This is a genomic window from Psychrobacter cibarius (assembly GCF_016107535.1).
GTDB lineage: Bacteria > Pseudomonadota > Gammaproteobacteria > Pseudomonadales > Moraxellaceae > Psychrobacter > Psychrobacter cibarius.
Genome location: NZ_JABASQ010000013.1, coordinates 1 through 56,544 on the forward strand (window position 1 = coordinate 1; position 56,544 = coordinate 56,544).

Annotated in this window: 65 protein-coding genes and 1 tRNA gene (1 of these 66 only partly in view); 52 read left to right on the forward strand and 14 right to left on the reverse strand. The window is 42.9% G+C overall.

What is annotated here, in order from left to right:
- A partial coding sequence (locus tag JFC08_RS08635; RefSeq protein ID WP_198330432.1) for a transposase occupies nt 1-298 on the reverse strand: 298 nt, incomplete at its 3' end.
- Between the two features lie 419 nt (nt 299-717).
- Between JFC08_RS08635 and JFC08_RS08640 the strand changes: the two genes are divergently transcribed.
- Nucleotides 718-1,158, forward strand: a complete 441-nt coding sequence (locus JFC08_RS08640; protein ID WP_025652175.1) for a hypothetical protein — start codon at nt 718-720, stop codon at nt 1,156-1,158.
- A gap of 340 nt (nt 1,159-1,498) precedes the next feature.
- Here JFC08_RS08640 and JFC08_RS08645 read toward each other — a convergent pair.
- From JFC08_RS08645 to gatC, 4 genes are all read right to left on the reverse strand, one after another.
- A tRNA-Pro gene (locus JFC08_RS08645) sits at nt 1,499-1,575 on the reverse strand.
- Between the two features lie 118 nt (nt 1,576-1,693).
- The gene (gatB, locus tag JFC08_RS08650) at nt 1,694-3,220 is read right to left on the reverse strand and encodes an Asp-tRNA(Asn)/Glu-tRNA(Gln) amidotransferase subunit GatB (protein WP_198330433.1); all 1,527 of its coding nucleotides are present in this window, start codon (nt 3,218-3,220) and stop codon (nt 1,694-1,696) included.
- On the reverse strand, nt 3,220-4,716 hold the full coding sequence (gene gatA, locus JFC08_RS08655; RefSeq protein WP_198330434.1) for an Asp-tRNA(Asn)/Glu-tRNA(Gln) amidotransferase subunit GatA: 1,497 nt from the start codon (nt 4,714-4,716) through the stop codon (nt 3,220-3,222). Before gatA ends, gatB begins: the two co-directional genes overlap by 1 nt.
- A 68-nt stretch (nt 4,717-4,784) precedes the next feature.
- Nucleotides 4,785-5,099 carry an Asp-tRNA(Asn)/Glu-tRNA(Gln) amidotransferase subunit GatC gene (gene gatC, locus JFC08_RS08660; protein WP_045446594.1) on the reverse strand — a complete coding sequence of 105 codons (315 nt, stop codon included), beginning with the start codon at nt 5,097-5,099 and terminating at the stop codon, nt 4,785-4,787.
- A 633-nt stretch (nt 5,100-5,732) separates the two neighbouring features.
- On the opposite strand from gatC, the gene JFC08_RS08665 reads away from it, so the two are divergent.
- The 33 genes from JFC08_RS08665 (at nt 5,733) to rplQ (ending at nt 25,607) form a co-directional block, all read left to right on the forward strand.
- Nucleotides 5,733-6,770, forward strand: coding sequence for a rod shape-determining protein (locus JFC08_RS08665; RefSeq protein ID WP_055125266.1), 1,038 nt, complete (start codon nt 5,733-5,735; stop codon nt 6,768-6,770).
- 189 nt (nt 6,771-6,959) lie between these two features.
- Entirely contained in the window at nt 6,960-7,820 is an 861-nt protein-coding gene (gene mreC, locus JFC08_RS08670) for a rod shape-determining protein MreC (protein WP_087814671.1), read from the forward strand.
- A gap of 161 nt (nt 7,821-7,981) precedes the next feature.
- The gene (mreD, locus tag JFC08_RS08675) at nt 7,982-8,467 is read left to right on the forward strand and encodes a rod shape-determining protein MreD (protein WP_198330435.1); all 486 of its coding nucleotides are present in this window, start codon (nt 7,982-7,984) and stop codon (nt 8,465-8,467) included.
- A 131-nt stretch (nt 8,468-8,598) separates the two neighbouring features.
- Nucleotides 8,599-9,264 carry a Maf family protein gene (locus JFC08_RS08680; protein ID WP_198330436.1) on the forward strand — a complete coding sequence of 222 codons (666 nt, stop codon included), beginning with the start codon at nt 8,599-8,601 and terminating at the stop codon, nt 9,262-9,264.
- Nucleotides 9,265-9,442: 178 nt separating this feature from the next.
- Complete coding sequence (locus JFC08_RS08685) at nt 9,443-11,053, forward strand: Rne/Rng family ribonuclease (RefSeq protein ID WP_055125270.1); 1,611 nt, start codon at nt 9,443-9,445, stop codon at nt 11,051-11,053.
- A gap of 441 nt (nt 11,054-11,494) precedes the next feature.
- Nucleotides 11,495-11,806, forward strand: a complete 312-nt coding sequence (gene rpsJ / locus JFC08_RS08690) for a 30S ribosomal protein S10 (RefSeq protein WP_010196670.1) — start codon at nt 11,495-11,497, stop codon at nt 11,804-11,806.
- A gap of 48 nt (nt 11,807-11,854) precedes the next feature.
- The gene (gene rplC, locus JFC08_RS08695) at nt 11,855-12,493 is read left to right on the forward strand and encodes a 50S ribosomal protein L3 (RefSeq protein WP_055125271.1); all 639 of its coding nucleotides are present in this window, start codon (nt 11,855-11,857) and stop codon (nt 12,491-12,493) included.
- Nucleotides 12,494-12,507: 14 nt separating this feature from the next.
- On the forward strand, nt 12,508-13,110 hold the full coding sequence (gene rplD / locus JFC08_RS08700; protein ID WP_198330437.1) for a 50S ribosomal protein L4: 603 nt from the start codon (nt 12,508-12,510) through the stop codon (nt 13,108-13,110).
- A complete protein-coding gene (rplW, locus tag JFC08_RS08705; RefSeq protein ID WP_010196677.1) occupies nt 13,107-13,457 on the forward strand; it encodes a 50S ribosomal protein L23 in 351 nt (116 codons plus the stop codon). Before rplD ends, rplW begins: the two co-directional genes overlap by 4 nt.
- 11 nt (nt 13,458-13,468) lie before the next feature.
- A complete protein-coding gene (gene rplB, locus JFC08_RS08710) occupies nt 13,469-14,296 on the forward strand; it encodes a 50S ribosomal protein L2 (RefSeq protein ID WP_055125272.1) in 828 nt (275 codons plus the stop codon).
- A 12-nt stretch (nt 14,297-14,308) separates the two neighbouring features.
- Nucleotides 14,309-14,584 (forward strand): 30S ribosomal protein S19, encoded by a 276-nt coding sequence (gene rpsS / locus JFC08_RS08715; protein ID WP_010196682.1) that lies wholly within the window; start codon nt 14,309-14,311, stop codon nt 14,582-14,584.
- Nucleotides 14,585-14,594: 10 nt separating this feature from the next.
- Complete coding sequence (gene rplV, locus JFC08_RS08720; protein ID WP_045446615.1) at nt 14,595-14,924, forward strand: 50S ribosomal protein L22; 330 nt, start codon at nt 14,595-14,597, stop codon at nt 14,922-14,924.
- A gap of 3 nt (nt 14,925-14,927) precedes the next feature.
- The gene (gene rpsC / locus JFC08_RS08725) at nt 14,928-15,656 is read left to right on the forward strand and encodes a 30S ribosomal protein S3 (RefSeq protein ID WP_045446618.1); all 729 of its coding nucleotides are present in this window, start codon (nt 14,928-14,930) and stop codon (nt 15,654-15,656) included.
- A gap of 3 nt (nt 15,657-15,659) precedes the next feature.
- Complete coding sequence (gene rplP / locus JFC08_RS08730) at nt 15,660-16,073, forward strand: 50S ribosomal protein L16 (protein WP_055125273.1); 414 nt, start codon at nt 15,660-15,662, stop codon at nt 16,071-16,073.
- Entirely contained in the window at nt 16,073-16,270 is a 198-nt protein-coding gene (gene rpmC, locus JFC08_RS08735; protein WP_011279794.1) for a 50S ribosomal protein L29, read from the forward strand. The genes rplP and rpmC overlap by 1 nt, the downstream gene beginning before the upstream one ends.
- On the forward strand, nt 16,267-16,539 hold the full coding sequence (gene rpsQ / locus JFC08_RS08740) for a 30S ribosomal protein S17 (RefSeq protein WP_045446623.1): 273 nt from the start codon (nt 16,267-16,269) through the stop codon (nt 16,537-16,539). The genes rpmC and rpsQ overlap by 4 nt, the downstream gene beginning before the upstream one ends.
- 181 nt (nt 16,540-16,720) lie before the next feature.
- Nucleotides 16,721-17,089: a 50S ribosomal protein L14 gene (rplN, locus tag JFC08_RS08745; RefSeq protein WP_010196702.1), complete on the forward strand. Its 369-nt coding sequence runs from the start codon at nt 16,721-16,723 to the stop codon at nt 17,087-17,089.
- Nucleotides 17,090-17,097: 8 nt separating this feature from the next.
- Nucleotides 17,098-17,415 (forward strand): 50S ribosomal protein L24, encoded by a 318-nt coding sequence (gene rplX / locus JFC08_RS08750; protein WP_045446626.1) that lies wholly within the window; start codon nt 17,098-17,100, stop codon nt 17,413-17,415.
- A gap of 21 nt (nt 17,416-17,436) precedes the next feature.
- Nucleotides 17,437-17,973, forward strand: a complete 537-nt coding sequence (rplE, locus tag JFC08_RS08755) for a 50S ribosomal protein L5 (RefSeq protein ID WP_011512858.1) — start codon at nt 17,437-17,439, stop codon at nt 17,971-17,973.
- Nucleotides 17,974-17,985: 12 nt separating this feature from the next.
- On the forward strand, nt 17,986-18,291 hold the full coding sequence (gene rpsN, locus JFC08_RS08760) for a 30S ribosomal protein S14 (protein ID WP_021813378.1): 306 nt from the start codon (nt 17,986-17,988) through the stop codon (nt 18,289-18,291).
- Nucleotides 18,292-18,302: 11 nt separating this feature from the next.
- Nucleotides 18,303-18,701: a 30S ribosomal protein S8 gene (gene rpsH / locus JFC08_RS08765; protein WP_045446631.1), complete on the forward strand. Its 399-nt coding sequence runs from the start codon at nt 18,303-18,305 to the stop codon at nt 18,699-18,701.
- A 175-nt stretch (nt 18,702-18,876) separates the two neighbouring features.
- On the forward strand, nt 18,877-19,410 hold the full coding sequence (rplF, locus tag JFC08_RS08770) for a 50S ribosomal protein L6 (RefSeq protein WP_045446634.1): 534 nt from the start codon (nt 18,877-18,879) through the stop codon (nt 19,408-19,410).
- Nucleotides 19,411-19,421: 11 nt separating this feature from the next.
- A complete protein-coding gene (gene rplR, locus JFC08_RS08775; RefSeq protein WP_021813381.1) occupies nt 19,422-19,772 on the forward strand; it encodes a 50S ribosomal protein L18 in 351 nt (116 codons plus the stop codon).
- 2 nt (nt 19,773-19,774) lie between these two features.
- On the forward strand, nt 19,775-20,290 hold the full coding sequence (gene rpsE / locus JFC08_RS08780; RefSeq protein ID WP_010196711.1) for a 30S ribosomal protein S5: 516 nt from the start codon (nt 19,775-19,777) through the stop codon (nt 20,288-20,290).
- Between the two features lie 20 nt (nt 20,291-20,310).
- Nucleotides 20,311-20,490 carry a 50S ribosomal protein L30 gene (rpmD, locus tag JFC08_RS08785; RefSeq protein WP_010196714.1) on the forward strand — a complete coding sequence of 60 codons (180 nt, stop codon included), beginning with the start codon at nt 20,311-20,313 and terminating at the stop codon, nt 20,488-20,490.
- Nucleotides 20,490-20,930 carry a 50S ribosomal protein L15 gene (gene rplO, locus JFC08_RS08790; protein ID WP_045446637.1) on the forward strand — a complete coding sequence of 147 codons (441 nt, stop codon included), beginning with the start codon at nt 20,490-20,492 and terminating at the stop codon, nt 20,928-20,930. Before rpmD ends, rplO begins: the two co-directional genes overlap by 1 nt.
- A gap of 19 nt (nt 20,931-20,949) precedes the next feature.
- Nucleotides 20,950-22,281: a preprotein translocase subunit SecY gene (gene secY / locus JFC08_RS08795; protein ID WP_173936727.1), complete on the forward strand. Its 1,332-nt coding sequence runs from the start codon at nt 20,950-20,952 to the stop codon at nt 22,279-22,281.
- Nucleotides 22,282-22,313: 32 nt separating this feature from the next.
- The gene (rpmJ, locus tag JFC08_RS08800; protein ID WP_010196721.1) at nt 22,314-22,430 is read left to right on the forward strand and encodes a 50S ribosomal protein L36; all 117 of its coding nucleotides are present in this window, start codon (nt 22,314-22,316) and stop codon (nt 22,428-22,430) included.
- Nucleotides 22,431-22,683: 253 nt separating this feature from the next.
- The gene (gene rpsM, locus JFC08_RS08805) at nt 22,684-23,040 is read left to right on the forward strand and encodes a 30S ribosomal protein S13 (protein ID WP_021813384.1); all 357 of its coding nucleotides are present in this window, start codon (nt 22,684-22,686) and stop codon (nt 23,038-23,040) included.
- A 20-nt stretch (nt 23,041-23,060) separates the two neighbouring features.
- Nucleotides 23,061-23,450 (forward strand): 30S ribosomal protein S11, encoded by a 390-nt coding sequence (gene rpsK, locus JFC08_RS08810; RefSeq protein WP_045454458.1) that lies wholly within the window; start codon nt 23,061-23,063, stop codon nt 23,448-23,450.
- Nucleotides 23,451-23,498: 48 nt separating this feature from the next.
- Nucleotides 23,499-24,140 (forward strand): 30S ribosomal protein S4, encoded by a 642-nt coding sequence (gene rpsD, locus JFC08_RS08815; protein WP_010196731.1) that lies wholly within the window; start codon nt 23,499-23,501, stop codon nt 24,138-24,140.
- A gap of 80 nt (nt 24,141-24,220) precedes the next feature.
- Nucleotides 24,221-25,228, forward strand: coding sequence for a DNA-directed RNA polymerase subunit alpha (locus JFC08_RS08820; protein ID WP_045446643.1), 1,008 nt, complete (start codon nt 24,221-24,223; stop codon nt 25,226-25,228).
- A gap of 19 nt (nt 25,229-25,247) precedes the next feature.
- The gene (gene rplQ / locus JFC08_RS08825; protein WP_021813387.1) at nt 25,248-25,607 is read left to right on the forward strand and encodes a 50S ribosomal protein L17; all 360 of its coding nucleotides are present in this window, start codon (nt 25,248-25,250) and stop codon (nt 25,605-25,607) included.
- Nucleotides 25,608-25,685: 78 nt separating this feature from the next.
- Here rplQ and JFC08_RS08830 read toward each other — a convergent pair whose 3' ends face one another.
- Complete coding sequence (locus JFC08_RS08830) at nt 25,686-26,306, reverse strand: L-threonylcarbamoyladenylate synthase (RefSeq protein ID WP_198330438.1); 621 nt, start codon at nt 26,304-26,306, stop codon at nt 25,686-25,688.
- A 218-nt stretch (nt 26,307-26,524) separates the two neighbouring features.
- Nucleotides 26,525-27,265 (reverse strand): elongation factor P hydroxylase, encoded by a 741-nt coding sequence (locus JFC08_RS08835; protein WP_198330439.1) that lies wholly within the window; start codon nt 27,263-27,265, stop codon nt 26,525-26,527.
- Between the two features lie 185 nt (nt 27,266-27,450).
- On the opposite strand from JFC08_RS08835, the gene JFC08_RS08840 reads away from it, so the two are divergent.
- From JFC08_RS08840 to lysM, 6 genes are all read left to right on the forward strand, one after another.
- Nucleotides 27,451-28,044 carry a YceD family protein gene (locus JFC08_RS08840; RefSeq protein WP_045446650.1) on the forward strand — a complete coding sequence of 198 codons (594 nt, stop codon included), beginning with the start codon at nt 27,451-27,453 and terminating at the stop codon, nt 28,042-28,044.
- Between the two features lie 337 nt (nt 28,045-28,381).
- Nucleotides 28,382-28,564 carry a 50S ribosomal protein L32 gene (rpmF, locus tag JFC08_RS08845; protein ID WP_011512869.1) on the forward strand — a complete coding sequence of 61 codons (183 nt, stop codon included), beginning with the start codon at nt 28,382-28,384 and terminating at the stop codon, nt 28,562-28,564.
- 437 nt (nt 28,565-29,001) lie between these two features.
- On the forward strand, nt 29,002-29,970 hold the full coding sequence (fabD, locus tag JFC08_RS08850) for an ACP S-malonyltransferase (protein WP_198330440.1): 969 nt from the start codon (nt 29,002-29,004) through the stop codon (nt 29,968-29,970).
- The gene (fabG, locus tag JFC08_RS08855) at nt 29,967-30,695 is read left to right on the forward strand and encodes a 3-oxoacyl-ACP reductase FabG (RefSeq protein ID WP_045454442.1); all 729 of its coding nucleotides are present in this window, start codon (nt 29,967-29,969) and stop codon (nt 30,693-30,695) included. Before fabD ends, fabG begins: the two co-directional genes overlap by 4 nt.
- 282 nt (nt 30,696-30,977) lie before the next feature.
- On the forward strand, nt 30,978-31,214 hold the full coding sequence (gene acpP, locus JFC08_RS08860; RefSeq protein ID WP_025652201.1) for an acyl carrier protein: 237 nt from the start codon (nt 30,978-30,980) through the stop codon (nt 31,212-31,214).
- 302 nt (nt 31,215-31,516) lie between these two features.
- Nucleotides 31,517-32,026: a peptidoglycan-binding protein LysM gene (gene lysM, locus JFC08_RS08865; protein WP_055125278.1), complete on the forward strand. Its 510-nt coding sequence runs from the start codon at nt 31,517-31,519 to the stop codon at nt 32,024-32,026.
- A 95-nt stretch (nt 32,027-32,121) separates the two neighbouring features.
- Here lysM and queG read toward each other — a convergent pair whose 3' ends face one another.
- Entirely contained in the window at nt 32,122-33,354 is a 1,233-nt protein-coding gene (gene queG, locus JFC08_RS08870) for a tRNA epoxyqueuosine(34) reductase QueG (RefSeq protein WP_198330441.1), read from the reverse strand.
- 192 nt (nt 33,355-33,546) lie between these two features.
- Between queG and JFC08_RS08875 the strand changes: the two genes are divergently transcribed.
- Complete coding sequence (locus JFC08_RS08875) at nt 33,547-35,292, forward strand: NAD(P)H-hydrate dehydratase (RefSeq protein ID WP_198330442.1); 1,746 nt, start codon at nt 33,547-33,549, stop codon at nt 35,290-35,292.
- Nucleotides 35,293-35,294: 2 nt separating this feature from the next.
- Here JFC08_RS08875 and JFC08_RS08880 read toward each other — a convergent pair whose 3' ends face one another.
- Nucleotides 35,295-35,792: a DUF4124 domain-containing protein gene (locus JFC08_RS08880; RefSeq protein ID WP_198330443.1), complete on the reverse strand. Its 498-nt coding sequence runs from the start codon at nt 35,790-35,792 to the stop codon at nt 35,295-35,297.
- Between the two features lie 862 nt (nt 35,793-36,654).
- Between JFC08_RS08880 and JFC08_RS08885 the strand changes: the two genes are divergently transcribed.
- From JFC08_RS08885 to JFC08_RS08920, 8 genes are all read left to right on the forward strand, one after another.
- Nucleotides 36,655-38,487, forward strand: coding sequence for an acetolactate synthase 3 large subunit (locus tag JFC08_RS08885; RefSeq protein ID WP_176393055.1), 1,833 nt, complete (start codon nt 36,655-36,657; stop codon nt 38,485-38,487).
- Nucleotides 38,487-38,984 carry an acetolactate synthase small subunit gene (gene ilvN, locus JFC08_RS08890; protein ID WP_198330444.1) on the forward strand — a complete coding sequence of 166 codons (498 nt, stop codon included), beginning with the start codon at nt 38,487-38,489 and terminating at the stop codon, nt 38,982-38,984. The genes JFC08_RS08885 and ilvN overlap by 1 nt, the downstream gene beginning before the upstream one ends.
- Before the next feature lie 147 nt (nt 38,985-39,131).
- On the forward strand, nt 39,132-40,148 hold the full coding sequence (gene ilvC, locus JFC08_RS08895) for a ketol-acid reductoisomerase (protein WP_045446660.1): 1,017 nt from the start codon (nt 39,132-39,134) through the stop codon (nt 40,146-40,148).
- A 270-nt stretch (nt 40,149-40,418) separates the two neighbouring features.
- On the forward strand, nt 40,419-40,844 hold the full coding sequence (locus JFC08_RS08900; protein ID WP_045454429.1) for a hypothetical protein: 426 nt from the start codon (nt 40,419-40,421) through the stop codon (nt 40,842-40,844).
- 380 nt (nt 40,845-41,224) lie between these two features.
- Entirely contained in the window at nt 41,225-41,437 is a 213-nt protein-coding gene (locus tag JFC08_RS08905; protein ID WP_010196799.1) for a cold-shock protein, read from the forward strand.
- 253 nt (nt 41,438-41,690) lie between these two features.
- Nucleotides 41,691-42,254: a DUF421 domain-containing protein gene (locus tag JFC08_RS08910; RefSeq protein WP_198330445.1), complete on the forward strand. Its 564-nt coding sequence runs from the start codon at nt 41,691-41,693 to the stop codon at nt 42,252-42,254.
- A 453-nt stretch (nt 42,255-42,707) separates the two neighbouring features.
- Entirely contained in the window at nt 42,708-43,457 is a 750-nt protein-coding gene (locus tag JFC08_RS08915) for an electron transfer flavoprotein subunit beta/FixA family protein (RefSeq protein WP_045446670.1), read from the forward strand.
- Between the two features lie 151 nt (nt 43,458-43,608).
- Nucleotides 43,609-44,541, forward strand: a complete 933-nt coding sequence (locus tag JFC08_RS08920) for an electron transfer flavoprotein subunit alpha/FixB family protein (protein ID WP_087814657.1) — start codon at nt 43,609-43,611, stop codon at nt 44,539-44,541.
- A gap of 96 nt (nt 44,542-44,637) precedes the next feature.
- Here the strand turns inward: JFC08_RS08920 and JFC08_RS08925 are convergent, their stop codons facing one another.
- Together JFC08_RS08925 and JFC08_RS08930 are read right to left on the reverse strand one after the other, a co-directional pair.
- The gene (locus tag JFC08_RS08925; protein ID WP_198330446.1) at nt 44,638-45,432 is read right to left on the reverse strand and encodes a TrmH family RNA methyltransferase; all 795 of its coding nucleotides are present in this window, start codon (nt 45,430-45,432) and stop codon (nt 44,638-44,640) included.
- Nucleotides 45,433-45,536: 104 nt separating this feature from the next.
- Nucleotides 45,537-46,520, reverse strand: coding sequence for a class 1 fructose-bisphosphatase (locus JFC08_RS08930; protein ID WP_198330447.1), 984 nt, complete (start codon nt 46,518-46,520; stop codon nt 45,537-45,539).
- A gap of 413 nt (nt 46,521-46,933) precedes the next feature.
- Here JFC08_RS08930 and JFC08_RS08935 point away from each other — a divergent pair, with 413 nt between their 5' ends.
- The 3 genes from JFC08_RS08935 to JFC08_RS08945 are packed head-to-tail and all read left to right on the forward strand — an operon-like array spanning nt 46,934 to nt 49,820.
- The gene (locus JFC08_RS08935; protein ID WP_198330448.1) at nt 46,934-48,007 is read left to right on the forward strand and encodes an aspartate carbamoyltransferase catalytic subunit; all 1,074 of its coding nucleotides are present in this window, start codon (nt 46,934-46,936) and stop codon (nt 48,005-48,007) included.
- A 60-nt stretch (nt 48,008-48,067) separates the two neighbouring features.
- The gene (locus JFC08_RS08940) at nt 48,068-49,279 is read left to right on the forward strand and encodes a dihydroorotase (RefSeq protein ID WP_198330449.1); all 1,212 of its coding nucleotides are present in this window, start codon (nt 48,068-48,070) and stop codon (nt 49,277-49,279) included.
- Nucleotides 49,272-49,820 carry a DUF2127 domain-containing protein gene (locus JFC08_RS08945; protein ID WP_227697710.1) on the forward strand — a complete coding sequence of 183 codons (549 nt, stop codon included), beginning with the start codon at nt 49,272-49,274 and terminating at the stop codon, nt 49,818-49,820. Before JFC08_RS08940 ends, JFC08_RS08945 begins: the two co-directional genes overlap by 8 nt.
- Nucleotides 49,821-49,937: 117 nt before the next feature.
- On the opposite strand, the gene JFC08_RS08950 is transcribed toward JFC08_RS08945, so the two are convergent.
- The 3 genes from JFC08_RS08950 to JFC08_RS08960 form a co-directional block, all read right to left on the reverse strand.
- Nucleotides 49,938-51,245, reverse strand: coding sequence for a cation:proton antiporter (locus JFC08_RS08950; protein ID WP_244656519.1), 1,308 nt, complete (start codon nt 51,243-51,245; stop codon nt 49,938-49,940).
- Between the two features lie 60 nt (nt 51,246-51,305).
- Nucleotides 51,306-52,937, reverse strand: coding sequence for a DUF2254 domain-containing protein (locus JFC08_RS08955; protein WP_227697711.1), 1,632 nt, complete (start codon nt 52,935-52,937; stop codon nt 51,306-51,308).
- Between the two features lie 194 nt (nt 52,938-53,131).
- Nucleotides 53,132-56,544, reverse strand: partial view of a M66 family metalloprotease gene (locus JFC08_RS08960; protein ID WP_227697712.1) — the 3' portion only. Its footprint extends 121 nt past the window's final position; the window shows 3,413 of its 3,534 coding nt (coding positions 122-3,534); its start codon lies beyond the right edge, outside the window; its stop codon occupies nt 53,132-53,134.

Sequence of the window (56,544 nt, forward strand, 5' to 3'; positions counted from 1 at the left end):
GCTCCGCCTGGGCGAAAAAAGCAGCAGCCTTACGTATAATCTCATTGGCTTGCTTGAGTTCTCTATTCTCTCGTTCAAGTTCTTTGATGCGCTCTTTGTCACTTTGAGCCTGCACTGAGGCAGGAATGGTTTGATCAATGTGCTTTTTATGCCAAGATCGCAGTGTCTCAGGTGTACAGCCAATCTTTGACGCTATGGCTTGAATGGCTGACCATGTGGAAGGATAGTCGCTCGACGCTTCAATCAGCATGCGAACGGCGCGTTCTTTAATCTCAGGAGTGTAGGTTTGTCTTTTCATTGTCATATTCTCTCAGAATGTTGAGTCTCCGACAATCCCGGGGCGGTTCAAAAGCATGATATTCATCATATAAAAATTAAGTTGAATAGCGCTTCTCAATAATGCCTTACTATTAAAACTAAGATGATAACCTATGATAAATAACCATCTATACCATACTTCATGCATGACAATTCCACTACTTGTCGCTGCCTGTGCGTCTATGTCTATGGTAATAACTTTGGCTATGATAAAAACCTATCTTAAAAGGTATTTGACAAGCAATTAATAGTGCATGGCTCCTATCAAATTGAGAAAATAAACGGTATTTATGAAGTATCAAGTTCTGAGAAAAAAAGCAGTTATACATATGATAAAATCAAGAAACAGTTCGAATTGTTTGAAGAAATAAAGATGTTGATTATGATAGGTAGTATATTATGAACAAATGGCTAGTCGCAGTTATATCAATAGGAATAACAGTTAATGCTAATGCTGAAGTATTCAGTATGATGGATCAGTTTTTTGAAGATTTTGAGGTCGTAGATGACGACTACCATTATGTAGACTTAAACACTGCATCTATTTTTTTTGATTCAATGGATCGAGTGGCTAATGAAAAAATCAATAACGAGCAACCTGAGTTTAATCTGGGAGATAAAAATTACCTGATGAGCTGGAAAATGAACTTATATTCAAGCTCAATAGCAGTTAAGAATATGGAGCCTAGCCTTCAAGAATTAGGTGTTGATGAACTTTGTCAGAGTTTTTATAGTGCAAAATATCAAGCAGCTAATAATGTTGTGGTTAAGCTATCAAGTTATGACAATCAAGATAATCTAGTAGAAACAGTGGTTTTAAACAAAGAGGTCTGCTCGTAGTATAGCAGTATGTAGGTTTTATAAAGCGTAAAAATAATAGGGTTGGAAGGAAGTGAGATGTTTATTAATCATAAGCGGTGCCCAGATTGTGGAACTAGGCTTAGAAAGAATGATTGGCGGTGTAGAAATTGCGAGAGTCAAAGCTTAACTAATTGGTCGCTCACATTGCCAATGTGGGTAATCGGCTTGTTGATTATCGGAATAACAGCGACATTTATGATTGGTAATTTATGTAATGCCGAGCTGCTTCATCCAGTCATGAATAACTTTGGCATACAATGTTAATTTTTGCCAAAAAAATAACTCAACGACCTAAGCCGTTGAGTTATTTAGTATTTCTTGGTCGGAACGGCAGGATTTGAACCTGCGACCACTACACCCCCAGTGTAGTGCGCTACCAGACTGCGCTACGCCCCGAATGACTGACTATTTTACGCAAAATTATGCATATTGCAAGGGCTATTTATAGTAGCCAAAATCTATCACATTATTTTGCCTATTACAGTCAGCTGAACCAACCAGTAGCTTGCCTTACTTAACCCAAAAGCTCTCTTAAGATTTGGTTCACTTGCTGCGGGTTGGCACTACCGCGGCTGGCTTTCATGACTTGACCGACCAGACCGTTAAAGGCTTTTTCTTTACCGCCACGATATTCTTCAACCATGGCTGCATTCTTAGCGATGACTTCTTCAACGATGGCTTTGATAGCGCCCGTATCGGTTTCTTGCTTAAGACCTTTTTCTTCGATGATTTTATCAGCGGCATCATCAGCATCACCGCCTTCGCGCTCGTATAGGGCGCTAAAGACTTTCTTAGCCAATTTGCCAGATAGCGTATCGTCTTTGATTCGGGCTAGCATACCAGCCAATTGCTTGGCGCTGATAGGGGAGTCAGTAATTTCTTTATCATCTTTATTTAGCGCACCGAGTAGGTCACCCATCACCCAATTGCCAGCCATTTTGGCATCTGCTTGCCCAATTTCTGCGACCACAGCTTCAAAGTAATCGGCAATTTGACGACTGCCAGTCAAGATACGTGCATCGTATTCTGATAGACCAAGCGCTTTTTCAAAACGCGCACGACGAGCAACTGGTAGCTCCGGCATTGCTGCACGAATGCTATCAACCGTATGCTGTTCGATACGCACAGGTAGCAAGTCAGGGTCAGGGAAATAGCGATAATCGTTGGCATCTTCTTTGGTACGCATCACACGAGTTTCATCACGCTCTGGATCATAAAGCATTGTCGCTTGAACGACTTTGCCACCGTCTTCTAAGATATCGATCTGACGCTCGATTTCACGATTGATGGCACGCTCAATAAAGCGGAACGAGTTGAGGTTTTTCAGCTCAGTACGTGTACCCAATTCAGCACCAGGCTTACGGATAGAGACGTTACAATCACAGCGGAATGAGCCTTCTGCCATCACTGCGTCTGAGATATCAAGCCACGTGACCAGCTGATGAATGGCTTTGATGTAGGCAAGTGCTTCGTGAGCAGAGCGCATGTCTGGCTCAGAGACGATTTCGATTAATGGCGTACCAGCACGGTTCAAATCCACACCAGTCATACCATCGACGGCGTCGTGTACTGACTTGCCAGCGTCTTCTTCTAAATGCGCACGAGTGATACCCATACGTTTGGGATATTCGTTCTTATCCCCTTCATTGACCACGACATCGATATAGCCTTCGCCAACGATAGGGTTGGCCATCTGGGTGATTTGATAGCCTTTAGGCAAATCTGGATAGAAGTAGTTTTTACGGTCAAACGTATTAAATAGACCCAACTCAGCGTTGACGCCGATACCGAATTTTAAGGCACGATTGACCACGCCAGCATTTAGCACTGGCAATACACCAGGCAGACCTAAGTCTACAATGCTGGCTTGGCTGTTTGGCTCATGACCAAAATCAGTTGGCGCACTTGAGAATATTTTACTCTCCGTATTTAGCTGGCAGTGAATCTCAATGCCGATGACCACTTCATAACCATCGACGAAAAGCTCTTTACGTACGGCGTGTTCACGGACGGCATTGTTATCAGTAATAGCTGTACTCATTATACCGTCTCCTTCGCGATGGCAGAGTGTTGTAGATGATGATCTGTATGCTGCTGGAATAAGTGAGCAGTCGTGAGTAATTGGCTCTCTTGCCAATGTTGACCGATTAACTGTAAGCCAACAGGCAAACCTTCTGAGGTTAGACCAACTGGCTGGCTAACCGCAGGTAGACCCGCTAAGTTAACAGCGATGGTATAAACGTCACCCAAGTACATGGTCGCAGGATCAAGGTTGTCAGTAAGCTTGTAAGCAGCGGTTGGTGCTGTTGGGCTAGCAATCACATCACAGCTAGCAAACGCTTCATCGAAGTCTTTGACGATTAAGCGGCGAATCTTCTGTGCTTTAGTATAGTACGCATCGAAGTAGCCAGCCGATAGCGCATAAGTGCCGGTCAAAATACGGCGCTGTACTTCAGGACCAAAGCCTTCAGAGCGTGAACGCGTGTATAGATCGAGCAGATCGGTTGGATTCTCACAGCGATAGCCAAAACGTACGCCGTCGAAACGTGACAAGTTAGATGAGGCTTCTGCAGGTGCTAGCATATAGTAAGTAGCAAGCGTGATTTCAGGATCAGTAATGTTCACTTCGACAATCGTCGCACCCAGCTCTTCATATTTTTTCAGAGCAGCACGTACGGCTGTTTCTACCTCAGCGTCTAGTCCCGCACTAAAGTATTCTTTTGCCACACCAATGCGCAAGCCAGCAAATGGCTTATCACCAGCCGCGGCTTCTGCATCATTGATGTCTTGTACGTAGTCAGGCATATCGTATTTGATAGAAGTCGCATCGCGTGGATCGTGACCAATCATTGGCTGTAACAGATAGGCACAATCTTTAGCGCTGCGACCCATGCTACCAGCTTGATCCAGACTTGAGGCATAGGCAATCATACCAAAGCGAGAGACGCGACCATAGGTTGGCTTGATACCGGTTAGTCCACAAAATGAGGCAGGCTGACGAATAGAGCCGCCAGTATCACTACCCGTTGCGACTGGGACAAAACCTGCGGCAACGGCGGCAGCACTACCACCTGATGAACCACCAGGGACGCGCTCTAGGTTCCAAGGGTTCTGCACAGTGCCATAGTAAGAGCTACTGTTGTCTGAGCCCATCGCAAACTCATCCATATTGAGCTTGCCCAAGCTAATCATGCCTGCTTTGTCGATGTTAGAAACGATGGTAGCATCATAAGGTGAGATAAAGTTATGCAGCATCTTAGAGCCACAAGTCGTCAGTACACCTTGAGTACAAAAGATGTCTTTGTGCGCCATCGGTACGCCAAGTAATGGACGTTTGTCACCTTGCGCGCGCATCTCGTCAGCTGCCTTTGCTTGCGCGCGTGCTGTCTCAGAAGTATGAGTGATAAAGCTGTTAATCTTATTGTCTAGCGCGTCTATACGTTTGATGTAGTGTTCTGTCAGCTCAAGGCTGCTAAATTGTTTGTCTTGCAAGCCCGTAATAAGCTGCTGGGTACTTAATAAATGAAGTTCTGACATAAGGTGTCGTCCGTCAAAATGTGAATAGCATAAAGTAAAATAGGGTAGCGATTAAAGCAGCGCGCTGCTTATTCAATCACTTGTGGAACCAAATATAAGCCATCTTCAACAGCTGGGGCGACTGACTGATTGCGCGCGCGGTTGATATCGTGTTTGGCCACATCAGCCCGCAATTCTTGGCAAGCTTCATGAATGTTTGCTAAGGGTTTGATGCCTGTGGTATCCACGTTAGATAGCGTATTCATAAGTTTTAATACTTTACTAATATCGTCGGCATAGCTATCGGCTGTGCTTTCATCGACACCCAAACGTGCAAGGTTGGCAACTTCTAGGATTTCTTCACGGCTGACGTTGCTGTCAGACGTTGCTGGTTGCTGTGACATAGTTTCTCCAGTGAAGGACAGTTTTTGTTAGAGTAGAATGCGGCTAAAATAGACAAGCATTAGATATAGATAATTATTAACACAAACTAAAACAAGGGGTTTATCTTAAGATGTATATATAGTGGCTTTATTATAAAGCATCTGGCTTAAGTTTACAGAGCATGACGCTTGATTGATGCACAATATCAACCAAGATGGCATGATTTGCAAAATTGACTGTATAATTCACGATTGATTCTCAATTGCTTACCCATTACGTTCTGAAATACGTTACAGTATGCACCTGTGCTGCTAAGCAAAATTATCGTTTGCCTGTAGAGCCTTGTTAGTTATTGAATTAAATGATGTTTCATTAAGTCGAATGGTATTTACTGCTATTTTAAACTTTGTAACAACTTTTAGCGTTTAAGACCAAAATCCTGACTTACTGATGCAAATATCTGTGTTTTTTTTGAGCCAAATCGGTATAATTTAGCTCAGTTTTTCCATTGCATCATTATTGTTTAGGTTTGACTTGTTGCGAGGTTCAAATTTCGCCATAAGTGATGTCTAACGACGACCTGCTCAACGCTGACGAGTAACGCCTCAGTCAATCTCATTCGCCTCATTCGCCTCATTTGTAATACGCTGGAAATATTAGTCATGAACCTGTTTGGATTTTTATCAAATAATATCGCTATCGACCTCGGTACTGCGAACACTCTCATTTTTATTCCTAATAAAGGCGTCGTACTTGACGAGCCTACGGTGGTTGCGTTACGAAGTAATCGTACACAAAACCCTACCGTTGCGGCTGTTGGTATTGATGCCAAGCAGATGCTTGGTCGTACACCTGCCAATATTACAGCGATTCGCCCATTAAAAGACGGCGTGATTGCTGACTTTGAAGTGACGCAAAAAATGCTCAAGCATTTCATCACGAAGGTAAAAGCCAAGCGTTTTATGGCGCAGCCTAACGTGGTGGTTTGTGTGCCTTGTAAGTCTACTCTGGTTGAGCGTAAAGCGATTCGTGAAGCGGTATCTTCGGCAGGTGCGAGTAAAGTACTATTGTTAGAAGAGCCAATGGCTGCTGCCATCGGTGCAGGCTTGCCAGTTCATGAAGCCAGCGGTTCGATGGTGGTTGATATTGGTGGCGGCACGACGGAGATTGCCGTTATCGCGTTATCTGGTTGCGTTTATGCTGAGTCGATTCGTATCGGTGGCGATATGTTTGATGACGCGATTATCACCCATGTGCGCCGTACCCATGGTTGCGTGATTGGTGAGACGACAGCTGAGCGTATTAAGCACGAAGTTGGCTCTGCTTTGAATGAAGACAGTCAGCTAGAAGTTGAAGTTCGCGGTCGTAGCATGGCAGAAGGCGTGCCAAAAACCTTTACTGTCAACTCAGAAGAAGTACAAAAAGCCCTGAGTGATCCGCTGAGCGGTATCGTTAGCGCGGTGAAAGCTGCACTTGAGCAGACGCCACCTGAGCTGTCATCAGATATCGCAGAGCGTGGTATTGTCTTGACGGGCGGCGGTGCGCTGTTGCGTGATTTGGACAAATTGATTTCAAGAGAGACAGGTCTACCTGTGACCGTTGCTGAAGATCCATTGACTTGCGTCAGCCGCGGCGGTGGTATTGCACTTGATTTTATCAATAACAAAAGCTTGAACATGATTTTTGTTTAGATTGCTTTAGTTAAGCACTGCGGTATTGATAAATCATCTTCGTCGTGCTTGATGATAGCTTGCGTAAAAATAGTGGGTCAAAACAGTATAAAATTAAAGGTAGCCAGTTGCGCTGCCTTTAATTGCATTAATCAACTAGAACCCAGTACTGGCTACTGCTTATTTTATAACTCCTGAGTTAGACGACTTATGACCCCAAGTATTTTTGCGCGCCAGCCGTTAGCACTTCGTAAGACTGCCATTGTATTAATAGCAGCTCTAATACTGATGTGGTTCGATAGCAAAAATTCAGAATGGTTTAATCCAGTACGTAGTACCAGTCATGCCGCTATGCAGCCTATTTATGAGCTATCACTGTTACCGAGTTATGCCAAGCATTGGGCAGGTGGCAGCTTACAGTCTAAAGAAGCGCTGCGCCGCGAAAACATGCAATTGAAGTCTCAGCTTATCCATGCGCAAGCCAAGTTGCAGCAGCAAGATTATATTTTGGCACAAAATGCGCGCCTGCAAGGTATTTTATCAACGACTAAGCCTGAACAATTTGATCTTAATTTGGCACAGGTAATCGGTACAGACACCAACTTACTCAGACAAATCGTAGTGCTCAATAAAGGCGTTCAAGACGGGGTTCAAGTTGGACAAACAGTGATTGATGAGGACGGTATTTTAGGGCAGATTATTAATGTCTATCCCAATACCAGTCGCCTACTATTGATTACTGATGAGCAGCAATCGGTTGCGGTTACGGTTAAGCGCACAGGTCAACGCGCTATCGTGACAGGGCAAGGCATACCAACCTCATTAAGCCTTGATTATGTATTCAAAACCTCAGACGTGCGTGTGGGTGATGAGCTGGTGTCATCAGGATTGGGTGGGCGTATTCCAGCAGGGTATCGTGTCGGGCGTATCGCCCATATTAAAGATACTCAAGCCGATAACTTTAGAAGTATAGAAGTGACCCCAGCGGCGAACTTTATCGATAATGCGTATGTATTAGTCTTGCAAGATAAGCTGGTGAATAAAAATAATATGACTCTCAATGACCGTTAAGAAGTTAGGCGCTAAACACGTAAGCACCAATCAGATAATGGCTGGCATCTATTTATTAACTGGTCTGTTTGTCGATACATTTTTAGCCATGGTTTTTATCCCATCAATGCCCACTCATGCTTTAACAGCAGCCATCAATACATTCGTTAAGGTAAGTACCCATGTCGTATCCTGATTCTGAGAATGCAACGGTACTACTGATTGCTACCATCATTCTAAGTTTTGTTATTGCGTCATCGCTTAATGTATATCCGTTAAGTCCTAGTATGGCTACCTTACGCCCTATGGTCATGATCATGGTGCTGATTTTTTGGTTGTTATTTCAGCCACGCTATGTTGGTATTTTTACAGCATTTACCATCGGTCTCATTGCTGACTTACTCATGGATACCCATTTGGGACAGCAAGCCTTTGCCGCCGTGGCAGTCGCCTTCTTCATAAAAATAACCAGTATTTATATTAGGCAACTAAATACCATCAGTGCATGGTTATTAGCGATCTTAGGATTGGTTGTTTTTCAATTATGTTTATGGATATTACAGATGTTTATCCAGAATGTCTTTGTCGCACAATCTGCCTTATCACTGTTGATGAGTATCATCAGCTGGCCATTGGTACTACTGGCTTTGCGTAAATTTGTGTCATAAGAAAAATTCTGCTGATAGCCAATAAGATTGTAGCGCTGGTGTTTATTAATCATGACTAACTAATATTAATGCACTAACAGGCAGCAGTTTTCGGTAGTAGGTAGATAAATACAGATAAAAAGAGAGTAGCGATGGATATTGTTTTAGCTTCTGGTTCGCCGCGCCGTCGTGAGCTGTTAGAAAGAGCACAACTAGAATTTAGCACATTGAGTGTAGATGTCGATGAAACAAAGCATGATGATGAGTCACCTACAGACTATATCGAGCGCATGGTCGCCACTAAAGCTGAGGCTGCCATACAGCAACTAGCATCACGCTTGAAAACGGATAAAAGCTGTTTTTCTGACTCACTTATCATTCTAACGTCTGATACCATCGGTGTGCTGGCAGATGGTCAAACAGTGCTGGTCAAGCCAATCGATCGTGAGCACGCTTATAGCATGTGGCAACAGATGTCTGATAATGTCCATGAAGTATGGACAGCAGTTCAAGCAACGCATGTATCATTATCTTCTAAAGTGGCTAACAGCTCAACTCATGAGCCAGTATTTCAAATCATTAATCAGCAACGAATCACTGAGCGTACCGAAGTGACCTTTATAGCGCTCACTGCAGAGATGATGAGTAACTATTGGGACAGTGGTGAGCCTGCTGATAAAGCGGGTGGTTATGGTATACAAGGTTTGGGTGCTATTTGGGTCAGCCGTATCAATGGTAGCTATACCAATGTCGTGGGTTTACCACTTCCACAAACGCTGGCGTTAATTAAAAACGTCACAGATATTAGTATCAATTAAAATGCGAAACAGAACCTCATAGAGATTATTGGTCTCTCAGAGATTGGTTGTCACTCCAACCTGCTGCACATAATAACACGCGAGAGTAATGGGCGAGAGCCAGCTGCATTTGTTACACTATAAAGATAATAGACGATGAACGTCTAACAAGAAAGCTGAGAGATAAGAGAAAAACATTATGTCCGAAGAGCTGCTGATTAATATTAGTCCAATGGAATCCCGTGTCGCAGTCTTAGACAATGGCATCTTGGGCGAGATTTATATTGAACGTCATCATAAATTGGGTCTGGTCGGCAATATCTATCTGGGTACAGTCGTACGCGTTTTACCTGGTATGCAGGCAGCATTCGTTGATATCGGGCAGTCGCGGACAGCATTTTTACACGTCAATGATATGCAGCGTGAGCCGCGTCCAGTAGCAGAAAATAAAAGTAAAGCGGCTGACAATAGCGATAAAAACTTGGATAGCAATATAGAAGATGCTGTGGTAGAAAATAGTACTGATAACTTGGCTGTCACGCCACCGGTGATTAGTATACAAAATACCGAAGTCATCCCTGTTTCTAAAACGTTGATTCAACATCGCTTGCATGAAAGCCAACGTATTTTAGTGCAAGTGACCAAAGATCAGTTGGGCAGTAAAGGCGCTCGCTTGACCACCAATATCTCCTTGCCATCTCGCTATTTGGTGTATTTGCCCTCAAGCGAACACATTGGTATCTCTCAACGCATTGATGGCGAAGAAGAACGAACTCGTTTGAAGACTGAGCTTAGTAGCCTGATGCAAACGGTCAATCTAAAAGGCGGTCTCATCGCTCGTACCGCTGCTGAACGTGTCCCTGTCGATAAGCTTGAAGAAGACATTTATTATCTATTGCAACTGTGGCGTACCATCTGCGCGCGTCGCCAAGAGATGAAACAACATCAAAGTTCTGAGCTTATTTATCAAGAGCTATCATTACCGCTGCGCTCTATCCGTGATTTGGTACACGCGGATACCGAAAAAGTCATCATTGATAATGCACAAATTTACGAACAAGTCAGATCCTTTGCCAAAGAGTTTGTGCCTTTTGTCTATGACCGCATTGTCCATTATACCGCTGAGCCATCTTTGTTTGATGTTCATCGGGTCGAAGATGATTTGCGTGATGCTTTAAAACGCCGCGTAGATTTAAAATCAGGTGGCTATCTCATTATCGACCAAACAGAAGCGATGACCACAATCGATGTCAATACGGGATCATTCGTAGGCGGGCGTTCGTTAGAAGATACGGTTTATAAAACCAATCTTGAGGCAACTCATGCAATCGCCCGACAGCTGCGTTTGCGTAATCTAGGCGGTATTATCATCCTAGACTTTATTGACATGCTTGAACAGCAGCATAAAGATGATGTGTTAGAGAGCCTGCAATCACAGCTAGTACAAGACTATGCCAAAACTAAGATTACTCAGGTCAGTGAGCTTGGGTTAGTAGAGATGACGCGTAAACGTACGCGTGAGTCGCTTGGACAGCAGCTATGTGAGCCGTGCTCGACCTGTCAAGGACGCGGCTTTGTCAAAACGGCTGAGACAGTGTGCTTTGAGATATTCCGTGAAATCATGCGTTGTGCTCGTACTTATAACTCTCCCAAGAAATTTACGGTCGTTGCCCATGCCGCAGTCATTGATTTACTTCTTACTTCAGAGTCAGACACGGTGGCAGATTTAGAGTATTTACTTGGTAGAGTGATTACCTTTGATGTCGAAAATCTCTATACTCAAGAGCAATATGACATTGTTTTGGATTGATGTTTCATAGCTTTAGATTAACAGTGCATAGTTATCAATTCATATAAGCGTGATTATTAAGCACAGATACGGTTGTTTACATATTACTGTTTATAAAGGGTAATATCATAAGTCGCTACAGATATTACCCTTGCAATGACTGAAATACTATGTATAATATACACCACTGAATTATATATGCGCCGCCAATCAAACAGCGGGCGCTATGACAGCTAGAGCATCGTTTCTAGCACTATTTCATTATGCCTTTGCTGACATCCTATAATGGAAGGGTCGGCGGGGCTTTAAACTATTTTGCTTTTGGCACGCTACAAGTTCGGATAAAGAACTCATTCTGGTTTAGAACAGAAGGCCGCTTTAAGTGAATATTTAACCAAACGGCTTTTGATCATATCTTTGCAAAGCAAAAATGACAAAAGCACATATTAGGAGCTTGCTGGCATGGCTAACCAGAGAATCCGTATCCGTCTTAAGTCTTTTGATCATCGTCTGATTGATCAATCTGCACAAGAGATTGTTGATACTGCAAAGCGCACCGGTGCGCAAGTTTGTGGTCCTGTACCGTTGCCGACTCGCATTGAGCGCTTCAACGTTCTAACTTCACCACACGTAAACAAAGACGCTCGTGATCAGTACGAAATCCGTACTCATAAGCGTATGGTTGACATCGTTCAACCTACCGACAAAACTGTGGATGCGCTAATGAAGCTTGACTTGGCGGCGGGTGTTGACGTTCAAATTGCTTTGGGTTAATGCACATAAACACCCAACCCATTAATATAAGATATAAAGAGGTCTAAAATGGCGATCGGTTTAGTCGGTAAAAAATGCGGCATGACCCGTGTCTTCACTGAAGCAGGCGCATCTATCCCTGTAACAGTGGTTGAGATCAGTGCTAATCGCATTACTCAAGTAAAAAATACTGATGTAGATGGCTATCAAGCCATCCAAGTTACCACAGGTACCCGTCGTGACAGCCGCGTAGCAGCAGCTCAAAAAGGTCACTTCGCTAAAGCTGGCGTTGCCGCTGGTCGTGGTGTTTGGGAATTTCGTGCCAATGATAGCGATCTTGAAGGTCGTGAAATTGGTGGTGAGATCCTAGCTGACTTGTTCGAACAAGGTCAGATGGTTGATGTCACAGGTAACAGTAAAGGTAAAGGCTTTCAAGGCGGCGTGAAGCGTCACAACTTCAGCATGCAAGATGCCACTCATGGTAACTCAGTATCTCACCGTGCCATTGGTTCAACTGGTCAAAACCAGTCACCAGGTAAAGTCTTCAAAGGCAAAAAAATGCCAGGTCAGATGGGTAACAAACGCGTTACCGTTCAGGGCCTAGAAGTGATATCGGTTGATGTTGAAAAAGGGTTACTTGTCATCAAGGGTGCTATCCCAGGTGCCACCGGTGGCGATGTCATCGTACGTCCGTCAGTCAAAGCCTAAGCAAGGGGATTAACGTGGATTTAAAAACAGTTACAGGGGCGGCAGTTGAGCTTTCTGATACGGCTTTCGGTCGTGAATTCAACGAAGCATTAGTGCATCAAGTCGTCACCGCATATCTTGCTGGTGCTCGTCAAGGTACACGCGCTCAAAAAACCCGTGCCGAAGTTTCTGGTGGTGGCATTAAGCCATGGCGCCAAAAAGGTACTGGTCGCGCTCGTGCAGGTTCTATTCGTAGCCCAATCTGGCGTTCTGGTGGTCGTGCATTCGCGGCTAAACCACAGGATTGGTCACAGAAAGTTAACCGTAAAATGTATCGCGGTGCTATGCAGTGTATCTTAGCTGAATTGATTCGCCAAGAGCGTTTGATTTTGGTCGAAGAGCTAAGCGTTTCTGGACCTAAGACTAAAGAGTTGATTGCAAAGTTAGGTGAGTTAAATGCATCACGTGCATTAATCGTCACTAAAGAAGTTGACGAAAACTTATACTTAGCTGCTCGCAACATCCCACATGTCAATGTACTTGATACAAGTGAAGTGGATCCAGTGAGCTTGATCGCTTTTGATAAAGTGATCATGACAGTCGAAGCTGCGAAACAATTTGAGGAAGCACTAGCATGAATAACGCAAGACTTTATCAGATCCTAAGAGGACCTGTATTCTCAGAGAAATCTCAAATGCTTGGCGACTCACTTGGTGTGCAGGTATTTAAAATTGACTCTAACGCTACTAAGCTTGAAGTCAAAAAAGCGGTTGAGATGATGTTTGAAGGTGTTGAAGTTTTAAAAGTAAACACTTTGAATGTTAAAGGTAAGACAAAGCGTTTTGGTAAAAGTATCGGCCGTCGTAATGACTACAAAAAAGCCTACGTTACCTTAAAAGCTGGTCAAGATGTACAAATGGCTGATGCTGGTGAAGAGGTCGCGAATACGACTGCTTCTACTAGTGAAACAGCGAACAACGAATAAGGATTACACTCATGCCTATCGTAAAAGCAAAGCCAACATCACCAGGCCGTCGTTTTGTTGAAAAAGTGGTGCATCCACACCTTTATAAAGGTCGTCCGTTTGCAGCGCTTCTCGAATCAAAAAGTAAAACTGGTGGTCGTAACAATAATGGTCGCATAACGACTCGTCATATTGGCGGTGGTCATAAGCAGCATTATCGTATTATCGATTTCAAACGTACTAAAGACAATATCCCAGCTACGGTAGAGCGTATTGAATACGATCCTAACCGTACTGCGCACATTGCTTTACTTAAGTACGCTGATGGCGAACGTCGCTATATCATTGCTGCTAAAAAACAAGCAGTTGGCGATACAGTAATGTCAGGTGAGCTATCACCGATTCGTCCAGGTAACTGTTTACCGCTAAAAAACATCCCATTGGGTACTGTGATCCATAATATCGAACTTAAGATCGGTAAAGGCGCACAGATGGCTCGTTCTGCGGGTGCTAGCGTTCAGTTGTTAGGTCGTGAAGGTATTTATGCTATTCTACGTATGCGCTCTGGCGAAACACGCCGTGTACACGTGAACTGCCGTGCCGTTATTGGTGAAGTTTCTAACACTGAGAACAACTTGAAATCACTTGGTAAAGCCGGTGCTTCACGTTGGCGTGGTGTTCGTCCTTCTGTTCGTGGTGTTGCTATGAACCCGGTTGATCACCCACATGGTGGTGGTGAAGGTCGTAATAAAGGTCGCCATCCAACCAGCCCTTGGGGTCAGAAGTCTAAAGGACTTAAAACGCGTAGTAATAAGCGTACTGACAATATGATCATCCGCCGTCGCGCCAAGAAGAAATAAAGGAAGAATTTCATGCCTCGTTCATTGAAAAAAGGTCCATTCATAGACGCGCATTTGTTTGCTAAAGTTGAGAATGCATTAGACACCAACTCACGCAAGCCAATTAAGACTTGGTCGCGCCGCTCGATGATCCTACCACAAATGGTTGGCTTAACCTTGTCTGTTCACAATGGCCGTACTCATGTACCGGTTATCGTGAGTGAACAGATGGTTGGTCATAAACTAGGTGAATTTGCCCCGACTCGTACGTATCGTGGTCATGGCATTGACAAAAAAGCTAAGAGATAAGGTGCTTACCATGGAAGTAACTGCAAAATTACGCGGTGCCGCCATATCGGCACAAAAAGTTAGACTCGTTGCCGATGAAGTTCGTGGCAAATCTATCGAGCGTGCTTTGGATATCCTAACGTATAGTAATAAAAAAGGCGCTGTATTTGTTAAGAAATGTCTTAACTCAGCCATCGCCAATGCCGAACACAACAACGGTCTAGATATTGATACCCTTAAAGTATCAACCATCTACGTTGATGAAGGCATTACGCTAAAACGTATCCTACCACGTGCTAAAGGTCGCGCTGATCGTATCAGTAAGCGTACCTGTCACATCACTATAAAGGTAGGAGAATAAGTTATGGGTCAAAAAGTACATCCAATCGGAATTCGTCTTGGTGTTGTAAAGAAGCATAACGCAAACTGGTATGCTAACCCTAAACAATACTCAGAATACCTAATCAACGACATTCAAGTTCGTGAATATCTGCGCAAAAAGCTTGATAGTGCTATGATTAGCAAAATCATGATTGAGCGTCCTACAGGTGCTGCTAAGATTACCATCGCCACTGCGCGTCCTGGTATCGTTATCGGTAAGAAAGGCGAAGACATCGAAAGACTTCAAAAAGAATTGACCAAAATTATGGGCGTACCTGCTCAGGTCAACATTGAAGAAATCACCTCGCCTGATCTTGATGCTCATTTAGTAGCGGAAGGTATCGCAAGTCAGCTTGAGCGTCGTGTTATGTTCCGCCGTGCTATGAAGCGCGCCGTACAGAACAGCATGCGTTCTGGTGCTAAAGGTATTAAAGTTGAGCTGTCTGGCCGTCTTGGCGGTGCTGAGATTGCTCGTACTGAATGGTACCGTGAAGGTCGTGTGCCATTGCATACACTACGCGCTGATATCGACTATTCGTCAGTACGTGCGGAAACTACTTACGGCACCATCGGTGTAAAAGTTTGGATCTTCCGTGGCGAAATCCTTGACGGTATGAACAGTGTATACAATCCCGTTAAAGAAGAGCAGACTCGTGCGCCAAAACGCCGTGGTCGTGGAAACGGAAACCGTCGAAACACAGACAGAGGTTAAACTATGTTACAGCCAAAACGTACCAAGTTTCGTAAAATGCACAAAGGTCGTAACACTGGGCTAGCTCATCGTGGAAGCACCGTTGCATTCGGACAAATTGGTCTAAAATCGTTGACTCGTGGTCGTATGACTGCCCGTCAAATTGAAGCAGCACGTCGTACCATCACTCGTAAAATTAAGCGTGGTGGTAAGATTTGGATTCGTGTATTCCCAGACAAACCAATTACCAATAAACCACTAGAAGTACGTATGGGTAAAGGTAAAGGTCCTGTAGAATATTGGGTATGCGAAATCAAACCTGGTAAAGTGCTATATGAACTCGAAGGGGTTTCAGAAGAACTTGCTCGCGAAGCGTTCACGCTTGCTGCAGCAAAACTGCCCTTTAAAACTACCATTGTTAAGCGGACGATAATGTAATGAAGATCAGTGAATTACGTGATAAATCATTAGAAGAACTGACTCAGTTACTTGATGAAAAGCAACTTGATGCTTTCCGTATTCGTATGGCTAAAGCAACTGGTCAGTTGGGTAATACCCATGAAGTACGTGTTAATCGTCGTGCGATTGCTCAGCTTCAGACTTTGATTAACGAGAAACAACGAGGCGACTCATGAGCGATAACAATCAAACAGCTAATGCTAGCGTATTGACAGGACGAGTTGTCAGTGACAAGATGGACAAGTCCATCACAGTTTTGATTGAGCGTCTGGTTCGTCATCCTTTGTATGGCAAGCAGCTTCGTCGTTCTACAAAAATCAAAGCCCATGATGAGAATAACGTTTGCCAACAAGGCGACCTTGTCCGCATCAAAGAAACGCGTCCAATCTCTAAAACCAAGTCTTGGACTTTGGTTGAAGTGGTTGAAAAAGTAGAAAAAATCTAAGTAAATTGCATTAAAAGCCAGAAGCTGTTAAAATAGCCGCCTTTTTAAGGATGCTGATTGCGCCGAGCGTATATCACTCACATTAAGAGTAGCAGCGGTTATTATTATTAAAATGCCGACTACTCATACTGTGCTAGCGGCAGCAACTGGTTTTTATTGCTCATACGTGTGGAGTAACGCTATGATTCAGGTTGAATCGATGCTGGAAGTTGCAGATAATAGCGGTGCAAGACGAGTTCAGTGCATTAAAGTACTGGGTGGCTCTCATCGTCGTTATGCATCAGTTGGCGACATTATTAAAGTAACGGTTAAAGAAGCCATTCCTCGCGGTCGTGTTAAAAAAGGCGACGTGATGAATGCTGTAGTTGTACGTACCAAAAAAGGCGTTCGTCGTCCTGATGGTTCTGTTCTGCGTTTTGACGACAATGCTGCGGTATTGTTGAACCAAAATAAAGCACCGATTGCAACTCGTATTTTTGGACCGGTAACTCGTGAACTACGTGGTGATCAGTTTATGAAAATTGTATCACTAGCACCAGAAGTATTGTGAGGTAATCCATGTCAAAATTACGTAAAGGCGATACAGTTATCGTGATTGCTGGGAAAGACAAAGGCAAGCAAGGTACTGTACAAGCTGTAAAAAATGATCGTATTAAAGTTGAAGGCATTAATATTGTCACTAAACATCAGAAGCCAAATCAGGCAACTGGCGTTGAAGGTGGCATTCTTAAGAAAGAAGCTTTTCTACATATCTCAAATGTCGCAATATTAAATGCGCAAACCCAAAAAGCTGATCGTATTACTTATCAGTTCGGCGAAGACGGCAAGAAACAACGCGTCTATCGTTCGAACGGTGAAGTAGTGGCGACTGCGTAAGACACTAAGGGTGTAATGGTAATGGCAAGATTAAAATCTTTATATAACGAAGAATTAAAGCAGCAAATCAAAGAAGAGCTTGGTTTGGCTAATGTGATGCAAGTGCCTAAAATCACTAAAATCACACTTAACATGGGTGTAGGCGGCGCGTCTCAAGACAAGAAATTGCTTGAAGGTGCAGTAGCTGACATGACCGCTATCGCTGGTCAAAAACCTGTCGTCACCAAAGCGCGTAAATCAGTTGCTGGCTTTAAAATTCGTGAAGAATGGCCAATTGGCTGCAAAGTAACGCTACGCGGTGAGCAAATGTACGAATTTTTAGATCGTCTCATTGCCATTGCAATTCCTCGTATTCGTGATTTCCGCGGTTTTTCACCTAAAGCCTTTGACGGACGTGGTAACTACTCATTGGGTATCAAAGAACAGATCGTATTCCCAGAAGTAGATTTTGACAAGATTGATCGTATCCGCGGTATGGATGTGACAATCACCACGTCAGCTCAATCTGATGAAGAAGGTCGCGCGTTGCTTAAAGCATTCGGCTTCCCATTTAAATAAGGTAAAGACGTTATGGCAAAGAAGAGCATGATTAACCGCGAATTAAAGCGCGAAAAAATGGTTGCTAAGTACGCTGATAAGCGTATCAAGCTAAAAGAAACTATCAGTGATATGACTGCAAGTGACGAAACTCGTATGGAAGCGATGCTAGAGCTACAAGCTCTTCCACGCAATTCATCGCCAGTACGTCTGCGCAATCGTTGTGCTATCACCGGTCGTCCTCACGGTTACTTCCGCAAGTTTGGCTTATCACGCAATATGCTGCGTGAGCGTGTCATGCAAGGCGATGTGCCTGGTGTTCGTAAAGCAAGCTGGTAAGGGGTAACTATATGAGTATGCAAGATACCGTTGGGGATATGCTAACCCGTATTCGTAACGCACAAATGGCTAACAAAGTATCGGTAGCAATGCCGAGCTCTAAATTACGTAAATCGATTGCTGATTTGCTAGTTAGCGAAGGTTATGTGGCGAGCGCTGTTGTTACTGAAGAAGCAAACAATAAAGCAACCCTATCTATCGAATTGAAATACTTCGAAGGCCGCGCTGTCATCGAAACGATTCAACGTTTTAGCCGTCCTGGTTTACGCCAGTTCCGCGGCAAAGACGCTATCCCTACTGTTAAGCAAGGTATGGGTGTTGCTATCGTATCAACTAGCCAAGGCATCATGAGTGATCGTGCTGCACGCGCTGCTGGTATCGGTGGTGAAATCGTCGCATTTGTAGCGTAAGCTACACGACGATAAAGTCTATTTGATGATTGTTAGACTTCTATTGATTGAGTAATAATGAATTATTTCAAATTGATAGGTGTCTAACGCAGTCAACTATGCTAAACTAACACGCTTTTTAGCCTGTTAGTTTTTTCGCTAATATAAAGAAGTTAATTTTTTAAGGAATATTCCTATGTCTCGTGTGGCTAAAGCCCCAGTGACACTGCCAAACGGCGTAAGTGTTACTTTGAACGATCGGCAGGTCGAAGTGAAAGGCAAGAACGGCATTTTGTCTTTACGCCTGCATGAATTGGTCGAGCTGAAACAGGAAGATGATGCGATCATTTTCTCACCTACAGTCGATTCAAAAGAAGCTATGATGCACACTGGCACCATGCGCGCTCTTGTTAACAACTATGTTAAAGGCGTGAATGAAGGCTTTGAAAAGCGTCTTCAGTTAATTGGTGTTGGTTATCGCGCACAAGTTGCTGGTAACAAGGTAACTTTGAACGTTGGTTACTCTCATCCAGTAGAATATACGTTGCCTGAAGGTGTGTCAGCTGAAACCCCAACGCAAACTGAAATTGTTTTGAAATCAAACAATAAACAGCAGCTTGGTCAAGCAGCGGCTAATATCCGCGGTTTCCGCCCACCTGAGCCTTATAAAGGTAAAGGTATTCGTTATAGTGACGAGCATGTGATTCGCAAAGAAGCCAAGAAAAAATAAGGTGAGTTGAAATGTTTGATAAAAAAGCAGCTCGTCTGCGTCGAGCTAAGAAAACCCGCGCGCATATCCGTTTCTTAGGCGTTCATCGCTTAACGGTTACTCGCACGCCAAAACATATTTATGCCCAGATTATCTCTCCTACCGGTGGTGAAGTGATTGCTCAGGCATCTACCTTAGACGGCAGCTTGCGCTCAGGCGCGACTGGTAATGCTGATGCAGCAACGTCTGTGGGCCAAATGATCGCAGAACGCGCAAAAGCAGCTGGTATCACTAAAGTTGCCTTTGACCGTAGTGGTTTTAAATATCATGGTCGAGTTAAAGCTTTAGCAGAAGCAGCTCGCGAAAACGGATTGGAGTTTTAATCATGGCTAGAAATGATAAAAATGATAAAAATGAACAGACTGACGGTCTAGTAGAACGCTTAGTTACCGTTGATCGCGTTGCAAAAGTTGTTAAAGGTGGTCGTATTTTCTCTTTCACTGCATTGACTGTAGTGGGCGATGGCAATGGTCGTGTTGGTTTTGGTCGCGGTAAAGCACGTGAAGTGCCAGCTGCTATCCAAAAAGCACTAGAAGCTGCCAAACGTAATATGATTACTGTTGAGCTTAATGATGCAACTTTGTATCATCCGATCAAAGCACGTCATGGTGCTAGTAAAGTTTATATGCAACCTGCATCTGAAGGTACTGGCGTAATCGCTGGTGGCGCAATGCGTGCTGTATTAGAAGTTGCTGGTGTCAAAGATGTTTTGACTAAATGTTATGGTTCTACCAATACTGCTAACGTTGTTCGCGCAACGTTTAACGGTTTACGTGATATGTCAACTCCAGAGAAGATGGCAGCAAAACGTGGTAAATCTGTAGACGAAATCTTGGGTTAACTTAGACTAGGTGAGTTACGATGAAAAAAATGAAAGTCACTCAATTTAAATCGGGTGCCCATCGCCTAAAGAGCCACAAAGCGAGCTTGAAAGGATTGGGTTTACGCCGTATTAATCATACTGTTGAAGTAGAAGATACACCTTCAACACGTGGTATGGTCAATCGCGTTAACTACATGGTAAAAGTGGAGGAAGCGTAATGGGTCTTAGATTAAATGAATTATCACCAGGTGTTGGCGCAAAGAAAACTGCCCAACGTCGTGGTCGTGGTATCGGTTCAGGTCTTGGTAAGACTGGTGGTCGTGGTGTAAAGGGTCAAAAATCTCGTTCAGGTTCTAGCATACGCTCAGGATTTGAAGGTGGCCAAATGCCTTTATATCGTCGTCTACCGAAATTTGGTTTTACCAGTAAAATGGCAATGAAGACGGCTGAAGTACGTCTTTCTGAACTAAATAAAATTGATGGCGATGTGGTTAGCCTTGAAACACTTAAAGCTGCTAACCTAATCCGTCACGACATGAAGCGTGCCCGTATTATGTTGTCAGGCGAAGTCACTAAGGCTTATACCTTTAAAGGTATCAAAGTGACTAAAGGCGCTAAGCTAGCAATCGAAGCTGCTGGTGGTAGCATCGAGGAGTAGTAACGTGTCAAAACAATCAATGTCATCGACTGGTATACCGCTCAATCCATTTGCATTCATACGCAAGTATGATGAATTATGGACGCGTTTATTATTCTTAATCGGCGCATTGGTTGTTTATCGTTTAGGGTCACATATTCCAGTACCGGGTATCAATCCGGTCAACTTGGCTGATCTGTTTTCGCGCAACGAAAACACCATTTTGAGTATGTTTAACATGTTCTCAGGTGGTGCACTAGAGCGTATGTCCATTATGGCGCTCGGCATTATGCCGTATATTTCAGCATCGATTATTGTACAGATGATGTCTGCAGTATTGCCTTCGCTTGAAGCCCTCAAAAAAGAAGGCGAAGCGGGACGACGTAAGTTGAACAAGTACACCCGTCAAGGGACACTTGCTTTGGCCCTAGTACAGTCATTAGGAATGTGTGCTGGCTTAATCAGTCAAAATCTTACTTTATCTTCTGGTCTGACCTTTTATATTCCAGCGGTTACCTCATTGGTAGCGGGTGCTATGTTCTTGATGTGGCTTGGTGAGCAGATTACAGAGCGCGGCGTAGGTAATGGTATTTCAATGCTCATTTTTGCGAGTATTGTGGCTGGTACGCCAGGTATGATTTCGCAGTCTATTGAACAGGTCAATCAAGGACAAATGAACTTGATTGTACTGTTTATTTTTGTGCTACTAGGCATCGCGGTTACTGCTGGTATCGTTTATATTGAACGTGCTCAGCGCCGTGTTCCAGTGAACTATGCACAGAAGCAGCAACAAGGTCGCAAAATATATGCTCAGCAGCAGTCACATTTGCCGCTGAAGCTTAACATGGCAGGGGTTATCCCAGCCATTTTTGCTAGTTCGTTGTTGTTGTTTCCAGCAAGTTTAGGGCAGTGGGTGGGTCAATCAACTGATCCTACCCTTACACAAAAAATACTACAGAATATGGCATTGGTGTTGTCTCCAGGACAGCCGCTATATTTGGTTCTGTTTGGCGCGATGATTATTTTCTTCTGTTACTTCTATACGGCATTGGTATTTAGCCCACGTGAAGTAGCTGAAAACCTTAAACGTAGTGGTGCGTATATCCCAGGTATTCGCCCCGGACAACAAACTCAGCGTTACCTAGATCATGTATTAAACCGACTGACCTTTATTGGCGCGATGTATATGACGGTTATTTGTTTAATGCCAATGGTCGTCCAGTCATCGTTTGGTGTGCCGTTTCAACTCGGTGGTACGTCTTTACTGATTATGGTGGTTGTGGTAATGGACTTCATTTCGCAAATCCAAGCGCATTTGATGACCCATCAATATCATGATCAGACGTTAATTCAATCGCCCACTCAACCTTAAATGAGCGGTACGATATCTCAAAGGAGCATGCTATGAAAGTTCAAGCATCAGTTAAAAAGATTTGTGGTAGCTGTAAAGTTGTGCGCCGTAAAGGCCGTGTACATATCATCTGTACAGCAGAACCTCGCCACAAGCAACGTCAAGGTTAATATTTAGTATTATAAAGTCTTAGACTTTTGTTACTATCTCAATTAACACTTGAAAAATGACGGCGGATGGGATATCATCCGCCACTTGCCGTAGTTTATGCAAAAACTTTTATAAGACCGTCAATGAATAGGCTTGTAACCAAGTCAAAGCAGCGATAATAATTATAAAAGCTTTAGTATTGACAGCAACAAATCTGAAAAATAAAGCCTTATTGATAAATAACGCTTATTTTTCTTTAATGGAGAGAAATCAATGGCTCGTATTGCCGGCGTAAACATTCCGGATAATAAGCATGCTGTTATTTCACTAACTTACATCTTTGGTGTAGGTCGTACCACTGCTCAGAAAATCTTAGAAGCAGTTGGCATTGCCCCTACTACTAAAGTTAGTCAGTTAGATGATACACAGTTAGATGCTATCCGTGCACAAGTTGCAAATTACATGACTGAAGGTGATCTTCGTCGTGAAGTGTCAATGAATATTAAGCGTTTAGTTGATCTTGGTTGTTACCGTGGCATCCGCCATCGTCGTAACCTACCAGTTAGAGGTCAGAATACTAAGAACAACGCTCGTACTCGTAAGGGTCCGACACGCCCTCTCAAAAGATAATTAACTTAGGAAGCTAAAAGATGGCTAAAGACACTCGTAGTCGCAAGAAAGTGACTCGTCGTTCAGTATCGGAGGGCATTGCCCATATCCATGCGTCTTTTAATAACACCATTGTTACGATTACCGATCGTCAAGGTAATGCACTGGCTTGGGCCACTTCAGGTGGACAAGGCTTCCGTGGTTCACGTAAATCTACACCATTTGCAGCTCAGGTTGCAGCTGAAGTCGCTGGTAAAGCGGCTCAAGAATATGGTGTTAAGAATATCGACGTTTTGGTCAAAGGACCAGGACCGGGTCGTGAGTCTGCGGTAAGAGCACTAGGTGCATTGGGTTATAAAGTTAACAGCATCTCTGATGTAACCCCAATCCCACACAATGGTTGCCGTGCGCCGAAAAAGCGCCGCGTCTAATATTAAAGACGAAGCTTTTTATCCCAAAAGCTTATAGGAGACATAACAATGGCCCGCTATATTGGACCAAAACTCAAATTATCACGTCGTGAAGGCACGGACTTAGGTCTTAAGTCTGGCGTTAAACCATACGACGTAAAAACGAAAAAAGCTGGTCGTCCACCAGGTCAACACGGTGTAAGCCGTAACAAGACCTCAGAATATGCTTTACAGCTGCGTGAAAAGCAGAAAGTTAAGCGTATCTATGGTGTACTAGAGCGTCAGTTTGCTAATTACTATAAAGAAGCTGCTCGTAAGCGCGGTGCTACTGGTGAAAACCTGTTAGCCATGCTTGAGAGCCGTCTAGATAACGTTGTTTATCGCATGGGCTTTGGCTCAACTCGCGCCGAAGCACGTCAGCTAGTCAGTCATCGTACTGTGATGGTAAAAAAAGCTGGCCGCGATGAGTTTGTTCGTGTGAACATTCCATCAATTCAGTTGCAAGATGGTGATGTCATCGCTATCCAAGAGAAGTCTCGCGAGCAATTACGTATTAAAAACGCAATTGAGCTGGCTACCCAACGTGGTATTCCAGAATGGCTAGATGTTGACCACAGCAAATTACAAGGCACGTTTAAACAAGCGCCTGATCGTATTGATCTACCTGCTGAAATCAACGAAAGCTTGATCGTTGAGCTATACTCTAAGTAATGACGTACTGCTCGATGTCGTGAAAACGGCATTGAGCAATCAACGTTAATTAAACCAGTTTAATAAATCGAGGTGACATCATGATGCTAAATGCAACTGAGTTTCTAACGCCGAATGCCATTAATGTGGATACGGTTAATGAAACGATTGCGAAAGTCACGCTCGAACCGTTAGAACGCGGCTTTGGGCATACCCTTGGTAATGCCTTACGTCGCATCTTGTTATCTTCATTACCTGGTGCTGCAGTCATTGAAGCTGAGATTGATGGTGTTGACCATGAATACTCAACGCTTGAAGGGCTACAAGAAGATGTACTTGACTTGCTTTTGAATCTAAAAGGCTTGGCTATTACGCTTCATGACCAAAATGAAGTATTTTTGACCTTGGATAAACAAGGTCCAGGCACTATTACTGCTGCAGACATCGCGTTACCGCATAATGTAGACATCGTCAATCCAGAATTGGTGTTGGGTACATTGAGTGATCGTGGTCATCTTAAGATGCGTTTGCGTGTAGTAATGGGTCGTGGATATGAGCCAGCAAACCAGCGCCGTGAAGATGGTGATACTAAAGCAATCGGACGTTTAAAGCTTGATGCAAGTTTTAGTCCTGTGCTTCGTGTTGCTTATCAGGTTGAGAACGCTCGTGTAGAGCAGCGTACTGATCTTGATCGTCTTATCATTGAGCTTGAAACTAATGGCACTATAGATCCAGAAGAAGCAATTCGTAAAGCAGCCACTATTTTACAACAACAGATTTCTATCTTTGTTGACCTAGAAGCTGAAGAAGCGCCTGAGCCTGTGAAAGAGAAAGAAGAGGTTGATCCGGTGCTATTACGCCCTGTGGACGATCTTGAACTAACGGTTCGCTCAGCCAACTGCTTGAAAGCTGAAAACATTTACTATATCGGTGATTTGGTACAACGTTCAGAGACTGAACTTCTAAAAACCCCAAATCTTGGTAAGAAATCATTAACGGAAATCAAAGACGTACTAGCGTCTAAAGATTTAGAGCTCGGTATGCGCCTAGATAACTGGCCACCAGCTGACCTTCGTGTTGATGATCGCTTTTCTTATCGTAGCCGTTAAACTTTAAGGATTTTTGACTATGCGCCATCGTAAGAGTGGAGTCAAGCTGGGTCGTACCGGCAGTCATCGTAAGGCAATGTTTCAGAACATGACTAACTCATTATTTGAGCATGAACTGATCAAAACAACTTTACCAAAAGCAAAAGAGTTACGTCGCGTTGCCGAGCCATTAATCACTATGGCTAAAGAAGACAGCGTTGCTAACCGTCGTTTGGCATTTAGCCGTATGCGTAGCAAAGCTATGGTAGGTAAACTATTTGGCACGTTAGGTCCTCGTTACCAGACCCGTCCAGGTGGATATTTGCGTATCGTAAAATGTGGTTACCGTGATGGTGACAATGCGCCAATGGCATATGTAGAATTGGTTGATCGCGACTAATTTTACAATAAGCAAAAGATGTATATAAAAAAGCTCCAAGTCAATTGGAGCTTTTTTTGTGTCTGATGCTTTAGTTTATTACCGTAGTAGTGAATCTACATCCGCGGCACCTTGTCTGATAATTTCAGGCTGGCTACCAGTCATATCAACAATCGTAGTTAGTTTAGTGGTCTTTACACCTGCATTTATCAAAGCGTCGATTTGATTGCCTAATAAATCCTCAATCTCAAAGGGATCATCTAGTATGTCATCACGGTTAGGCAGTATTAATGAACTGGTTAAGATAGGTTCATCCATGGCCTCTAAAAGCGCTTGCGCAATAGGGTTGCTAGGTACTCGAATACCGATGGTTTTTTTCTTCGCATGTGCCAATTTTTTTGGTACGTCTTTTGTGGCATTGAGGATAAAGGTGATGGGCGCAGGAGTAAGCGCTTTGAGCTGTTTAAATTGTACATTGTCTACTGCGGCATAGTTGGCAATTTCGCTTAAGTCACGGCACAGCAAGGTAAACTGGTGTTTATCATCAAGCTCACGAATTTGTTTGAGCTTATCGAGTGCATCCTTTGCTCCTAAGCGACAACCAAAAGCATAGCTGGTATCGGTAGGGTAGATAATGAGCTGGTCTTTACGTAACAGATCCGCCACTTGCTCAATCAGACGTGGCTGTGGATTTTCTGGATGAATATAAAATACTTGCATAGCAGTTCCTTATTTTATAGTTATAGGTTTTTAAATGTGAAGTTTTTGACTAAGTAGAACATTTGTGGCGCGTATGCTTCTTTCACTAAGTTTACTAAAAAAGCATCACTGCCTTCTTAGTATAGCGCAAAGCCAATATAAGTTTGATTGCAAGCCGTTACTATGCGTAGACAATCGTTAACGCAAAAATGCCACACCTTTATGCTGATATGCTGCTGTTACTCTGGATCAGCTATAGAGACACTGAGTAAGGCGTGTAATAAAGTCTTAGCATCAGATGGTAATATATTGGGCTTAGCGATGTATTGTTGCACTTGTCGGTAGACGTCATTTGCGAATGTACTATTGCTCGTATCAAAGTCAGCAAACAAATTATCTTGTGACACCTCAAATGATCGTTCACAAGCGAGAGTAAATAAACACTCTAACGCTTGTGGCTTAATCTCTACGCGCTCAAATGCTTGCTGCTGAGCGGCGGTACGCCCATCTGGTGCATACCAGTAGCCAAAGTCAGCCAAACGTCTACGAGCCTCTCCAGCTACACACCAATGGCTCATTTCATGCAATGCGCTAGCAAAAAATCCATGAGCGAATTTAATTTTTGCGGGTTCATTATTTTGTGCTGGAAAGTACTCTGGTTCCCCTTGTCCACGAACCAATGTAACGTTTTGATGAGCGAATAAATTATTGAATAATTGGATGAGCCAATCAGTAGCCGCTTGCTCGTATTTATTAACCAATGATGGAGTGCCATCTAAGCCTTTGATAGTAGCTAACCTTTCTAACCTTTGCCATTCACTTTTTACATCCTCTAAGTACTGATTGTTTTTAAGCTTCCACGAGTCAGTGGAAGAGGCATTCACAGTATTGGTTAACGTAGTGAGACGTTGCAATAGTATCTTTGCTTCAAGTGGAGAAAGTAGGTTCGAGAAGTCAGGTTTATCATTAAACACATTCATAGGTAAAACACTGGTCAAATAAAAGATAAAAAGAAGAATTATCTTTGAATATAAATAGGAGAAATAAAGAGATGAAAATAGAGCTCATATCAAATAAATTTAACATACTAGCGCTAGCGTCGCTTAATGCTTTCCGTTAGTATGGCAGGCAATATTATACACCGTTTTGATGAATGAGGTCGCGCATGTCAAGCACTCCAGAAAGTAAACCGTCAGCAGGTTATGCTGATAATAAAAAAGCGCCTTTATCTACTAGTATGCCTGAATCTATTTCTTTGGATAAATGGGCAGATACTGGATATGAATGGACAGGAGAGGTAGAGCCAAGCGCTTTCAAACGTCTTGCTGCTACCTTAGCCACCGAACATGAACAAGCAAACATCTCGCTTAATGCCAATCTGTATCGACGCAATAATGTCTTACATTTGGCATTTACACTGACGGGTGAAGTTTGGTTAACCTGTCAGCGTTGCCTACAGCCAGTAGCTATCGATTTGTCTGATGATTATAATATTGCGCTACTAGAAGATGAGAGCCAAGCACGTTCAATCAATGATGAACAAGACTATTTATTACTTGATGAAATTATTACTGAGCCTGCACCAGAGCTTTTATTGCCATTCAAAAAATTGGTAGAAGATGAGATATTGCTGAAGACGCCAATGTCGCCAAAACATGACGACTGTGAAATGACGGTAGAGCAATTTGGTGAGATTCCAGAAGAGGAAGAAAGCGAAAATCCTTTTGCTGCTTTAGCCTCGCTAAAAGGCAAGTTGTAATCTTATTAAGAGACAAGTCATATATCAATGTACTACTTAATAAATTTATGATACCTTTCATCAGCTTTCTACCAAAGAGTGAGAAGCAGGGCTTTATTAATCCGCTAAACATGCGTATAATGTCCCGTTTATTGCATTCTAGCAATCTGCTACTGGCAGATAGATGCTGATCTTGCAGACTAACTATAGATTTTAGACGTAATCAACACTTTAATACGTGGCAATCTATTTAACTAATGATGCGTAAGACTTAGGTTGTTGTGATTATATAGCCTCTGTCAGTGTCGATTAAAGCTGAATTTCAAGCTTATCCCCTTTTAAGTATAGGAGCTATATCATGGCCGTTCAAAAAAGTCGTAAAAGTCGTTCTCGTCGTGACATGCGCCGTTCACATCATCGTATGGAAATCGCTGAGATAAGCGTAGATGCTACCACTGGTGAAAAACATCGTCGTCATCACATGACTAAAGATGGTTTCTACCGTGGTCGCCAGTTGTTTAAAGTTAGTCAAGACGCTTAAATTGTTGGCTATTCAATAGCTAATTGCAAAAATAATGATAGTACTGGTGACTGTCATTATTTTTGCAACGCTGTTATTAGGTAATATGCTTTGAGCTGAAGAAAGCCAAGTTATTTCGCTATCATATATTATGTGGCTAGATAACTTGGCTTTTTGCTATTGGCTTTTATGGTAGGTATTTGAATAACCTTTTACCATGTGCCTTTAGAAAATATGAAAATGAACCGATATACTCTACCATTTTAATTTGAATGGTATCTTTTACTATACGTGTTTCAGTAGCATCCACTATGATAATAGTGTGCGTCAGTGTATAGTTTATCGATAATCCGTTTTTTTAGACAAATACTAAAGCAACGGCTTTATATCGCCTCTAATAATATAATAAACCCCAATTGTTTTTAGGGATATTTCCAATTAAATAAGGAATATTGGTTATGGCCTCTGTACCCGATATGGTAAAAAAGCCGCCGACACGTATTGCGGTAATTTTTCCTGGTCAAGGATCGCAAGTAGTCGGGATGACTAGTGAGCTTGCTGAAATCTATCCAGAGATTCTCGATACCTTTACTGAAGCTAGCGCCGCGCTTGGTGAAGACTTATGGGCAATCTGTCAAAATGAAGAAAAACTCAATCAAACACAATATACTCAGCCAGCATTACTGACGGCCAGCATCGCCATTTGGCGTATCTTAAAACAAAAAATAACCACAGCGCCTTGTTATTTAGCGGGTCATTCTCTAGGTGAGTACAGTGCGCTTTGTGCGGCTGAAGTCATAACGCTTGCTGATGCGGTTAAATTGGTACATAAGCGCGGTCAGTTGATGCAAGAAGCCGTCGTAGGTGTCGATACTGCCATGGCAGCAGTGTTAGGGCTTGAGGACAATCGAGTAGAAAACTTGTGTGAGCAAGCGACTGAACATGTCGAGGGTGCCATTGTAGGTGCAGCCAACTTTAATAGTCCAGGACAAGTGGTGATATCGGGTAATGCTGCTGGTGTGAATGCCGTTATTGATAAAGTGCAAAACACTGGCAAAAAATCTATCCCGCTAAAGGTCAGCGTACCATCACATTGCGCGCTTATGGAGCCAGCCAGTAGTGCATTGGCTGAGATTCTGGCAGAAATAAAATTTGATCAAGCGACGATTCCTGTTATCCAAAATCGACATGCGCGTGTTGAGAGCAGTGCGGTAGGTATCAAGCAGGCATTAACAGAGCAATTAAGCCAACCAGTATTATGGTCAAAAACCATGCAAGAGCTGGCTGACAAACAAATTAATATTTTAATCGAATGCGGCAGTGGTAATGTATTGAGCAACTTGGCGAAGCGTCAAGCACAGCCAATTACGAGCTATCCTACTGACAAGCCCGCTCGTCTTGATAAATTAATGGAGGTGTTATCATGAGTCGTACGATTACTCTAGTGACAGGTGCTAGCCGTGGTATTGGTAAAGCCGTTGCCAAACGTTTCGCCAAAGAAGGACATTTTGTTATTGGTACAGCGACTACGGAAAAAGGTGCTGAACTGATTGATGGTTATCTCCACGATAGTGGCGGTATTGGACGTGTTTTAGACGTACGCGATACCGCACAAATTGATAAGCTGTTTGAAGAGATTGAGAGCGTCTACGGCGCAGTACAAGTCTTGGTCAATAATGCAGGTATCACCCAAGATGGTCTGCTGATGCGTATGAAAGATGACGACTGGGAAAATGTTATCGATACCAATTTGACGTCTGTATACCGCATGAGTAAACGTGCTGTGCGCGGTATGATGAAAGCACGCCGTGGTCGCATCATCAATATAACCTCTGTCGTTGCGCAAATGGGTAATGCCGGTCAATCTAACTATGCGGCGACCAAAGCAGGCGTCGAAGGGTTCAGCCGTACGCTCGCGCGTGAAATTGGCTCACGACAAGTGACGATTAATTGTGTAGCCCCTGGTTTGATCGAAACGGATATGACGGACGAGCTTGATGAGCGCCTATTGAACTCTATGCTAGACGCGGTACCTATCAGCCGCCTTGGACAGCCAGAAGACATTGCAGCCGCCGTACATTTCTTAGCCAGTGATGAGGCCAGTTATATCACAGGCGCTGTTATTCCTGTCAATGGTGGTATGTATATGTAGGTGAGAAATAAGTGTTACACAGTTATAATAAAAAACTCTGTGCACGAGTGTAAACTATAATAAAGGGTGTTATAATGACGGATACTTTTATGTCAAAGCCCTGTATTATAGCAGGGCTTTACTAGACATCAGTCAAAATGTATAACCAGCTATAAAACAAGTTACAAAGTACTCGGATAGCTGTGCTAATCTGAAGATATGATTTTATATACAATGCCGTAGAGCCTAATGATAGGCCTATGGTGACTTGCCAAAATAATAGATCAAAAAGGAGAAATCTACATGAGTAATGATACCGAGCTAAGAGTTAAAGCTGCAGTAGCTGAGCAATTGGGTATGAATGTTGAAGATATCAACAATGATGCATCATTTATGGAAGACTTAGGTGCAGATTCGTTAGACCTAGTCGAATTGGTTATGTCATTTGAAAGTGACTTTGGCATTACCATTCCTGATGAAGATTCAGCAGAATTAACGACTGTTCAAAAAGCGATTGATTATGTACAAGCGCAGCTATAATTAGCTAGTGGCTTAGCGAGTTATTTTAGCCGCCTATCTGTAGAGATAGGCGGCTTTTTTATGTTCTTAATTTACTATAGCAACAGGTAGTTATGTGACTAATCAATACGTTAACATAAGCTACGCCAAATCAACATTACTCAACATACTATTACTATCTACATCACCTATCTTTGTCTATACTCATAATGGTAAGCAGTAACAAAGTGTAGTTATATATAAAGTGTGGTTATATACGAATGTATATGCCATTAAAAGAATAATGATGAATAATAAATAACAATATTTAAGGGAGTATGTAAATGGGTATGTTCAGTTTCGCAAAAGATATCGGTGATAAAATTTTCAATCGTGATGACGCCAAACACGATGCCAAGTCAGAAACAAAAGCAGACGCCAATACGCCAGTACAGAGTAGCGAACCTTCTGCGCAATCAGTTGCCAATATTTTACTTCGTCGTATTCAGCAGCAGAATCTGAATATTAGCGATTTGAAAATCAAGTATAACGGCTCAACAGATACTGCAGAAATCAGCGGTAAAGCTAAAACACAAGCAGATCGCGAAAAAGCGATTATCGCCATTGGTAATGTACAAAACGTGGCTAAGGTAATCGATAATATTGATATCGAAGAAGATGCGCCTGAGTCAACGATGTATACAGTGAAATCTGGTGATAGCTTGTCTAAGATCGCAAAAGAGGTTTATGGTTCAGCGGATGATTATATGAAAATCTTTGAAGCCAATAAGCCGATGCTATCTAGCCCTGATAAGATTTATCCTGGTCAAGTACTACGTATTCCTAAGCCATAATAGGCTTTTGAACGGTCAGAGATACGTGTGAATAAAATAGAAAATGCCTCTTACTATAATAAGAGGCATTTTTTTGGCGTATATAAACTTAAGATTTAGAGATTTTTTAACTTCTCGTACTGTTCAGCTATGGCCCAATTGATATGTACATCGAGCATTTCGTTATGTACGCCCAACTTTGATTGTAACTGAGTAATGGTTTCTTCATTACCATTAGCATTTCCAAGACCAATCGTAATATTGCGCAAAAAGTTCACATAGCCTGTGCGTCTAAGCGGGCTGCCTTCAGTTTTTTTCATAAATTCAGCTTCTTGCCATTGCCACAGCTCCGGCAGACTGCTGCTATCAAGGTTATGCCGTGGTGCGAAGTCCTCTACAGGTGTAAGATTGGCGTAGCGATTCCAAGGACAGATAAGTTGACAGTCGTCACAGCCAAAGATGCGATTACCAATTGCGCGGCGGTATTTTATATCAATAATACCGTCGTGCTCGATAGTGAGGTAGGAGATACAAGCGGCAGCATTGAGCTCATAGGGCGCGACAATCGCTTGAGTGGGACAGATATCGATACAAGCGCTACAACTGCCGCAATGCTCTTTGACGGGTTTGTCATCAGGTAATTCGAGGCTAATAAATAGCTCACCCAATACAAAAAATGAACCCGCTTGCTTGTTGATTAATAAGGTATGCTTTCCTGTCCAGCCAAGACCAGCAGCATCGGCAATGGGTCGCTCGAAAATAGGAGCAGAGTCGCTAAAAGGCCTAAAAATAAAATCTTGCTCTGAACCTATATTGAGGTATTGCCACTCAGGAAGCATGGCTTCTATCTTTAGTGCCAATTGTTTCAAACGACTGCGCATCGTTTTATGATAGTCGCGTCCTCTGGCATAACGAGCGATGATGCCTTGGTTGGGGTAGTCATTGTCAGTAATCGTACGTGGGGTTGGTGCTTGAGTCAGGTAATCCATACGGACACTGATGATGGTTTTTGCCCCTTTTACCAGTTGGTCAGGATTTGCCCGCAGTTCATGATTGTTATGCATAAACTGCAGTTGCCCCTCATAACCTTTATCGAGCCATTGTTGCAATTGTACAATCTGCTTAGCAAATAAAGGATGATGCACCGATAAAAACCCACAGTCGGCAAACCCTAAAGCCTGTGCTTGGTCTTTAATCCATTGTTTGACATCTGCTGTGGTGGTAAATGTTGGGCTATTATTCACCTTAATCTTTTTTTCGGACGCAGGCTTAGGTTCAGCAGAGGTTTGCTTAGCTGATTTCTGCTGGGTTAAAGAGATAGACAAGTTTACTTTAGGAAGATTATTCATGTGTGACAGTAGGCGATAGAGTGAATATCGATATAATAAGCCAGTGAGCTAAGAGCGCAAGTATAAAAGCAAATAATTTCACATTCATATTGATACATACGTTGATGTAAGCGTTTGCTAAGCTGATGCTAAATGATAGTAATCATATCTCAATAAAATAAAAAATCAGCAAAAAATACTCAAGGATTAGTTATGAAAAATCAGATCAATTTATCACCTATAAAAAGTACAAAACCTATCCCGTTATATAGCAGTGCACAACTCTATGCGATGGAACAAGCATGGTTTGTAGAGGGGCATGATAGTTTTGGGTTGATGAAACAAGCAGCCTGGCAAATGGCGCAACACATAGAACAATTATATGAACAAAAGCAATTAAATATCTCTTCATCAGCCACTACTTATGTGCCTCTTCGTCATATGCGTCAGCATCGAGTGAGCATTTGGGTTGGAAAGGGTAATAATGGTGGCGACGGTTGGCTCATTGCTCATTATTTACAGCAAATGGGTTGGCAGGTACAAGTGGTAACAGTGGGTTTTGAGAGTGATGATTTTGATACCAATGACACAACAGTATTTTCCGATGCACAAAAAGCCCTAAAAGAGGCGCTATTGGCCAATTGCCCTTATCAACGCTTTGAAAATAGTGCTTGTGAGCTAGAAGAAGGAGTAGATGGTAATCTGCAAGCCGATGTCTATATTGATGCACTGTTTGGTATTGGACTGGATCGTGCGCCTACAGGTATTTATAAAACAGCCATTAGCACTTTTAATAAGTTATCTGAACGAAATAGTACCTTGGCCATTGCGGTTGATATTCCAAGTGGCTTGGTGGCTTCGACTGGCGAGGTGTTTGAGCATGTGGCTATACAAGCTGATATAACGCTATGTTTAATTGCACGGAAATTCGGTTTGCATACCAAAGATGGTATGGATTGTAGCGGCAAGGTAATTGATATACCGCTGCTACCTTACCCAATAAATGACAAAAGTTTCATGCCAGTAGCAACACTAATTACTACTGCATATGGTCTAAGTCCTCGCCGTCAAAATAGCTACAAAGGTAGCTATGGTCATGTACTGATTATTGGCGGTAATCGTATCGATGGCTCACAAGGTATGGGCGGCGCTGCGATATTGTCTGCTTCGAGTTCAATGGCGGCAGGAGCAGGTAAAATTACGGTTGCTTGCCATGAGGCTTTTCATAGCGCCCTATTAACTTCACTACCAGATGCAATGACGATCAATTTGCATGATGTGGATGGAGTGCAGGAGTTAATTAAGTCAGCCACTGTGATTGCGATTGGTATGGGGCTTGGTCGTGATGAAAAAGCAAAAGTGTTATTTATAAAGTATCTACAAACTGCGATGACAGCTAAAAAGGCAATAGTGATTGATGCTGATGGACTTTATCATTTGGCATCATTGCAATTAGAGCATCATGAATTGGTCAGTCAGCTGCGAGAATATGGCGTTAATCATCAAGTTTGTTTAACACCGCACAGTGGCGAAACTGCTAGATTACTGAATAAGAGAATCAGTGAGGTGGAAAGCAATAGACTACAAGCGATAAAACAGTGCGCTACAACTTATGGTGGTGAATGGGTGCTAAAAGGCGCAGGTTCTTTGATATTAGAGCAGGGCTTAGATGAGCACCACGTTTATGTTTGTGCTGTCGGTAATGCTGGGATGGCGACAGCTGGCATGGGTGACGTGTTATCTGGTGTCATTGCTGGTCTGCTAGCACAACAAGATTTATCATCAGGAATGCAAAGCTTGCATCAAGCGGTTGTTATACATGGATTAGCAGGGGATACGCTGGTCAATCAAAGTAATAATACGTGGTTGGTTGGACAACGAGGACTACAAGCTCAGGATATGCCAGCAGCCATTCGTCATGTGATGCAGTTATTGATTAACGTCTATAATTATCATTAAACCTAGGTAGTTGAGTTGCCACAATACTGATCAATTGCCTGCTGTACGCGCTCACGTTTGAGCTCAATTTCACGACCGTCTAAATATTGACGCTTGCCATTTGCATCCATCTCATAAATACGTCCGCCGACATTCAAGTTGGTCAAATTATTGCGGAGTGACTGGCAACGCTGTGCATTGGCTTGTGCTTCTTGTTCTTTAATCCGCGCTTCAAGCGCTGCAACTCTTTGCTCTTCTACGCTTTGAATATTAGTACTTTGATTGGCATCTGTTTTGCCAGCCAATTGTCCTGCATTGCTTTGTCTGCCATCACTACGAAATTCAATCAGCTCAATGTTTTTACCATTTTGCGGCGCATGTTGGCTGTATTTGACTTCACCATGTGCACCGACAGATTTATAAACTTGAATAGCATGACTGGCATTCATCGACAGCATTAGCACATACGCAGTACTCATAAGCAGTTTGGTAGCAGTATTTATTTTAGACGCATATGCCATAGTAGCAATCCTCTCAAGGGGTAAAAAACAGATGTGTATATATGTTTCAATATAACATTTAAGTGTTGGAATGGTACTAAAAATGTACCAGCTTTCGATTCTAACAAATAATCCTTATGAATGTATATTATTTAATAACTAATAGTTAGGGATGGGCTTTAGAAGTTTTTCTTGACAATAGCTCACAAACCATCGAATATAATAGCAGTTGATTGGTCAGTGAGCGGCTTTTATGATATTGCCGTGGCACTTGAAAATGAGGACGATAGGTTACTTATCAGTGGCTTACGCAGTTTTCGTTTCTTTGTGACAATGATATTGCAAAGATAGTAATCATAACGATTGTTATCGATGACTTTATGTATTGTCTCCGGACTTATCTGTCTACAATGACTAAGATAAACTTATTATTTGAAATGCGCTAAGCGTGACTCTAGCGGTTGTATTAAACATGGAAAAATATTCAGCAATTAAATCTTTTTAATAAGCCTGTCGTAAAATCTAACCATTTTACAAATTAGTATTGGTTGTGAGAGTGATTTAAATTGTGAATATCGATGCCTCTGTATAAATCAATCTGTTGTAAGTGCTGTCTGCTATTTATCAATAATAAGCTTCTTTTACAGATGCACACGCATCTTGTCACTGTACATCGATAGACTCCTGCCATAAAACTGACCTTACATATATTGCTGTGTTTGAGTAGCCTGCTGTCTTATAAAACAGCGTTACTTAGAGATAGTGGGCACACATTCTTGATATGGATAAGGATTTGCAGCCATTTCTATAAGACGAACCATCTTGTGTAAATAGCATGGTTTTCTCTTATAAATGAACGCCAATTCTTGACAAAAAAAAGGTGATGACAGTGACGCAAACCACGCAAAGTCCGAATATGACGGGACATACCCAAACGGGGAGTGCCGCCAAAAATTTTGAAGAAAAGCAACAACGCCTCGCTGAAGGTAGTGAAGAACCTATAATGCTATCTGGTGCTGAGATGTTGGTGCAATCACTGACTGATGAGGGCGTCAAATATATTTTTGGCTATCCAGGTGGTGCGGTTCTTCATATCTATGATGCTTTGTTTCAACAAGAAAATATCGAGCATATTTTAGTACGTCATGAGCAAGCAGCCGGTCACATGGCAGATGCTTATTCGCGAGTCACAGGGCAGACAGGTGTAGTATTAGCGACGTCAGGTCCAGGTGCTACTAATACCGTAACGGCTATCGCAACAGCGTTTATGGATTCTGTGCCGATGGTGGTCATCGCAGGTCAGGTACCTAGCAGCCTAATTGGGGAAGATGCCTTCCAAGAAACAGATATGGTCGGTGTATCACGTCCTATCGTGAAGCACAGCTTTCAAGTGCGCCACGCTAGCGAAATCCCAATGATTGTCAAAAAAGCCTTTTATATTGCCCAGTCTGGACGCCCAGGTCCTGTAGTCATTGATGTGCCAAAAGATATGACCGCACCAAGTGAAAAGTTTGCTTACGCTTATCCAGAAGAAGTGTTTATACGTTCGTATCAGCCGTCATTGAAAGGTCATAGTGGTCAGATTAAAAAAGCGGTTGAAACGCTGCTTGCTGCAAAGCGTCCGATTGTTTACTCTGGTGGTGGTGTTGTGTTAGGCAATGCGCATAAAGAGCTTACTAAGCTTGCGCACCGTTTAAACTTACCAGTAACCAATACCTTAATGGGCTTGGGTGCGTTCCCTGGTTCTGATAGTCAGTTCTTGGGTATGCTTGGTATGCATGGTACGTACGAAGCCAATATGACCATGCATCATGCCGACGTCATCTTGGCAGTTGGTGCGCGTTTTGATGACCGTGTCACTAATAATGTCAAAAAATTCTGTCCGAATGCGACGATTATTCATATTGATATTGATCCTACCTCTATTTCAAAAACGATTAATGCCCATATTCCGATCGTGGGCGATGTCAAATCTGTCCTGACCGATATCATAGAAATTGTTGGTGATGATAAAGAGTTAGATCAACCAGCATTGTTGGATTGGTGGTCACAGATTAATGAGTGGCGTAAGCGTCATGGCCTGCGTTATGACACCAGCACTGATAACGGCATTAAGCCCCAAGCGGTCGTACAAGCCTTAGATAAAGTGACGAATAGTAACGCTATTATCACCAGTGACGTCGGTCAGCATCAGATGTTTGCAGCGCTTTATTATACCTATAATGAGCCGCGCCAATGGCTAAACTCAGGTGGTTTAGGGACGATGGGCGTTGGCTTGCCGTATGCGATGGCAGCCAAACTTGCTAACCCAGAGCGTGATGTAGTTTGTATCACCGGTGAAGGCTCTATTCAGATGAATATTCAAGAGCTCTCAACCTGCTTACAATATAATTTGCCAGTTAAAATTTTGAATCTAAATAACGCCCAATTAGGCATGGTGAAGCAGTGGCAAGACATGCTGTATGAAGGTCGTCATGCCCATTCTTATATGAATTCACTACCAGACTTTGTCAAACTCGCTGAAAGCTATGGTCACGTCGGTATCAAGATTACTGATCCTGCGACCATGGAAGCACAGTTGGCGGAAGCCATGGCAATAACAGATAGATTGGTATTCATTGACGTTTATGTCGATCGTAACGAGCATGTATATCCGATGCAAATCGCTGGGCAAGCGATGCGTGATATGTGGTTAACAAAAGGGGAGCGTACCTAATGCAACAACAACATCTGATTTCGGTATTGATGGAAAACGAAGCGGGTTCGTTGTCGCGAGTGGTCGGTTTGTTCTCTCAACGTGGCTACAACATTGAAACTTTGAACGTTGCGCCAACAGACGACTCGAGTATTTCTCGCTTAACATTGACCACTATTACGTCACCTGAAAAAATAGAACAAATCACCAAGCAATTGCATAAATTGATTGAAGTGGTTAAAGTGCTTAATCTGTCAGATACCGTACACGTCGAGCGCGAGTTGATGCTCATAAAAGTACGGGCAACGGGTGGCGTACGTGAAGAGATTAAACGCAGTGCCGATGTTTTCCGTGCACAAATCGTTGATGTAAACGCCAATCTATATACCATTCAAATCGTTGGTGACAAAGCCAAACTTGACGGCTTTATTGATGTGATTGGTCGTGAACGTATTATGGAAGTGGTGCGTTCGGGTGTGATTGGTATTGCACGCGGCGAAAAAACGCTCAGTTTATAATGGGTGCTTACTGTACCTATTGTAGGTCAAATTATTTATTCAAACATTAACATCGCGCTTATCTCACCCATCACTTCGATAAGGTGATTATAATTTAAGTGTTTATTTATCCATGGCAAGCCATGATTTAGGAAAAGGACTCTGTTTATGAACGTTTATTATGATAAAGATTGTGATCTATCAATCATCCAAGGTAAAAAAGTTGCCATCATTGGTTATGGTTCACAAGGCCATGCACACGCGCTTAACCTACAAGATTCAGACGTTGATGTGACCGTTGGTCTACGTGCTAACTCTGGCTCATGGAAAAAAGCGGAAAATGCAGGTCTAAAAGTAGCTGAAGTAGAAGAAGCGGTAAAAGCCGCTGATGTCATCATGATTTTGACGCCTGATGAGTTCCAAAAAGAGCTTTATAACGACGTGATTGAGCCTAATATCAAAGAGGGCGCGACCCTAGCCTTTGCTCATGGTTTTGCGATTCATTATAACCAAGTCGTACCACGTGGTGATCTTGATGTCATTATGGTTGCACCAAAAGCACCAGGTCATACGGTACGTTCAGAGTTTGCAAAAGGCGGCGGTATCCCTGATCTTATCGCTATCTACCAAGATGCCTCAGGTCAAGCCAAACAATTGGCATTGTCATATGCTGCTGGCGTTGGTGGTGGTCGTTCAGGTATTATCGAAACAACCTTTAAAGATGAAACTGAGACTGACCTATTTGGTGAGCAAGCGGTACTTTGCGGCGGTGCAGTAGAGCTGGTGAAAATGGGCTTTGAAACCCTAACTGAAGCTGGCTATGCCCCAGAAATGGCTTACTTTGAGTGCTTACATGAGCTTAAGCTTATTGTAGACCTCATGTATGAAGGCGGTATCGCTGACATGAACTATTCAATCAGTAACAACGCTGAATATGGCGAATACGTAACTGGTCCTGAAGTCATCAATGAGCAATCACGTGAAGCCATGCGTAATGCCCTAAAACGCATTCAGTCTGGTGAGTACGCGAAGATGTTTATCTCTGAAGGCGCAACCAACTATCCATCAATGACGGCTCGTCGTCGTAACAATGCAGAGCATCAAATCGAAATCACTGGCGCTAAGCTACGTGGCATGATGCCTTGGATCGGTGGTAACAAAATCATCGATAAAGAAAAGAACTAATTCAGTATTAGGCTATTAAGAAATTAATCGCTGATATAGACCTAAGAGCCCATGCTATTACTTAATAGTGTGGGTTTTTTTAGTTTTCACTACTTTAGTGAAATTTTAACCACAATCGCTTTGGTGTTGGTTGAAAACGACCAATCGATGCCTCATATATCTAGCCTTCATTGATTTTTTTGAATATTCTTAGTGCAACCAATTACTGGTTAATTATCAAAACGATTGAGTTGCGCGTTCTTATTTTTTATAGATTACAGGTTGTGTGTTGTGCAAATATCTTATCCAGACTGGCTAACGCCGCAATTCGTATATATTACTCTTAGCGCTGTGGTAGCTGTTTTAATATGGATAGAAGGGGAGATGCTCAAAAAAACCGATGGCAAATTGCCTAAGTCTAAGTTTTTTCAAATCAGCTCACTCTTGGATACTTTGTGGTTCTTTATTTCCGTTGTCATATTATATGTGATTGACTTGACGCCACTAGCCATTACGGTACCTGCGGCTTATGGCATCTATACTACCTTTGGATGGATATACGGGACGCGTTTACTAAAGCGTAAAGGTATTCCTGACTCTCCTAAAGACTTGGTGATACCTGCTAAATACATCGCCTATAGTCAGTCATTTTCACTGATATTTTTTGCGCTTTGTTTGTTAGTATTAAGTTCACCGTGGCTACCGATATCTCAATGAAGCATATGCTGACTTATCACCTATTTATTATTTGAGATAATGCTGTCACCAACTTAAATGACACCTTTACGTTAGAATGATAGATAGTAAATGATATAAAATATCTTTCTTATCAATGTATTAGATAGTATTTAATTGGCTTTCGTGACTTTTCAAAACGGATTATCGTTATTTACAAAAATCATCAATTTAACCTGTTGCGATTATAAAAAGCTGCTATAATCAGCCTATACTCAAAAGATTTTAGGTCGTAATTTCAAGCTATCTAACGATATTTTGATCGTATTGACTGTTGCATTTAGCAGAAAATAGTTTGGGTATATATCAATTAATCGGTGACGACACACGTCTCGCCAACAGTTAAAGAGTTAGGAAAATTTATGTCAGATAAAGTTGAAGGCACTGTAAAGTGGTTTAATGAAGCTAAAGGTTTTGGTTTTATCGCTCAAGACAATGGCGGACAAGACGTATTCGCTCACTACAGCGCTATCCAAGGTGGTGGTTTCAAAACTCTAGCCGAAGGCCAAAAAGTGTCTTTCATCTTAGGTGATGGCAAAAAAGGCCCACAAGCCGAGCAAATCGAAGCTATCTAATCTCATTTGACATCTGGTAAGCTGATTAGTCGGTAAGCTTGATGACAGTAAGATTATCAATATGCATTGATGCCTTTGTTTGTTAAAACAATAAAAATACTGTTTCAACTCTAAAAAAAAGCAACCTCTTATCAGGTTGCTTTTTTTATGCCATTTTTCTCGCTATAAACGTAAAATCATCAAAAGCATACTGATATTAGCTGTCAGTCATCAGCACTGACTCAAAAAAGATCTAACAAAATAAGGTTGTTTTATGAAGTGGGAGGCATGGTTTTCAATCGATTGGCAGCAAGTGCTGGGTATTTCTCTATCTGCAATCGGTTTTTATTTAGGGTTAATGTTGTTTACAAGATTGATGGGATTGCGAAGTTTCTCCAAGCTCTCAAGCCATGATTTTGCGATGACTGTCGGTATTGGCAGTATACTCGCTTCAACGGTGCTATCAGACACACCGTCATTAATGCAAGGGCTGTATGCTGTCGCGGTATTATTTGTGATTCAAGGGGTTATCTCATTTATCAGGCGTAAATTCAAACCGTTAAAATCTCTGATAGACAATCGAGCCATTATATTAATGGCCCATGGCGAGTATTTTAGCGGAAATTTAAAAGAGGCTAATCTTAGTACCAGTGATGTTCAACAGGTTTTGCGCAAGAATGGGATCAAGTCTAAAACCGAAGTATTTGCTGTCATTATGGAAACTACAGGGGATATGAGTGTCATCAAAAACAATGAAGTTACGCCTGACTGGTCATTATTCGATGATATACGCGACAGTGAGTTGCTGATTGGTTCCAGTAAAAACAGCAAGTCATAGATTTTGAGTTTTTGATTGTTGTGCTCGATGAATGCCGAAGAAATAGATCACACCAATCAATTAAGTAACTATCGTGTTGACAGTGCTAAAAATAGGTGAAATATTGAGAATGTAGGTTAAAGAAGACTGTAAAATTGTGCACTTATAAACTATTTATTATAGAATGGTGACAAATTTATGACGCATTATTCACGGCGTTGTCTTGACCTTATGCCTGTGGTCACGCAAGATACAGGGGTCTGATAATAATGGTTGGCTTAGCTTTAGCAGATTTTATCAATGAGTAGTGTGATACTAATACCATTTTCGGTATTGTTTCTTCTCGCTTAATTAACTACTATCTGTTGACGCAGTAATAACCCTAAGTAGTATTTTGAACGACAGTTTAAAAAAATGAACCTTTGGTTCTTAACTGACAATTTTTAATTCATAACATTAATAAACGAGGAACGTATGAAAGCATTAGTAGCGGTCAAGCGTGTCATTGATTACAACGTAAAAGTTCGTGTAAAAGCTGACAACTCTGGCGTTGATTTATCAAACACTAAGATGTCAATCAACCCTTTTGATGAGATTGCAGTAGAAGAAGCAGTTCGTCTAAAAGAAGCGGGTGTGATTGATGAAATCATTGTTGCTTCAATCGGTCCAAAAGAATCACAAGAGCAAATTCGTGCAGCGTTAGCATTAGGCGCTGATCGTGGTGTTTTAGTGTTGACTGACGACAAGCCGTATCCATTACAAATTGCTAAGATCCTCAAAAACATCGCCGAGAGTGAAGGCACTGATATTATCTTATTGGGTAAGCAAGCCATTGATGATGATAACAACCAGACTGGTCAGATGCTAGCGGCATTGATGGGTATCGGTCAGGGTACGTTTGCATCAGAAGTGAAAGTAGAAGGCGATAAAGTAAACGTGACTCGTGAAATCGACGGTGGTTTACAGACGCTAGCACTTGAGTTGCCAGCGGTTATTACCACTGATTTACGTTTGAATGAGCCTCGTTATGCTAAATTGCCTAACATCATGAAAGCGAAGAAAAAGCCACTTGACGAAAAAACGCCTGCTGATTTTGGTGTTGATATGGCCTCTAAGCAAGAGATCATTAAAGTTGTGCCACCTGCTGAACGTAAAGCTGGCATCAAAGTGGGTTCAGTGGATGAGTTGGTCGATAAGCTAAGAAACGAAGCAAAAGTCATTTAATGTTTCAATGATTGGATACTTCGCTACGGCATATCCTGTACAAGGCTATAGATTTAACTGATTTATTTCATATTAAATAATAGTTGCTCAAACAGCTTTGTACACAAACAACCGCATGAATAGATGATACGAACAAAAAAGGATTAAAACCATGGCAATTTTGGTATATGCAGAACATGACAATGCCAGTCTAAAAAAGGCAACTTTGAATACCATCGCTGCTGCTAAGCAAATGGGTGATGATATCCATGTGTTGGTTGCAGGTAGTAGTGCTCAAGCTGTCGCTGACCAAGCAGCTAAAGCAGAAGGCGTGACTAAAGTATTATTAGCAGACAACGCTGCCTATGAGCATCAATTAGCGGGTAACGTCGCGCTATTGGTTGCTGATATCGCTGGTGATTACAGCCATATCCTTGCACCTGCTACCACTACTGGTAAGAACTTTATGCCACGCGTTGCCGCTTTACTTGACGTAAGCATGCTATCAGAAATATCTGCCGTCGTAGATGCGCAAACGTTTGAGCGTCCTATCTATGCTGGTAACGCAACAGCAACTGTCAAAACATCAGAAGATAAAGTTGTTATGACAGTACGTACCACGGCTTTTGACCCAGTAGCAAGCGAAGGTGGTTCAGCTACTGTTGAGACAATCGAAAACGTGCAAGAAACTGGCAAAGCAAGCTTCGTTAATGAAGAGATGGCGAAATCTGACCGTCCTGAATTGACTTCAGCAGGCATTGTGGTTTCTGGTGGTCGTGCCTTAGCAAATGGCGAAAACTTCACCAAATATATCGAGCCATTGGCTGATAAACTTGGCGCTGCTGTTGGCGCATCACGTGCCGCTGTTGACGCAGGTTACGTACCAAACGATATGCAGGTCGGTCAAACGGGTAAAATCGTTGCACCAGACTTATATATCGCAGCGGGCATTTCAGGTGCGATTCAGCATTTAGCGGGTATGAAAGATTCTAAAGTTATTGTTGCTATCAACAATGACCCAGAAGCACCTATCGCTAGCGTTGCTGACTACTTCTTAGAAGCGGATTTATTTACAGCATTGCCTGAGCTTACTAGCAAGGTTTAATCGTTATTTAGTGATTAGTTAAGTATAAAAACCCGCTATTATTTATAGCGGGTTTTTCGTATTTGAGAGGTATGTTTTTGATTCAGTCAAACAACATTAGCTATAGTTTCTTTGACGTAGTGTTTCATACAAGCATAATGAGCCTGCAATGGCGACATTCAGACTTTCTTGACCATTGGGCTGTGGTAGAGCGATAGGGGTGGCGCACTGCATCAGCTCATCACAAACGCCTTGTCCTTCATGTCCCATAATCCAAGCGATTGGTTCTTTCAAGTCATGTTGATAAATGACTGTATCAGTATGGGAGCTGGTCGCAAATAGCGGTGTTTGCACATGCTCCAAAATATCTTGCGCACTTAGACCTTCATAAATAGTCAGAGCAAACTGAGCACCCATGCCTGCTCGTAATGTCTTAGGGGACCACGCTTGTGCTGTCGCACTGGTACAGAGTATATTTTTGATGCCAACCGCTGCTGCGGTGCGTAATAGAGTGCCCACATTGCCGCTGTCTTGCACATCATTTAAAATCAAGCAGTCATCATTAATCATCGATAAACTAGGCGTTGGTACCTTAATGATTGCCATGATATCGATACCAGTACCTAAGCTACGAATGCTCTCATACAGCGAATTTGATAAGGTTAAAATAGGCGTATAAGTAGGCAAGCGCGTCAAAATTTGCTGAACCTCAGGATGGTTGTGCGCAGACTCTGCGAGTAGGATTTGGACAAACGGGTAGTCGCTACGCAGCGCAGCATCGATGAGATGCACGCCCTCAATCACCGTTTGCCCTTGCTTCTTCCGCTGCCGCGCTTGCGTTAACAAGGATTTGACAAGTTTAACGGTCGTATTTTTATCTGAGGTAATAAGCTCGGTGGGATTTGCTACCATAGTAGATCGCTTAGAAAAAAATATAGAAAAATTAAACAATCAGTATAAAGTATTACAAATGCTCTGGCTTTATACTGATTATTATCAAAGTAACGTTAAAGTGCTTATTTATCAGCGTAATTTATATGCAGATTTTTAACATAATCGACTTCATTTTTACTGCCTAGTACCACGGGAACGCGTTGGTGAATATCGGTTGGTTCTATGTCTAAAATGCGATTGACTGCATCAGTAGCAGCGCCACCCGCACGCTCAATTAATAAGCTCATTGGATTGGCTTCATACATCAAGCGTAATTTGCCCGCTTTATTGGCGTATTTGGTATCGAACGGATAAGTGAAGAGACCACCGCGACATAAAATACGATGCACATCACCGACCATGGCGGCCACCCAGCGCGTATTAAAATCGCGACCACGGACACCCGTTTCGCCAGCAATTAGTTCATCGATATACTGCTGCATGGGTGCGCGCCAGTAGCGGTAGTTTGAAGCATTGATGGCGTATTCGCTGGCATCGGCATCGATTTGCACATTTTCTTGTATCAATACATAATCGTTAGTGTCAGGATCTAGGCTAAACATCACGACATGATCGGCGATAGTTAGCGCTAGTACGGTAGAGGTGCCATATAACAAATAGCCTGCTGCTAGCTGTTGATTACCAGCTTGCAAGAAGTCGCTATTTTCACTGATTTGACCTTGGCGCTGGTACGGTAAAACAGAAAAGATAGTGCCAACGGCCATATTAATATCGATGTTTGATGAACCATCAAGCGGATCGAACAATACCAACAAACTGCCATCTGCATTGGCAGTGGTAGCATCGTCAAGCTCTTCTGAGGCAACGCCTGCACAATGGGTATTTTTCGCCAAAGCATCTAATAATAAGTCATTGGCCAGTACGTCCAGTTTCTTTTGGTCTTCACCTTGGACGTTTTGGTTGCCAGCTTCGCCTAGAATGTCTGCTAGCGCTCCTTTTCTCAATAATTGTGAGATGGTTTTACCCACGTCAGTGACAGTCGTAATAACGTCACTCAGTGCAGGATTGGGTGAATAATCATTGAGATAGTCTGTAAGGGTTGTCATAAGGCTTCCTAATAAATGCTGTTAAAATAAAGGCTACTGAAACTAAGGATTAAATAAGGGATCGGAAAATCGGTTGGGTCGCACGTTACAGACCTAAATCTGGTAAATTTTTAAATACCTCGCACGGCATCTTTGTCCTGACCATAAAATCAGCTACACTATCATTATTATTTATTTATCGTTTGGCTAAGCGGATTTTTGATGATGGTTTTGACAGGTCTATGGCTACTGCCCAAGAGGATGACGATGGCTGTTTTTTACGGCGCTATGTCTCTCACTGCCACTGGGGTAAATTGTAGCAAATAAGTGTCAAAATGTCCTTGTCTCTGTGCTTATCGTCGACTATAAATCGCTAAAAAACGCATAAATAATGATTGTTAAATCATATAAACCAACAATAAAGACCTGCCATTATGCCAAATTCTATCGATAGCCGTTCAACTCAGACAGTCTCGCCAACGGATTATGCCAAATTCGACCCTGATACCATTCATGAGAAACTTGATGAGTCGTTAAGTCGTCCGCAGCTTAATATCGATGGCAGTATTCGCCATTTTTTGGGGGTAGAGGGTCTTAATAAAGCGCAGTTGCAGGCTATTATTGCCAAAGCAGAGACGTTTTTTGATGATAACGGACAGCTCATTAACCGTCCTGAGCTCGAAGGCTATACGGTAATGAATTTGTTTTTTGAACCGTCAACGCGTACCCGTACGACCTTTGAAGTAGCCGAAAAGCGTCTCGGTGCCAATGTGCTCAATATCGATATCGAGCGCTCTAGCACTAAAAAAGGTGAAAGCTTGCGCGATACGCTGTGGAACCTACAAGCCATGACGGCAGATATCTTTGTGGTACGGCATTCAGCGTCGGGCGCTGCCCATTTTATGGCAACAGAGGTGACACCAGATATTGCCATTATTAATGGCGGCGACGGCTGGCATGCGCATCCAACGCAAGGGATGCTCGACATGCTCACCATTCATCGTGAAGCACCGCGTCCATTTGAGGAGCTGTCAGTGGCTATCGTTGGCGATATCAAGCATTCGCGAGTGGCGCGCTCAGATATCAGTGCGCTACAAACCTTGGGTGTAAAAGACATTCGCGTCTGTGCGCCGCGTACCTTATTACCGAAAGGCATTGAGCGTTTTGGGGTACAAGTCTATGAAGATATGAATGACTGTGTCACGAACTGTGATGTCATTATGGGATTAAGAATACAAAACGAACGTATCGGCTCGCCGCTGCTGGCATCATCGAGTGAATATTATAAACACTACGGTATTACACCAGAGCGCATGGCGTTGGCTAAGCCCGATGTGTTGGTCATGCATCCAGGGCCGATGAACCGCGGTGTTGAGATTGCATCAAGCGTTGCTGATGGCGACCAGTCAGTGATTTTAAAACAGGTGAATAACGGCATCGCTATTCGTATGGCAGTACTGTCGTTAGCTATGGAAGGTCAGCGCGCTCACCAAGCTGCGAGTAAATAATCCTTTGCCTCGCTGTTTTATATTTATTTATCCCATTTTATTGATACGGTAATAACGCTCATGACAACTATGTTAAATACGGATGCACCGATAATTAACCATCTTCCTCAATCATTTAAAGACTCACTATCAAGTGCTGCGACAGATAAGTTGGCTTCACTTGAAGCTGGTCGTGAAATGTGGCTACTGCCGCCTTTAGTTGATTTGTGCGCCCGCCTACGTGAACCAGGTCAACAACAACATGGTACGTTAGAGTCAGAAGGGCGAGCAGCCCGTGCCAATGGTTTTTTGCATGTGGTCATTCCTCCTGATACCAATCCTATCTTAGAGAACGGTTCATTATTAAAAGGCTTACGTGAGCGCGCGCTTGGTGATGGCGGCATATATTTGCATATTTTGGGTGCATTGACTGCTGGTTTAGAAGGCGAGCGTCCATCAAATATCGCTGGGCTTAAAAAAGGCGGTTGTATAGCTGTTTCTAATGCGCGCCGCCCTTTTCGCAATGATTTAGTATTACTGCGTACACTGGAATACGCCGCGACTTTTAATATGAAAGTATTTTTTTATCCTGATGAGCCAAGTCTATCTGGTGATGGCGTGGCGCATGAAGGTTATATCGCGTCATATCACGGCTTGCAAGGGATTCCTTGGATCGCTGAAACGGTTGCCTTGTCAACGCAGTTGCTGATGGTTGAAGAAACAGGCATCGCTGCTCACTTTAGTCAATTATCCTGTAAATCTTCAATCGAATTGATGCGCTGGGCAAAAGATAAAGGTCTGCCCGTGACTTGTGATGTGGCGATGCATCAGTTGTATTTGACCGATGACAATTTAGAGGGTTTTAACGCCCAAGCCTACGTATTACCGCCCTTGCGTAGTAATACGGATCAGCAAGCCATCCGCCGTGGTCTAAAAGATGGCACCATTGATGCGATATGTAGCCATCATGAACCATTGAACAGTACCGCCAAAAAAGCTCCATTTGCTGAGAGCACACCAGGTATCTCAAATTTTGATACGTTTATGGCGCTGGCTTGTCAGCTAGTCAATGATGAGGTGTTAACCTTAGAGCAACTTGTCGATAAAATCTGTCTCAATCCGGCGAAAATCGCTGGTATTAGTGAGCAATATGAAAAAATCGGCGGCGCAGTACTGGTGGATCCTAATTTGGAATGGCAAGTGACCGCCCAATCCATGCTGTCCAATGGTAAAAACACGCCATTCTTTAATCAGCAGTTGCAAGGCCGCGTTGTGGAGACTTTCTTTGGCTAATTTGCCTAGGCAGGATGATAGTCTGCAACCATCCTCGAAGGATAACGATCATCACTTGCACAACCAAACCATCAAGTCGCACGGTACTGCCAGTGAATCTATCAAAGCGGTAGCAATCTATGAGGTGGTTAAAGGGGTCGGTGCACTATTAGGGGCAGGGGCTTTATGGTCATGGCATACTGACCTTGAGCATTGGCTGACGACAGCGACTGCTTCTTGGCAACAGACTTTTGGACAGCTACTGGCACCGCAAGTTGACAGTGCAGTACGGATTGCTCAGCAAGCAAGTAAAAACTGGCCATTATTCTTGTTATTAATCTTTGCTTACGCCAGTCTACGTTTTCTTGAGGCTTATGGCTTATGGCAAGATAAAACGTGGGCGTATTGGTTTGGTGTGCTGGGTTATGGGGTGTTTGTTCCTATTGAGCTTTACTATCTAATCGTTAGTCCATTTGATTGGTTTAAGCTTGGAATATTAGTCTCAAATCTTCTTATTGTGGTCGTGGTATATCGTAATATGAAGCGTAAAGGCTTGATATAAAAAAGGCGTATATAGCGGTTATCAAAAAAACTGAATGTGTATGAAAAAGCCAGCGTAAGATACTCTCTTATGCTGGCTTTCTTTTGCTAAAACGATTAGCTTGAAACTGGTTACAAATTATGGCTTTGCTGTACTTTTATCAGTGCGAATGCTTTTGGCGACTTTGCCAATACTCAAACCTTGCACCAAGATAGAGAATATCACCACTGCATAAGTAAGTGCCAACAAGATATCGCGTTCGGTTCCCAGCGGCAGCTGCAATACTAAAGCAACCGAAATACCACCACGTAATCCGCCCCATGTCAGCACTTTCCATGCACCAGTCGGCAAATCGAGCTGACGATGAAAGGTTTTGGTCGTCATACCCACAACGATAAAACGAGCAAGTAGGGCAATGACAATTGTCAAACCAGCGGCGATAAATAAATTACCCGAATAAGCAATCATCACTACTTCTAAACCGATGAGTACGAATAAAATAGCATTGAGAATTTCATCGATTAATTCCCAAAATAAATCAATATAATGCCGCGTTTTATCGCTCATCGCCAATGCTCGTCCGCGATTCCCAACCATCAACCCCATCATCACCATGGCGAGTGGTCCTGATAAATGCCAATGGCTGGCGAGTGCATAACCACCTATCACACCAGCAAGCGTTAATAACACTTCTTCTTGATAGCTATCGATACTTTTCAGCATGTAATACAGAATCGCCCCAAGTACTAAGCCAAAAATAATGCCGCCACCAGCTTCAACCGCTAGAGTATGCGCCACATAATTGGCGGTTGGGATATCACCACTGGATAAAATCCCTAGCAGCAATACAAAGATGACGACGCCGATACCATCATTAAATAAAGACTCGCCCGCGATGACCGTTTCTATACTTTTTGGCGCGCCAGCCGATGCCAAAATACCCATTACGGCAATGGGGTCGGTCGGTGATATTAGAGCACCGAATAGCAAACACCAAAGAAACGGCAAACCGAAACCAAGCAGCGGGAGCATAAAATAAAGCACCGTAGCGATAAGCATCGCAGAGACAATGGTACCGACGCAAGCAAGGATACCAATAGGCAGTTTATAACGTTTTAAATCGCTGATATTGACGTGCAGCGCCCCTGCAAATAACAGCATAGAGAGCATGCCATCTAATAAGACTTCGGTAAAATCAAGCTGCTCTAATAAGCTTACTTCATAATCAATCAGCTGATCAAATCCCAAAAATCCCAAAAATATGGCGCCAATCGATAATAAAATGGAGATAACCATCACGCCAATTGTGGTCGGTAGACCAATAAAACGATGGTTAACGTAAGTTAATAGGGCTGTGATTGATAAGAATATCGCGCTGATTTCAAGTATGGTTAGGCTACTGGTAGGGGCCATGAAAAAGGTCTCAAGTGAGTTTAAAATTGTCATAAGCTTAGCGCTTACAAACACTAAATAGGTTTGATTTTAGTTTAGTTATCGTTTGTATTTTTATTTTGATTGCGTTTGTAATGCTTGACGGATATGGGCGTCAAACGCGCTAACATAGTCAAAATACTGATGATGAGCATCGTTGCTAAGTATGAATTGTTGGGCTTGTTGGCACATCGCGCTCAAGTCATCTATCAGCTCTTGATAGCTTAGGTTTTCTTCTCCTGCGCGCTCAATCAGTTTTATCTCATGCAATAGGGTTTGCTGCTGTGCGTTATTTACACTAGCATAACTTAGATTGACCATCGCCTGACATAGCGCTTTTAAGACCATCAAATCTGCTGCTGCATACCGACGTATCTCGCCTAGTGATGTATTGATAAAATCAGATATTTTGGGAGTATGAGTAACTATGGCTAATATCGCCAAGCGTTGCTGTCTAACTTCGGCTTTCGATGAATCATCGTTTTGTGCCGGTGTATAAAAATGATAGGGACTGGGCGGCTCGCGACGCATCATAATACTTAAGCAACTGGTCAGTGATTGTACGCAGTTGACTGCTGTTTTTGGATCATTTATACCGGGCGATAAGGCGCGGACGGCGATTTCAGTCATTTGTCCCAAGCTATAAGCAATATCGTTAGAATGAGTCAGTCGTTGTTCGATACGTATACAGCCGGCAAAACGTTGCCAAAAAATTCCGTCAGGGGCGCGCGGCACAACAGCTAAAGATGGTGTCGCTGTTTTTTGTCGATTATTTGGATGACCTGCTGGACGCTGGTAAAAGTAGCCGATGACGTTTTTGTCAGTGACATAATCGCCAAGATTAATACGCATTTGCACCACGCCGCCATAGTCTTGTGTCAGTGTAATCAGCGACTCAAGGTAAAATTGTTGGACATAACCTGAGCTTGGTGGATAAATGGGCATCGCTGACCAATGATGAAACTGTTCAATGTCATGATGTTCTATATCGCGTTGATGCTGGATATCGCGTTGATGCTGGATATCGCAATGATCACGATACCAATAGTGAATATTATTAATCGCATCATTGCTGGCGTTTTGAATTACATGTGAAGCTTGAATGGCATGTACCATATGTTGTACAAAGTACACTAGCAACAGCGCACATATAATTGCCATGATAATCGCAAAAGTCACTGCAAGCTGTGGCACACCAAAAGCCACGTCATATTTATGGATGGATTTTGACACCAATAAACTATAGCTAAACGTGCCAATAAACGCTCCCAACACAAACTGATTGGGTGTATCAGTTAAAAAATTGCGCAACAGCCGTGGGCCAAATTGCGAAGAGGCCATCGACAGTACCGCGATCGTAATAGAAAAGGTCGTACCTGCTACGCCTAATACTGCGCCTGCGATGGCAGTCATGATGGCGCGCGCAGCATCGTCGTCACCAGTAAAAGCAAAGGTAATCTCTCTGACGGTTTCGCGGTCAAAGTGTTGATCGATAGTGACCAATAAAGGCGCAAGCAATATACCTACAATGACGCAAGCCGTTGGGATAAACCAATAAGAGCCGATAAGCTGCTGCCATAGGTTTCTTAGTCGATCAGGCATATCGGTCAGTGTCTGTAGCGACCACAATTGAAAAAACTGCCTCACCCCTTGCATCATGGTTGTCATTATTCGCGTGAACAAGCCGCTTTCGGGGGAATTATTCAATGTGGTCAGCTCCAAAAGTGACGCCGATTTTTATTCATCATAAAACTTATTTGTCACAAAACGGCGATATTTTTTGACGAATAAAAACGCTTAAAAGTAAATTACCTTACCATATAAGCCACAAAGATTAAAAATTTAGTAAAAAAATAAGCCCCTATCATAGGAGCTTATTTTTAGCATGATGGATTGTTTTATTAATTGACTAGATTGTCAATCCAATTGCTTATCGCAGTGCTTACTTTTGCTAGCACTGATGGCTCTTCTTTACTGTCCATACTTAATGAACGCGTTTGCATATCATCCGTCGATACTGGCTGTTTTTGCAGACTATCTACGATTAACGGTAGATTATTACCAGTGATTGCTAAGATAAAGCTTGGGTTTTTAGTCAGCGTCGCCCACTTTTGATTCCAGCCACCACTACAATTGTAAGTAATTAAGCTTCCGCGATTATCTACTAAATTACCAGTACGCAAATCAAAGCATTTGCCACCTTGTTTGATTTGGTCGGCACCGTTCATCTCCCAAACTTGCGCTGGCGAGTCCAAGCTACAAGCGCCTAAAACCACCCAAGAACCTTGTTCCGTTAAACACTGATCTAATGCCATTTTGCTGTGAATTTTACCTTTAAGATCGTAAATCCACTGTTCAGAGTCGTCACCAGTACAGCCACTTGGACCACTAATAAAGCTATTTAACTTACCACCTTCTAGAGTTTCAACTTTAAGGCAGTTGTTGCCATTACGGATAGTAGTCACATTATCTAAAGGTTTGTCATCTTGTAGCTCTAAATCTACAACAAACTTTTGAAATTCGGTAAGTGCTTCAGGCTCTTTTTTGATTAAATCCGTACGATAGACATTGACCCAACGGTTTAGACGATTTAGAGTTTCTTGCTGCTTCTCATAACGCTCTAATGTTTGGAGTGCTAAAGGGCTAAGCTCATCACGATACTCTTTGTAAGAGTCATATAATAACTGACCGTTGGCGTCTAAACTAATAGTCGAATGTTCTGCTTGAGCAAGAAGTTTCTGCTCTAAGATTGGCAATTCTATCTTTCTTAGTGCCGTATAGCCCTGTTCTTTACCAAAGGTAACCGCGGGTTTAATCGCATCACTATATTGACGAATATCAATGGTTGAGAGCTGTACTTGTGCTTCATTGGCTTTTTTACAGTATAAATCTACTTTTTTCGGGTTGTCTGCAATCGCTAAATTAACATGGAACTTATTGGCGTTACTGGTCATCCGATTAGGAGCCAACGCAATATCATTAATCGTGTTATTACTATAAGTAACGCTTAACCAGCAGCTTGCTGATTCAAGCGAGTTATGGGGTGTCGGTAACTCAAAGACGTTGCCCCAGTTACCACGTGCTTCTGGATAAATAATACCCTTTTGCGCGACAGGGTCATAACCGCCTAAAATGGTAAATACTGGCACGCCTTGTAAGCGTGGTCTTAAGTAATTACCGTCGGTACTGTTGTACCAAACGTTTTTGGATTCTTTCCACACTTTAGGTTGGATGACTTCCATCTTTCTGAGATCGGCATTCCATTTCTTATAGCCAGTTGGTGAGTCAGCGTCAAATACTGCTTTATCAAATGCTGGCTGGATCTTAATTTTTGTACTATAACCCGTATAGTGAGTATAGTTTGAATAAGCGCCACTCTGTGATCCACCAGACATCGCATCGCGACCATAGCCATAGGTGGCTAAGAAAAGAGGTTTACCAGTGAGACCATCACCCTCGACCTGTCGTGGCCAGTCTAAGTTGCTGCGCATTTTGTTTCTGACGCCATTATAGCCCCAGCCACTATTGGCATGATGCTCGGCCCAAAAGAAATCGCCGTTCTGTTCACCAGGATAATGACCCAAGCCATAATGATGACCGATTTCGTGGCTGAACTCATTACCTTGAGAGTCGATTAGGGTCAACATACCATTACCGCCGCTTAAGCCGTGGTTATGTTCACCATTCTTATATTTACCGCGAGCGTGATGCGCATTGACGTTCTGGGTCAATTGCGGTTGCTCTTGACTTTGCATTGAGGCACTGGTGACGCCCCAGTTTGCTAAGTTAATACCGACACCAAAGGTTGATTTCGCGGTGTTTTCGCGCATATCACCAGCATAAACGCCAGCATCATTTGAGTCACTGACTGAATCATAAATAGTGCCATTGGCGACCATTACTCGTTCGAGCTTCATGTCATCATAGCTAGCAACGGTCATTTGTGCTGCTGGAATGGTTTGGAAGTAGTCTGAACCCGCTCTTTCTGGATCGCGTAGCATATAATGACCCCAAGATTGAGGTGCATCCGTTAACATGCCCAGACGGATATTGGTCAATACCAACTCACCAGGGGCGGCAAAATCTATGTTATCTTCTGACAGTTCACCGCTACGATTTTGGTTATCCACAATGCGAATTTTGAGACCACCTTGTACTTCATCCCAGTTGAGTTTGGTTGACCATGCGCGCTTACTGTAAGCAACGCGTGCGCGCTGATCAGTGTTAGTCTGATCCGTGTCTGGGATTTGAGTCGGATCGGCTAAATTGACAGTTCGTAATAAAACCCCGTCTTTGTAAATTTCAGCCGCTAATTTATTAATATCACCCATTTCAAGCGTAGGCGTCACCAATAACAGCGCCTCTTTTTCTGCCGTCAGGCGCGGCATGTTTTTTGCTTCGTTACCCTGTGGATCAACGGTATGATTCTGCCCAAACTGTATCATCGCTTGAAAATCGCCAACCAAGTCTGGACGAATAGCACGAATTTCTCCCGCTCTACCATCGTGGTCAAAAAACCCTAATAAATAAAAATCAGCAATATCCTTTTTTGGTTCTGGATATTTAATAGGCGTACTTGGTTCAAGTGGCGTAGCAGGAATACTCGTTACTGGTGGTTTAACAGGCGTGCTAGGCTCAAGCGGCGTAGCAGGAATACTCGTTACTGGCGGCTTAATAGGCGTACTTGGCTCAAGTGGCGTAGCAGGAATACTCGTTACTGGTGGTTTAATAGGCGTGCTTGGCCCAATTGGCGTAGCAGGAATACTCGTTACTGGTGGTTTAACAGGCGTACTTGGCTCAAGTGGCGTAGCAGGAATACTCGTTACTGGTGGTTTAATAGGCGTGCTTGGCCCAATTGGCGTAGCAGGAATACTCGTTGCTGGTGGCTTAATAGGCGTACTTGGCTCAAGTGGCGTAGCAGGAATACTCGTTACTGGTGGTTTAATAGGCGTGCTTGGCCCAATTGGCGTAGCAGGAATACTCGTTGCTGGTGGCTTAATAGGCGTGCTTGGCCCAATTGGCGTAGCAGGAATACTCGTTACTGGCGGCTTAATAGGCGTGCTTGGCCCAATTGGCGTAGCAGGAATACTCGTTGCTGGTGGCTTAATAGGCGTGCTTGGCCCAATTGGCGTAGCAGGAATACTCGTTACTGGTGGTTTAATAGGCGTAGTTACCGGTGGCTTAACAGGCGTGCTAGGCTCAAGCGGTGTTGCAGGAATGCTCGTTGCTGGCGGCTTAATAGGCGTACTTGGCTCAAGTGGCGTAGCAGGAAGACTCGTTACTGGTGGTTTAACAGGCGGCGTTTCTACTGGTA

Bases quoted from the DNA above. Each gene is read 5' to 3' on its own strand.
- JFC08_RS08950 (WP_244656519.1), bottom strand. From the start codon at position 51,245: ATGACAATTTTAAACTCACTTGAGACCTTTTTCATGGCCCCTACCAGT.
- rpsC (WP_045446618.1), top strand. From the start codon at position 14,928: ATGGGTCAAAAAGTACATCCAATCGGAATTCGTCTTGGTGTTGTAAAG.
- lysM (WP_055125278.1), top strand. From the start codon at position 31,517: ATGGGTATGTTCAGTTTCGCAAAAGATATCGGTGATAAAATTTTCAAT.
- secY (WP_173936727.1), top strand. From the start codon at position 20,950: ATGTCATCGACTGGTATACCGCTCAATCCATTTGCATTCATACGCAAG.
- rpsN (WP_021813378.1), top strand. From the start codon at position 17,986: ATGGCAAAGAAGAGCATGATTAACCGCGAATTAAAGCGCGAAAAAATG.
- JFC08_RS08820 (WP_045446643.1), top strand. From the start codon at position 24,221: ATGATGCTAAATGCAACTGAGTTTCTAACGCCGAATGCCATTAATGTG.
- rpsH (WP_045446631.1), top strand. From the start codon at position 18,303: ATGAGTATGCAAGATACCGTTGGGGATATGCTAACCCGTATTCGTAAC.
- rplE (WP_011512858.1), top strand. From the start codon at position 17,437: ATGGCAAGATTAAAATCTTTATATAACGAAGAATTAAAGCAGCAAATC.
- rpsK (WP_045454458.1), top strand. From the start codon at position 23,061: ATGGCTAAAGACACTCGTAGTCGCAAGAAAGTGACTCGTCGTTCAGTA.
- rpsJ (WP_010196670.1), top strand. From the start codon at position 11,495: ATGGCTAACCAGAGAATCCGTATCCGTCTTAAGTCTTTTGATCATCGT.
- JFC08_RS08930 (WP_198330447.1), bottom strand. From the start codon at position 46,520: ATGACAACCCTTACAGACTATCTCAATGATTATTCACCCAATCCTGCA.
- rplP (WP_055125273.1), top strand. From the start codon at position 15,660: ATGTTACAGCCAAAACGTACCAAGTTTCGTAAAATGCACAAAGGTCGT.
- gatC (WP_045446594.1), bottom strand. From the start codon at position 5,099: ATGTCACAGCAACCAGCAACGTCTGACAGCAACGTCAGCCGTGAAGAA.
- ilvN (WP_198330444.1), top strand. From the start codon at position 38,487: ATGCAACAACAACATCTGATTTCGGTATTGATGGAAAACGAAGCGGGT.
- rpsQ (WP_045446623.1), top strand. From the start codon at position 16,267: ATGAGCGATAACAATCAAACAGCTAATGCTAGCGTATTGACAGGACGA.
- JFC08_RS08910 (WP_198330445.1), top strand. From the start codon at position 41,691: ATGAAGTGGGAGGCATGGTTTTCAATCGATTGGCAGCAAGTGCTGGGT.
- rplO (WP_045446637.1), top strand. From the start codon at position 20,490: ATGGGTCTTAGATTAAATGAATTATCACCAGGTGTTGGCGCAAAGAAA.
- gatA (WP_198330434.1), bottom strand. From the start codon at position 4,716: ATGTCAGAACTTCATTTATTAAGTACCCAGCAGCTTATTACGGGCTTG.
- JFC08_RS08905 (WP_010196799.1), top strand. From the start codon at position 41,225: ATGTCAGATAAAGTTGAAGGCACTGTAAAGTGGTTTAATGAAGCTAAA.
- mreD (WP_198330435.1), top strand. From the start codon at position 7,982: ATGTCGTATCCTGATTCTGAGAATGCAACGGTACTACTGATTGCTACC.
- JFC08_RS08935 (WP_198330448.1), top strand. From the start codon at position 46,934: ATGCCAAATTCTATCGATAGCCGTTCAACTCAGACAGTCTCGCCAACG.
- JFC08_RS08920 (WP_087814657.1), top strand. From the start codon at position 43,609: ATGGCAATTTTGGTATATGCAGAACATGACAATGCCAGTCTAAAAAAG.
- rpmJ (WP_010196721.1), top strand. From the start codon at position 22,314: ATGAAAGTTCAAGCATCAGTTAAAAAGATTTGTGGTAGCTGTAAAGTT.
- JFC08_RS08840 (WP_045446650.1), top strand. From the start codon at position 27,451: ATGTCAAGCACTCCAGAAAGTAAACCGTCAGCAGGTTATGCTGATAAT.
- rplN (WP_010196702.1), top strand. From the start codon at position 16,721: ATGATTCAGGTTGAATCGATGCTGGAAGTTGCAGATAATAGCGGTGCA.
- JFC08_RS08640 (WP_025652175.1), top strand. From the start codon at position 718: ATGAACAAATGGCTAGTCGCAGTTATATCAATAGGAATAACAGTTAAT.
- rplW (WP_010196677.1), top strand. From the start codon at position 13,107: ATGAATAACGCAAGACTTTATCAGATCCTAAGAGGACCTGTATTCTCA.
- rpmC (WP_011279794.1), top strand. From the start codon at position 16,073: ATGAAGATCAGTGAATTACGTGATAAATCATTAGAAGAACTGACTCAG.
- rpsD (WP_010196731.1), top strand. From the start codon at position 23,499: ATGGCCCGCTATATTGGACCAAAACTCAAATTATCACGTCGTGAAGGC.
- rplX (WP_045446626.1), top strand. From the start codon at position 17,098: ATGTCAAAATTACGTAAAGGCGATACAGTTATCGTGATTGCTGGGAAA.
- rplR (WP_021813381.1), top strand. From the start codon at position 19,422: ATGTTTGATAAAAAAGCAGCTCGTCTGCGTCGAGCTAAGAAAACCCGC.
- JFC08_RS08875 (WP_198330442.1), top strand. From the start codon at position 33,547: ATGAAAAATCAGATCAATTTATCACCTATAAAAAGTACAAAACCTATC.
- rpmF (WP_011512869.1), top strand. From the start codon at position 28,382: ATGGCCGTTCAAAAAAGTCGTAAAAGTCGTTCTCGTCGTGACATGCGC.
- JFC08_RS08880 (WP_198330443.1), bottom strand. From the start codon at position 35,792: ATGGCATATGCGTCTAAAATAAATACTGCTACCAAACTGCTTATGAGT.
- rpsE (WP_010196711.1), top strand. From the start codon at position 19,775: ATGGCTAGAAATGATAAAAATGATAAAAATGAACAGACTGACGGTCTA.
- JFC08_RS08885 (WP_176393055.1), top strand. From the start codon at position 36,655: ATGACAGTGACGCAAACCACGCAAAGTCCGAATATGACGGGACATACC.
- rplF (WP_045446634.1), top strand. From the start codon at position 18,877: ATGTCTCGTGTGGCTAAAGCCCCAGTGACACTGCCAAACGGCGTAAGT.
- fabG (WP_045454442.1), top strand. From the start codon at position 29,967: ATGAGTCGTACGATTACTCTAGTGACAGGTGCTAGCCGTGGTATTGGT.
- fabD (WP_198330440.1), top strand. From the start codon at position 29,002: ATGGCCTCTGTACCCGATATGGTAAAAAAGCCGCCGACACGTATTGCG.
- rplQ (WP_021813387.1), top strand. From the start codon at position 25,248: ATGCGCCATCGTAAGAGTGGAGTCAAGCTGGGTCGTACCGGCAGTCAT.
- JFC08_RS08915 (WP_045446670.1), top strand. From the start codon at position 42,708: ATGAAAGCATTAGTAGCGGTCAAGCGTGTCATTGATTACAACGTAAAA.
- JFC08_RS08685 (WP_055125270.1), top strand. From the start codon at position 9,443: ATGTCCGAAGAGCTGCTGATTAATATTAGTCCAATGGAATCCCGTGTC.
- rpmD (WP_010196714.1), top strand. From the start codon at position 20,311: ATGAAAAAAATGAAAGTCACTCAATTTAAATCGGGTGCCCATCGCCTA.
- JFC08_RS08830 (WP_198330438.1), bottom strand. From the start codon at position 26,306: ATGCAAGTATTTTATATTCATCCAGAAAATCCACAGCCACGTCTGATT.
- JFC08_RS08680 (WP_198330436.1), top strand. From the start codon at position 8,599: ATGGATATTGTTTTAGCTTCTGGTTCGCCGCGCCGTCGTGAGCTGTTA.
- gatB (WP_198330433.1), bottom strand. From the start codon at position 3,220: ATGAGTACAGCTATTACTGATAACAATGCCGTCCGTGAACACGCCGTA.
- rpsS (WP_010196682.1), top strand. From the start codon at position 14,309: ATGCCTCGTTCATTGAAAAAAGGTCCATTCATAGACGCGCATTTGTTT.
- queG (WP_198330441.1), bottom strand. From the start codon at position 33,354: ATGAATAATCTTCCTAAAGTAAACTTGTCTATCTCTTTAACCCAGCAG.
- rplB (WP_055125272.1), top strand. From the start codon at position 13,469: ATGCCTATCGTAAAAGCAAAGCCAACATCACCAGGCCGTCGTTTTGTT.
- rpsM (WP_021813384.1), top strand. From the start codon at position 22,684: ATGGCTCGTATTGCCGGCGTAAACATTCCGGATAATAAGCATGCTGTT.
- acpP (WP_025652201.1), top strand. From the start codon at position 30,978: ATGAGTAATGATACCGAGCTAAGAGTTAAAGCTGCAGTAGCTGAGCAA.
- rplC (WP_055125271.1), top strand. From the start codon at position 11,855: ATGGCGATCGGTTTAGTCGGTAAAAAATGCGGCATGACCCGTGTCTTC.
- JFC08_RS08940 (WP_198330449.1), top strand. From the start codon at position 48,068: ATGACAACTATGTTAAATACGGATGCACCGATAATTAACCATCTTCCT.
- rplV (WP_045446615.1), top strand. From the start codon at position 14,595: ATGGAAGTAACTGCAAAATTACGCGGTGCCGCCATATCGGCACAAAAA.
- JFC08_RS08925 (WP_198330446.1), bottom strand. From the start codon at position 45,432: ATGGTAGCAAATCCCACCGAGCTTATTACCTCAGATAAAAATACGACC.
- mreC (WP_087814671.1), top strand. From the start codon at position 6,960: ATGACCCCAAGTATTTTTGCGCGCCAGCCGTTAGCACTTCGTAAGACT.
- ilvC (WP_045446660.1), top strand. From the start codon at position 39,132: ATGAACGTTTATTATGATAAAGATTGTGATCTATCAATCATCCAAGGT.
- JFC08_RS08835 (WP_198330439.1), bottom strand. From the start codon at position 27,265: ATGAATGTGTTTAATGATAAACCTGACTTCTCGAACCTACTTTCTCCA.